The 54,819-nt window shown below is 71.8% G+C and carries 58 protein-coding genes (2 of these 58 running past the window's edge); 34 read left to right on the top strand and 24 right to left on the bottom strand.

Annotated features, from left to right (window positions below; all coding sequences use genetic code 11):
• Positions 1 to 2: a 2-nt sliver of a cellulase-like family protein gene (locus tag H613_RS0100510; RefSeq protein ID WP_211234647.1), read on the top strand. Its footprint begins 1,276 nt before the window's first position; just 2 of its 1,278 coding nucleotides fall inside the window; its start codon lies off the left edge, out of view; its stop codon straddles the left edge of the window (only 2 of its three bases are visible, at positions 1 to 2).
• Between the two features lie 255 nt (positions 3 to 257).
• Positions 258 to 1,484, top strand: coding sequence for a cellulose binding domain-containing protein (locus H613_RS0100505; protein WP_026922239.1), 1,227 nt, complete (start codon positions 258 to 260; stop codon positions 1,482 to 1,484).
• A 130-nt stretch (positions 1,485 to 1,614) separates the two neighbouring features.
• Here H613_RS0100505 and H613_RS0100500 read toward each other — a convergent pair whose 3' ends face one another.
• On the bottom strand, positions 1,615 to 2,616 hold the full coding sequence (locus H613_RS0100500; RefSeq protein WP_026922238.1) for a substrate-binding domain-containing protein: 1,002 nt from the start codon (positions 2,614 to 2,616) through the stop codon (positions 1,615 to 1,617).
• Positions 2,617 to 2,846: 230 nt separating this feature from the next.
• Here H613_RS0100500 and H613_RS0100495 point away from each other — a divergent pair, with 230 nt between their 5' ends.
• Positions 2,847 to 3,875, top strand: a complete 1,029-nt coding sequence (locus tag H613_RS0100495; protein WP_026922237.1) for a zinc-dependent alcohol dehydrogenase — start codon at positions 2,847 to 2,849, stop codon at positions 3,873 to 3,875.
• Positions 3,876 to 3,885: 10 nt separating this feature from the next.
• Here H613_RS0100495 and H613_RS0100490 read toward each other — a convergent pair whose 3' ends face one another.
• The gene (locus tag H613_RS0100490) at positions 3,886 to 4,290 is read right to left on the bottom strand and encodes a DUF7144 family membrane protein (RefSeq protein WP_026922236.1); all 405 of its coding nucleotides are present in this window, start codon (positions 4,288 to 4,290) and stop codon (positions 3,886 to 3,888) included.
• 341 nt (positions 4,291 to 4,631) lie between these two features.
• Between H613_RS0100490 and H613_RS23555 the strand changes: the two genes are divergently transcribed.
• Entirely contained in the window at positions 4,632 to 6,071 is a 1,440-nt protein-coding gene (locus tag H613_RS23555; RefSeq protein WP_084546176.1) for a non-reducing end alpha-L-arabinofuranosidase family hydrolase, read from the top strand.
• A gap of 96 nt (positions 6,072 to 6,167) precedes the next feature.
• Here H613_RS23555 and H613_RS0100480 read toward each other — a convergent pair whose 3' ends face one another.
• Both H613_RS0100480 and H613_RS0100475 read right to left on the bottom strand, forming a co-directional pair.
• Positions 6,168 to 6,374 (bottom strand): cold-shock protein, encoded by a 207-nt coding sequence (locus tag H613_RS0100480; protein ID WP_026922235.1) that lies wholly within the window; start codon positions 6,372 to 6,374, stop codon positions 6,168 to 6,170.
• 84 nt (positions 6,375 to 6,458) lie between these two features.
• Entirely contained in the window at positions 6,459 to 7,247 is a 789-nt protein-coding gene (locus tag H613_RS0100475) for an SDR family NAD(P)-dependent oxidoreductase (protein ID WP_026922234.1), read from the bottom strand.
• Between the two features lie 116 nt (positions 7,248 to 7,363).
• Between H613_RS0100475 and H613_RS0100470 the strand changes: the two genes are divergently transcribed.
• A complete protein-coding gene (locus tag H613_RS0100470; RefSeq protein ID WP_026922233.1) occupies positions 7,364 to 7,777 on the top strand; it encodes a helix-turn-helix domain-containing protein in 414 nt (137 codons plus the stop codon).
• Positions 7,778 to 7,810: 33 nt separating this feature from the next.
• On the top strand, positions 7,811 to 8,224 hold the full coding sequence (locus tag H613_RS0100465; RefSeq protein WP_026922232.1) for a VOC family protein: 414 nt from the start codon (positions 7,811 to 7,813) through the stop codon (positions 8,222 to 8,224).
• Positions 8,225 to 8,245: 21 nt separating this feature from the next.
• Here the strand turns inward: H613_RS0100465 and H613_RS0100460 are convergent, their stop codons facing one another.
• The 3 genes from H613_RS0100460 to H613_RS0100450 form a co-directional block, all read right to left on the bottom strand.
• On the bottom strand, positions 8,246 to 10,018 hold the full coding sequence (locus H613_RS0100460) for a serine hydrolase domain-containing protein (RefSeq protein ID WP_035735427.1): 1,773 nt from the start codon (positions 10,016 to 10,018) through the stop codon (positions 8,246 to 8,248).
• An 8-nt stretch (positions 10,019 to 10,026) separates the two neighbouring features.
• Positions 10,027 to 11,322, bottom strand: coding sequence for an exo-beta-N-acetylmuramidase NamZ family protein (locus tag H613_RS0100455; protein WP_035735425.1), 1,296 nt, complete (start codon positions 11,320 to 11,322; stop codon positions 10,027 to 10,029).
• Positions 11,323 to 11,392: 70 nt separating this feature from the next.
• The gene (locus H613_RS0100450) at positions 11,393 to 13,255 is read right to left on the bottom strand and encodes a glycoside hydrolase family 3 protein (RefSeq protein WP_084546174.1); all 1,863 of its coding nucleotides are present in this window, start codon (positions 13,253 to 13,255) and stop codon (positions 11,393 to 11,395) included.
• A gap of 227 nt (positions 13,256 to 13,482) precedes the next feature.
• Between H613_RS0100450 and H613_RS0100445 the strand changes: the two genes are divergently transcribed.
• Positions 13,483 to 13,962: a hypothetical protein gene (locus H613_RS0100445; protein WP_026922228.1), complete on the top strand. Its 480-nt coding sequence runs from the start codon at positions 13,483 to 13,485 to the stop codon at positions 13,960 to 13,962.
• Positions 13,963 to 14,003: 41 nt separating this feature from the next.
• Here the strand turns inward: H613_RS0100445 and H613_RS0100440 are convergent, their stop codons facing one another.
• Positions 14,004 to 14,378, bottom strand: coding sequence for a nuclear transport factor 2 family protein (locus H613_RS0100440; RefSeq protein ID WP_026922227.1), 375 nt, complete (start codon positions 14,376 to 14,378; stop codon positions 14,004 to 14,006).
• 180 nt (positions 14,379 to 14,558) lie between these two features.
• On the opposite strand from H613_RS0100440, the gene H613_RS0100435 reads away from it, so the two are divergent.
• The 7 genes from H613_RS0100435 to H613_RS0100405 all read left to right on the top strand — a co-directional run bounded on the left by H613_RS0100435 (position 14,559) and on the right by H613_RS0100405 (position 19,320).
• Positions 14,559 to 14,990, top strand: coding sequence for a hypothetical protein (locus H613_RS0100435; protein ID WP_156925748.1), 432 nt, complete (start codon positions 14,559 to 14,561; stop codon positions 14,988 to 14,990).
• Complete coding sequence (locus tag H613_RS0100430) at positions 14,987 to 16,216, top strand: NRAMP family divalent metal transporter (RefSeq protein WP_026922225.1); 1,230 nt, start codon at positions 14,987 to 14,989, stop codon at positions 16,214 to 16,216. Before H613_RS0100435 ends, H613_RS0100430 begins: the two co-directional genes overlap by 4 nt.
• Positions 16,213 to 16,611, top strand: coding sequence for a hypothetical protein (locus H613_RS0100425; RefSeq protein WP_026922224.1), 399 nt, complete (start codon positions 16,213 to 16,215; stop codon positions 16,609 to 16,611). The genes H613_RS0100430 and H613_RS0100425 overlap by 4 nt, the downstream gene beginning before the upstream one ends.
• Entirely contained in the window at positions 16,598 to 16,951 is a 354-nt protein-coding gene (locus H613_RS23550) for a hypothetical protein (protein WP_051392760.1), read from the top strand. The genes H613_RS0100425 and H613_RS23550 overlap by 14 nt, the downstream gene beginning before the upstream one ends.
• Positions 16,952 to 17,021: 70 nt before the next feature.
• Positions 17,022 to 17,507 (top strand): hypothetical protein, encoded by a 486-nt coding sequence (locus H613_RS0100415; protein ID WP_026922223.1) that lies wholly within the window; start codon positions 17,022 to 17,024, stop codon positions 17,505 to 17,507.
• A complete protein-coding gene (locus H613_RS0100410; protein WP_026922222.1) occupies positions 17,504 to 18,673 on the top strand; it encodes a zinc-dependent alcohol dehydrogenase in 1,170 nt (389 codons plus the stop codon). Before H613_RS0100415 ends, H613_RS0100410 begins: the two co-directional genes overlap by 4 nt.
• Positions 18,674 to 18,849: 176 nt before the next feature.
• Positions 18,850 to 19,320: an OsmC family protein gene (locus tag H613_RS0100405; protein WP_026922221.1), complete on the top strand. Its 471-nt coding sequence runs from the start codon at positions 18,850 to 18,852 to the stop codon at positions 19,318 to 19,320.
• On the opposite strand, the gene H613_RS0100400 is transcribed toward H613_RS0100405, so the two are convergent.
• The 5 genes from H613_RS0100400 to H613_RS0100380 form a co-directional block, all read right to left on the bottom strand.
• Positions 19,321 to 19,968 carry a hypothetical protein gene (locus tag H613_RS0100400; RefSeq protein WP_026922220.1) on the bottom strand — a complete coding sequence of 216 codons (648 nt, stop codon included), beginning with the start codon at positions 19,966 to 19,968 and terminating at the stop codon, positions 19,321 to 19,323. It lies immediately after the preceding gene.
• A gap of 116 nt (positions 19,969 to 20,084) precedes the next feature.
• Positions 20,085 to 20,405 (bottom strand): hypothetical protein, encoded by a 321-nt coding sequence (locus tag H613_RS0100395; RefSeq protein ID WP_026922219.1) that lies wholly within the window; start codon positions 20,403 to 20,405, stop codon positions 20,085 to 20,087.
• Between the two features lie 64 nt (positions 20,406 to 20,469).
• Positions 20,470 to 21,429 (bottom strand): zinc metalloprotease, encoded by a 960-nt coding sequence (locus tag H613_RS23545; RefSeq protein ID WP_051392758.1) that lies wholly within the window; start codon positions 21,427 to 21,429, stop codon positions 20,470 to 20,472.
• Between the two features lie 75 nt (positions 21,430 to 21,504).
• Complete coding sequence (locus H613_RS0100385) at positions 21,505 to 21,897, bottom strand: phosphatase domain-containing protein (protein WP_051392757.1); 393 nt, start codon at positions 21,895 to 21,897, stop codon at positions 21,505 to 21,507.
• Between the two features lie 138 nt (positions 21,898 to 22,035).
• Positions 22,036 to 22,755, bottom strand: a complete 720-nt coding sequence (locus tag H613_RS0100380) for a siderophore-interacting protein (RefSeq protein WP_026922217.1) — start codon at positions 22,753 to 22,755, stop codon at positions 22,036 to 22,038.
• 98 nt (positions 22,756 to 22,853) lie between these two features.
• Here H613_RS0100380 and H613_RS0100375 point away from each other — a divergent pair, with 98 nt between their 5' ends.
• From H613_RS0100375 to H613_RS0100365, 3 genes are all read left to right on the top strand, one after another.
• Entirely contained in the window at positions 22,854 to 25,436 is a 2,583-nt protein-coding gene (locus tag H613_RS0100375; protein ID WP_026922216.1) for a GNAT family N-acetyltransferase, read from the top strand.
• 105 nt (positions 25,437 to 25,541) lie between these two features.
• On the top strand, positions 25,542 to 26,507 hold the full coding sequence (locus tag H613_RS0100370; protein ID WP_035735422.1) for an NADP-dependent oxidoreductase: 966 nt from the start codon (positions 25,542 to 25,544) through the stop codon (positions 26,505 to 26,507).
• Between the two features lie 44 nt (positions 26,508 to 26,551).
• Complete coding sequence (locus H613_RS0100365) at positions 26,552 to 27,451, top strand: aminoglycoside phosphotransferase family protein (RefSeq protein ID WP_026922214.1); 900 nt, start codon at positions 26,552 to 26,554, stop codon at positions 27,449 to 27,451.
• 13 nt (positions 27,452 to 27,464) lie between these two features.
• Here H613_RS0100365 and H613_RS0100360 read toward each other — a convergent pair whose 3' ends face one another.
• Positions 27,465 to 28,121: a 4a-hydroxytetrahydrobiopterin dehydratase gene (locus tag H613_RS0100360; protein ID WP_026922213.1), complete on the bottom strand. Its 657-nt coding sequence runs from the start codon at positions 28,119 to 28,121 to the stop codon at positions 27,465 to 27,467.
• Positions 28,122 to 28,154: 33 nt separating this feature from the next.
• Positions 28,155 to 29,018, bottom strand: a complete 864-nt coding sequence (locus H613_RS0100355) for a helix-turn-helix transcriptional regulator (protein WP_026922212.1) — start codon at positions 29,016 to 29,018, stop codon at positions 28,155 to 28,157.
• Positions 29,019 to 29,165: 147 nt separating this feature from the next.
• Between H613_RS0100355 and H613_RS0100350 the strand changes: the two genes are divergently transcribed.
• On the top strand, positions 29,166 to 29,939 hold the full coding sequence (locus H613_RS0100350) for an SDR family oxidoreductase (RefSeq protein ID WP_026922211.1): 774 nt from the start codon (positions 29,166 to 29,168) through the stop codon (positions 29,937 to 29,939).
• 62 nt (positions 29,940 to 30,001) lie between these two features.
• On the opposite strand, the gene H613_RS23540 is transcribed toward H613_RS0100350, so the two are convergent.
• The 3 genes from H613_RS23540 to H613_RS23535 all read right to left on the bottom strand — a co-directional run bounded on the left by H613_RS23540 (position 30,002) and on the right by H613_RS23535 (position 35,526).
• Positions 30,002 to 32,950: an RICIN domain-containing protein gene (locus H613_RS23540; protein WP_084546172.1), complete on the bottom strand. Its 2,949-nt coding sequence runs from the start codon at positions 32,948 to 32,950 to the stop codon at positions 30,002 to 30,004.
• Positions 32,951 to 33,450: 500 nt separating this feature from the next.
• Positions 33,451 to 34,014, bottom strand: a complete 564-nt coding sequence (locus H613_RS0100340; RefSeq protein WP_026922210.1) for a dihydrofolate reductase family protein — start codon at positions 34,012 to 34,014, stop codon at positions 33,451 to 33,453.
• 399 nt (positions 34,015 to 34,413) lie between these two features.
• Entirely contained in the window at positions 34,414 to 35,526 is a 1,113-nt protein-coding gene (locus H613_RS23535) for a PP2C family protein-serine/threonine phosphatase (protein WP_051392756.1), read from the bottom strand.
• A 224-nt stretch (positions 35,527 to 35,750) separates the two neighbouring features.
• Here H613_RS23535 and H613_RS0100330 point away from each other — a divergent pair, with 224 nt between their 5' ends.
• From H613_RS0100330 to H613_RS0100315, 4 genes are read left to right on the top strand one after another with little or no spacing between them, the layout of a single operon-like run.
• A complete protein-coding gene (locus H613_RS0100330; RefSeq protein ID WP_026922209.1) occupies positions 35,751 to 36,494 on the top strand; it encodes an SDR family NAD(P)-dependent oxidoreductase in 744 nt (247 codons plus the stop codon).
• Positions 36,495 to 36,503: 9 nt separating this feature from the next.
• Entirely contained in the window at positions 36,504 to 37,697 is a 1,194-nt protein-coding gene (locus H613_RS0100325) for a metallophosphoesterase (RefSeq protein ID WP_051392755.1), read from the top strand.
• 45 nt (positions 37,698 to 37,742) lie between these two features.
• Complete coding sequence (locus H613_RS0100320; RefSeq protein ID WP_026922207.1) at positions 37,743 to 38,444, top strand: alpha/beta fold hydrolase; 702 nt, start codon at positions 37,743 to 37,745, stop codon at positions 38,442 to 38,444.
• A gap of 56 nt (positions 38,445 to 38,500) precedes the next feature.
• Positions 38,501 to 39,313, top strand: coding sequence for an isocitrate lyase/PEP mutase family protein (locus H613_RS0100315; protein WP_211234644.1), 813 nt, complete (start codon positions 38,501 to 38,503; stop codon positions 39,311 to 39,313).
• 215 nt (positions 39,314 to 39,528) lie between these two features.
• Here H613_RS0100315 and H613_RS23530 read toward each other — a convergent pair whose 3' ends face one another.
• Complete coding sequence (locus tag H613_RS23530; protein ID WP_035735419.1) at positions 39,529 to 40,338, bottom strand: TetR/AcrR family transcriptional regulator; 810 nt, start codon at positions 40,336 to 40,338, stop codon at positions 39,529 to 39,531.
• A gap of 74 nt (positions 40,339 to 40,412) precedes the next feature.
• On the opposite strand from H613_RS23530, the gene H613_RS0100305 reads away from it, so the two are divergent.
• A complete protein-coding gene (locus H613_RS0100305) occupies positions 40,413 to 41,627 on the top strand; it encodes an MFS transporter (RefSeq protein ID WP_026922205.1) in 1,215 nt (404 codons plus the stop codon).
• Positions 41,628 to 41,644: 17 nt separating this feature from the next.
• On the opposite strand, the gene H613_RS0100300 is transcribed toward H613_RS0100305, so the two are convergent.
• Positions 41,645 to 42,112: a PaaI family thioesterase gene (locus tag H613_RS0100300; protein ID WP_026922204.1), complete on the bottom strand. Its 468-nt coding sequence runs from the start codon at positions 42,110 to 42,112 to the stop codon at positions 41,645 to 41,647.
• Positions 42,113 to 42,144: 32 nt separating this feature from the next.
• A complete protein-coding gene (locus H613_RS0100295) occupies positions 42,145 to 42,774 on the bottom strand; it encodes a LysE family translocator (protein WP_026922203.1) in 630 nt (209 codons plus the stop codon).
• On the opposite strand from H613_RS0100295, the gene H613_RS0100290 reads away from it, so the two are divergent.
• Positions 42,773 to 43,099, top strand: coding sequence for a hypothetical protein (locus tag H613_RS0100290; RefSeq protein WP_156925746.1), 327 nt, complete (start codon positions 42,773 to 42,775; stop codon positions 43,097 to 43,099). The two genes, H613_RS0100295 and H613_RS0100290, sit on opposite strands and share 2 nt — an antisense overlap.
• A gap of 21 nt (positions 43,100 to 43,120) precedes the next feature.
• On the opposite strand, the gene H613_RS0100285 is transcribed toward H613_RS0100290, so the two are convergent.
• The gene (locus tag H613_RS0100285; protein ID WP_026922201.1) at positions 43,121 to 43,612 is read right to left on the bottom strand and encodes a MarR family winged helix-turn-helix transcriptional regulator; all 492 of its coding nucleotides are present in this window, start codon (positions 43,610 to 43,612) and stop codon (positions 43,121 to 43,123) included.
• A 40-nt stretch (positions 43,613 to 43,652) separates the two neighbouring features.
• Between H613_RS0100285 and H613_RS0100280 the strand changes: the two genes are divergently transcribed.
• From H613_RS0100280 to H613_RS0100260, 5 genes are all read left to right on the top strand, one after another.
• On the top strand, positions 43,653 to 44,267 hold the full coding sequence (locus H613_RS0100280) for a mycothiol-dependent nitroreductase Rv2466c family protein (RefSeq protein ID WP_026922200.1): 615 nt from the start codon (positions 43,653 to 43,655) through the stop codon (positions 44,265 to 44,267).
• Positions 44,248 to 45,489 (top strand): MFS transporter, encoded by a 1,242-nt coding sequence (locus H613_RS23525; RefSeq protein ID WP_035735416.1) that lies wholly within the window; start codon positions 44,248 to 44,250, stop codon positions 45,487 to 45,489. The genes H613_RS0100280 and H613_RS23525 overlap by 20 nt, the downstream gene beginning before the upstream one ends.
• A gap of 52 nt (positions 45,490 to 45,541) precedes the next feature.
• Positions 45,542 to 46,312, top strand: a complete 771-nt coding sequence (gene uppS / locus H613_RS0100270; RefSeq protein WP_026922199.1) for a polyprenyl diphosphate synthase — start codon at positions 45,542 to 45,544, stop codon at positions 46,310 to 46,312.
• Between the two features lie 46 nt (positions 46,313 to 46,358).
• Entirely contained in the window at positions 46,359 to 47,342 is a 984-nt protein-coding gene (locus tag H613_RS0100265) for an aldo/keto reductase (protein WP_026922198.1), read from the top strand.
• A 147-nt stretch (positions 47,343 to 47,489) separates the two neighbouring features.
• On the top strand, positions 47,490 to 48,332 hold the full coding sequence (locus H613_RS0100260; RefSeq protein ID WP_026922197.1) for an alpha/beta fold hydrolase: 843 nt from the start codon (positions 47,490 to 47,492) through the stop codon (positions 48,330 to 48,332).
• Position 48,333: 1 nt separating this feature from the next.
• Here the strand turns inward: H613_RS0100260 and H613_RS0100255 are convergent, their stop codons facing one another.
• Positions 48,334 to 48,873: a hypothetical protein gene (locus H613_RS0100255; protein WP_026922196.1), complete on the bottom strand. Its 540-nt coding sequence runs from the start codon at positions 48,871 to 48,873 to the stop codon at positions 48,334 to 48,336.
• A 173-nt stretch (positions 48,874 to 49,046) separates the two neighbouring features.
• Here H613_RS0100255 and H613_RS0100250 point away from each other — a divergent pair, with 173 nt between their 5' ends.
• The 4 genes from H613_RS0100250 (at position 49,047) to H613_RS0100235 (ending at position 53,024) form a co-directional block, all read left to right on the top strand.
• Positions 49,047 to 50,606, top strand: a complete 1,560-nt coding sequence (locus H613_RS0100250; RefSeq protein ID WP_026922195.1) for a hypothetical protein — start codon at positions 49,047 to 49,049, stop codon at positions 50,604 to 50,606.
• Between the two features lie 92 nt (positions 50,607 to 50,698).
• On the top strand, positions 50,699 to 51,517 hold the full coding sequence (locus tag H613_RS23520) for a class I SAM-dependent methyltransferase (protein ID WP_051392754.1): 819 nt from the start codon (positions 50,699 to 50,701) through the stop codon (positions 51,515 to 51,517).
• A 71-nt stretch (positions 51,518 to 51,588) separates the two neighbouring features.
• A complete protein-coding gene (locus H613_RS0100240) occupies positions 51,589 to 52,443 on the top strand; it encodes an SDR family NAD(P)-dependent oxidoreductase (protein ID WP_026922194.1) in 855 nt (284 codons plus the stop codon).
• A 98-nt stretch (positions 52,444 to 52,541) separates the two neighbouring features.
• Entirely contained in the window at positions 52,542 to 53,024 is a 483-nt protein-coding gene (locus tag H613_RS0100235) for an anthrone oxygenase family protein (RefSeq protein ID WP_026922193.1), read from the top strand.
• A gap of 12 nt (positions 53,025 to 53,036) precedes the next feature.
• On the opposite strand, the gene H613_RS28750 is transcribed toward H613_RS0100235, so the two are convergent.
• Complete coding sequence (locus tag H613_RS28750) at positions 53,037 to 54,536, bottom strand: RICIN domain-containing protein (protein WP_051392753.1); 1,500 nt, start codon at positions 54,534 to 54,536, stop codon at positions 53,037 to 53,039.
• A gap of 278 nt (positions 54,537 to 54,814) precedes the next feature.
• Between H613_RS28750 and H613_RS23510 the strand changes: the two genes are divergently transcribed.
• Positions 54,815 to 54,819, top strand: partial view of a glycosyltransferase gene (locus H613_RS23510; protein WP_051392752.1) — the 5' end (the start) only. 1,129 nt of this gene lie beyond the right edge of the window; the window shows 5 of its 1,134 coding nt (coding positions 1–5); the start codon lies at positions 54,815 to 54,817; its stop codon lies off the right edge, out of view.

Raw genomic sequence — 54,819 nt, 5'->3', positions numbered from 1 at the left:
AGCGACCGCCCCGGTCCGGCGCGCCGTTCGCCGGACCGGGGCGATCCGGCTTCCCGGAGCGGACTCCGCGGCCGACCGTCCAGTCAGCACGGCGACACGCCGAGTGGGCGGCCGGTTGTGGACGATTCGGCCGAATCAAAGCGTGGGCACGCTTCCATTGATCATCGACATGGGTCATAATATTCAAGTCAGTCAATGTATTGGCCCATGTCCGCGATCGTGAGCGCATCGCGCACCGGGCCGAAGGAGGTCGTCGCATGGACGTCATGCGAACTCGAAGCCGGCGCCGGCTCTTCGGCGCCGCGGCCGCCGCGTCCGGGGCGCTCGTCGCCGGGACGCTCGCGGTGGTGGCGGCGAGCCCGGCACAGGCCGCCGCCTGCGACACGGTGGACTACGCCATCGTCAGCGACTGGGGGACCGGTCACCAGGCGAACGTGTCGCTCACGGCGGGAACGGAGGCCGTCAACGGTTGGACACTGGAGTTCGACCTGCCCTCCGGGGCCTCGGTCCAGAGCGCCTGGAACGTCGACTGGAGCCAGTCGGGCACCACGTTCACCGGCTCCGACGTCGGCTGGAACGGCGCCGTCGCCGCCGGCCAGACCCGCGAGCTGTTCGGCATGGTCGTCAGCGGCTCCGCGGCCCAGCCCGAGTCGTTCACCCTCAACGGGACCGTCTGCGGCGCCGAGGAGCCCGACGACCCGACGACGGACGAGCCCGACGATCCGACCGACGACCCGGACGACCCCACGGACGATCCGGACGACCCCACCGATGACCCGGACGACCCCACGGACGATCCGGATCCGACCGGCTGCACCTCCGGCGCCGTGTGCGACGGCTTCGAGAACCAGACCGGCGGCACCACGCCCGGCGGCGACTGGACCGTCGGCGCCCCCGACTGCACCGGCTCGGGGACCGCGACCGTGGACGACGCCGTCGCCCACTCCGGCTCCCAGTCGATCCGGATCGACGGCGGCGGCACGTACTGCAACCACATCTTCGTCGGGCACGAGCTGCCCGCCGACGCCGAGTGGTTCCGCTTCTACGTGCGGCACACCACGGCGCAGCCCGCCACCCACACCACCATGATCGCCATGCAGGACGCCAACGACGGCGGCGCCGACCTGCGCATGGGCGGCCAGAACAGCGCCCTCCAGTGGAACCGCGAGTCCGACGACGCGACCCTGCCCGAGCAGAGCCCCAACGGCGTCTCGATGAGCCGGCCGCTGCCGGTCGACACCTGGACCTGCATCGAATTCCAGATCTCGGGCGGCAACCTGAGCACCTGGGTCGACGGCGGCCTCGTCGAGGGCCTCGTGGCCGACGGCGTGCCGACGCACGACATCGACGGCCAGTGGCTCAACGGCTCCGGCTGGAACCCGTCCCTGGTGAACTTCCGGCTCGGCTGGGAGAGCTACGGCAACGACGCCGACACCCTCTGGTACGACGACGTCGCCTTCGGATCCCAGCGGATCGGCTGCTGAGGCGACCTGAGACGGCGAGAATGACGGGCTGGGCGGCGTCTGAGCCGCCCAGCCCGTCGAACCGGATCAGATCATTCAGTCGCCGCAAGAGCGTCCCGGAGCGGAGTTCCTCCGACAGCCCGACAGCGTCTCAGGAACCGGCCCCCGGTGGGGGCGCGGTGGAGTCGCGAATGACCAGTTTCGTCGGGAGCGACACGTGCCCGGCCGCGCGGGTCGTGACGTCGTCGCCCTCCGCGGTGTACTGGAGGAGCAGGTCGACCGCGGCGGTCCCGGCGTCGGCGGTGGGCACGACGATCGTCGTCAGCCGCGGCCGCGCCAGCCGCGCGAGCACCGTGTCGTCGACGCCGATGACACTGACGTCGCCCGGCACGTCCACCCCGAGGCTGTGCAGCCCCTCCATCAGGCCGATGGCCAGCAGGTCGTTGTAGGCCAGCACCGCGGTGACCCCGGCGCGGGCGATCTCCTCGGCCACGGCGAGCCCGGCGTTCTCGTTCGGCGTGTTCGGGCCCAGGACCGTCACCTCAGCGCGGCCGTCGGCCGCCGAGGTCACCGTGCGCCCGATCTGCGTGTTGGTCCACGACTGGCGCGGGCCCGCCACGTACGCCAGCTTCCGGTGCCCCAGGTCCAAGAGGTGCCCGATGGCCGTCTGCGCGCCGTTGACGACGTCCATCGTCACCGACGGGATGCCGGTGACCTTGCGGTTGACCAGTGCGATCGGGATGTTCTCGCTGAGGCGCTCGATCTTGGCGTTGGCGATGCGCGGCCCGCACAGGACCACCCCGTCCACCTGCTTGGCGAGCGCGTCCACCAGTTCGGTCTCGATGGCCGGGTCCTCGGAGGCGTCGGCGATGAACAGGTGGTAGTCGCGGGCGCGGGCGGTGTGCTCGGCGGCCTTGATCATCGGCGGGAAGAACGGGTTGGAGATGTCGGCGACGATGAACCCGATGTTGTGGGTGCGGCCGGTGGTGAGCGCCCGGGCCACGCGGCTGGGCCGGTAGCCGAGGCGGCGCGCCGCCTCCAGGACCCTCGTCCGGGTCTCGGGGCGAAGCCGGTGCGGCATCGAGAAGGCGCGGGACACGGTCGACATGTGCACGCGCGCTTCTCTGGCGACGTCTTTGATGGTCACGGCCACGGGGTGAGTCCTCTGTCGGTTCGCTCGGATCGAAGATCTTCCATAAAATTACGCAAACGATTGCCAGGCGGTCAAGGGCGCTGCCGGGAAAACTCCGACCAGCCTAACGCAGTGCCGCGCGGGCATGAATCCTCAACGGGGCCCGTGCGCCTCAAGGCCCCCTCTTGACACTCCGGTCGGCGCTGCATAGCCTCGACTCGCACTCGCCCCCCGACGCGATGGAGCCGCCGATGAGAGCCCTCGTCTTCCACGGACCCGACGACCTGCGAGTCGAACAGACGCCCGACCCCGCCCCGGCCGAGGACGAGGTGCTGCTCCAGATCGTCGCCACCGGCATCTGCGGCTCGGACCTCCACGGCTACACCGGCGAGAACGGCAGGCGCCACCCCGGCCAGATCATGGGGCACGAGACCGTCGGCCGCATCGCCGCCCTCGGCGGTGCCGTCGCCGAACACGACGGCTTGACGGTCGGCGCCGCCGCCACGGTCAACCCCGTCATCGGCTGCGGAACGTGCCGATCGTGCGAGGCCGGCACCGAGCAGCACTGCGCGAGCCGCCGCGTCATCGGCGTCGACCCGACGCTGAACTCCGCGTTCGCCGAGTTCATGGCCGTGCCCGCCCGCAACGTGGTCCCGCTGCCGCCGGACATGCCTCTTGAGCACGGTGCCCTGGTGGAGCCGCTCTCGGTCGGCTACCACGCCGCCGTGCGCGGCGGGGTGGGGGCGCACGACCGCGTCCTGGTCATCGGCGGCGGCCCGATCGGGCAGGCCTGCGCGCTGGCCGCCCGGCGCCTCGGCGCCTCCCGCGTCGCGGTCAGCGAGTTGAGCGAGGGCAGGCGCGCCCTGGTGGAGGCCCTCGGCTTCGCCGCCGTCGACCCCGCCGCGGGGGAGTTCGCCGCATCGGTGGAAGGCACGCTCGGCGGCTCGGCCACCGTCGTCATCGACGCGGTCGGCGGCAGCGCCAGCCTCGCCGCGGCCTTCGCCGCCTCCGAGCGCGCCTCCCGCGTCGTCCTGGTCGGCATGGGCGCCCCCGAGGTGTCCGTGGCGGCCTACGCGATCAGCACCGACGAGCGCAGCGTCATCGGCAGCTTCTGCTACACCTCCGAGGAGTTCCGCCGCACCGCCGAGTGGGTCGCGGCCGGACCGGCGGGCCTGGAGCGCCTCATCGACGGCCGCGTCGCGTTCGAGGACGGCCCGGGGGCCTTCGCCGACCTCGCCTCGGGGCGGCTCGACGTCAGCAAGATCCTCGTCCTCACCTGAGGGAACCGGTTCACTCGGTCGTGCTGACCTCGGCGAGCACGACCGCGAGCGACCAGATGACGAAGACGTCCAGCGCGAGGATCACGATCGCCCACCACGGGTAGAACGGCAGGAAGAAGAACTGGTCGACCGCCGAGAGCACGGCCAGGCCGATGCCGACGCCGTACGCCCAGCGGCGCCCCGACAGGACGAAGAAGCCCACCAGCGCCACCAGCACGCCGAGGATCAGGTGCACCCAGCCCCAGGCGGTGGTGTCGACCGAGTAGATGTAGCCCCGGACCTCCCTGAAGATCTCGTCCTCGGCGATGGCGGCGATGCCCTGGAACACCTGGAACAGCCCCAAGGTGAGCATCACGCATCCGGCGAACACGGCTCCGGCCGTCGCCCACGCCAGCCTGCCCTCATCGGTCGTCATAGCGGACTCCTTCCAACCTGTCGGCCCGGCCGCGGGCGGCGACGCGCCGTCCGCTGACTACCGTCTTACCCCTTGGTAGACAATTCTGGAGAAATTCGGCGGAATCACTCGAAAGCCGCTCGCATCGCGGGCCGGATCGGCCGATGCCGCAGTCCCGGTCTCCGGCGCCACCGCTTCCTCGGTTACCGTGCACATTTCGTTCATCTAAGTATTTACATTCTTCAAATGAAGACGTTAGGCTGTCACCGCGGCATCGAATTTTCGGTGCTGACCTCGAAATTTTCGACGACACGGCCGCGGTCGCGAAGACGACCGCGGCGACCCCGATCGAAAGGCTTGTCATGTCCACGACGCTCCGAACAAGGTCGAAGGCCTTGGCCGTCGCGGTGGCGGCAGCGGCGGCGCTCGCCGTCGCGACGGTCACCGCGGTCGCGAACCCCTCGCCTGCCCTGGCACAAGGCGAGGCCCTCCCCGACAGTTTCCAGTGGGAGTCCACCGGTCCGCTCGTCGCGCCGCAGCAGACGGCCCCCGGCCGGACGCTGGTGTCGATCAAGGACCCGTCGGTGGTCCAGTACCAAGGCGAGTACCACGTGTACGCCACCACCGCCGACACCGGCGGCGGGTGGAGCCTGACCTACTTCGGCGGCTTCACCGACTGGTCCCAAGCGGCCTCGGCACCGCAGACGCACCTGTCGACCACCGCGATCGGCGGCGGCTACCGGGCCGCCCCGCAGGTGTTCTACTTCGAACCGCGCGACGAGTGGTACCTGGTCTACCAGACCGGGCTGCCCTCGTTCTCGCTGCTCGACGACCCCGGTTCGCCCCAGTCGGCCACCGCGCCGCAGAACTTCATGAACTCGCACGGGATCGCGGACGCGAACTCGTCCTACATCGTCGACTACTGGGTCATCTGCGACGACGTGAACTGCTACCTGTTCTTCAACAACGACAAGCACGAGTTCTATCGGGCGCGGACGACCGTGGCGGAGTTCCCGAACGGCTTCGGCGACGTCGAGCTGTACATGCAGTCCTCCAGCCAGGACCTGTTCGAGGCCACCAACGTCTACAAGGTCGGCGACACCGGGCAGTACATGCTCATCGTCGAGGCCATCGGCTCGGACGGGCGCCGCTACTTCCGGTCGTGGACCTCGGACCGGCTCGATGCGAACTTCGGCGAGTGGACGCCGCTGGCCGACACCGAATCGAACCCGTTCGCCCGCTCCAACAACGTCTCCTTCCCCGGAGGCGCCTGGACCAGGGACATCAGCCACGGTGAGATGGTCCGCGATCAAGTCGACCAGACGATGACCATCGACCCGTGCGACATGCAGTACCTCTACCAGGGCATGAACCCGAACTCCTCGGGCGAGTACTCCCAGCTGCCCTGGCGCCTCGGCCTGCTCACCCACACCAACCCCGCCTGCGAGAGCGACGGCGACCCCACCGACCCGCCGGACGACGAGACCACCGACCCGCCGGACACCGGCGAGTGCACGGCCGCGATCGAGGTGGTCAACGACTGGGGCTCGGGCTGGCAGGGCAACGTCACCGTCACCGCCGGGGGCAGCGCCCTCGACGGCTGGAGCCTCACCTGGGACTGGCCCGGCGGCCAGTCCATCGACTCGGCGTGGAACGCCGACTGGTCGCAGTCCGGATCGATGGTGAGTGCCGCCGACGTGGGCTGGAACGGCAGCGTCGCCGCCGGCCAGAGCCGCGAGGTCTTCGGCTTCGTCGCCAGTGGAACGGGCGCGGAACCGCAGGTCACCTGCTCGTCCGCGTAGCACCGCCGTCCACCGGCGCCCGGCCGAGGGAGCCGTGGTGGCCCGCCGCCCGCGAGCGGCGGGCCACCACGCGCCGCCCACGACTCACCGCGCCGCTCACTCCGGCGCGACGCCGGACGCCTGCTTGCCCTTCGGGCTGTCGGTGACGTCGAAGCTGACCCGCTGCCCCTCCTCGAGGGTGCGGAAGCCACCGGAGTCGACGATCTCGGTGAAGTGCACGAACAGGTCGTCCTCCTCGCCGTCCACGTCGATGAAGCCGTATCCCTTGTCGGGGTCGAACCATTTGACAGTGCCGCTCGGCATCTGCATCACCGCCTCCTGCGTATGCTGCCGAGTCTGGTACCCGCTGCGGTCCATTCCATGCCGCCGCGCCGCGGTGCCGCTCGCTCAGACCGCCGACCAGCCGCCGTCGCTGGGGATCACGGCACCGTTGACGTTGAGCGAGTCGTCGCCCAGGAGCCAGACGACGGCCGCGGCGACCTGCTCGGGCGTCGCGGGCGGCGGCATCGTCGCCCGCATGATCGGCCCGACGCGCTCGGCGGCGAACTCCGAGCGCATCGACCCCTCGATGTTCGTCGCCACCGGCCCGGGCACCACCGCGTTGGCGCGCACGCCCCGCGGGCCGTAGAAGAAGGCGACGCTCTTGGTGTAGCCGACGACGGCGTGCTTGGAGGCGGTGTACGCGGCGCCGGAGGTGGAGGCGCGGAACGAGGCCTCCGAGGCGATGTTGACGATGGAGCCGGACCCGGCCTCCAGCATGAGCGGCAGGACGGCGCGGGTCAGGCGCATCGGGGCGGTCACGTTGATGCCCATGACGCGCTCCCAGGTGGCGTCGTCGAGCTCGGCGGGCGGCAGGAAGCCGTCCATGATCCCCGCGACGTTCGCGAGGCCGTCGACGCGGCCCTCGGCGGCCTCGACGACCCTGCCGACCGTCTCCCGCACGGTGAGGTCGCCCGCGACGGTCCGCAGCGTCGAGTGCTCCACGCCCTGGGCCATGTCGTGGTGCATCTCGGCGTCGGCCAGTTCGTCGAGGCGGTCGGGGACGACGTCGACGCCGACGACGGCGGCGCCCTCGGCGAGCAGCCGCAGCGCGGTCGCCCTGCCGATCCCCGAGCCCGCGCCGGTGACGATGACGGTCCTGCCGGCGAAGCGGCCTGGCTGCGGTGCCGGGTCCATCGGTCCTCCTGTGGCCCTCCCGGATATGACGCCGCCGATTCTCCCGGCTCCGGCGGCGCGGCGGGCCGCTTCGGCCGCTTTCGGCGCAGGGGCGGCGCTGCGGGAAGATGGAGCCGATGAACGAGACCGAACGGCGATTGGCCACCGAGGACCAGAACCGCCGCCTGCTGCGGGCGCGCGACGCGATGGACCGCGACTTCGCCGAGCCGCTGAACATACCGGGGCTCGCGCGCATCGCGCTCATGTCGCCCGCGCACTTCAGCCGCCGGTTCCGCGAGACGTTCGGCGAGACGCCCCACCGCTACCTCCAGCGCCGCCGCATCGAGCGCGCCTGCGCGATGCTGCGCGACGGCGACCGCACCGTCACCGAGGTCGCGCTCGCCGTCGGCTTCGACAGCTTCGGCACGTTCAGCCGCACCTTCTCCTCGATCATCGGGCGGTCCCCGACCCGCTTCCGCGAGGAGTCCGAGCCGCTCCGGGCGCCCGTGTGCTTCGTCAAGACCTGGACCAGACCGAGCAGTTTCGGATAAGCCCCACCCCTCGCATTCCCATAGGCTTATCGCATGTTCACAGGAATCAGCATCCACAGCGTGTTCGTCCTCGATCAAGAGGAGGCCCTCGAGTTCTACGTCGGGAAACTGGGGCTCGAAGTCGCCGACGACGTCGACCTGGGCTTCATGCGCTGGCTCACCGTCAACGTGCCCGGGCAGCCCGAGCGGCGCATCCTCCTGGAGGTCCCCGGGCCGCCCTCGCAGGACGACGCGACCGCCGCCCAGATCCGCGACCTGGTCACCAAGGGCGCCATGGGCGTGGCCGCCATCCTCACCACCGACGACTGCCGCGCCACCTACGACCGGCTCAGCGCCCGCGGCGTCGAGTTCACCGAGAAGCCCACCGAGCAGCCGTACGGCATCGACTGCGCGCTGCGCGACCCGTTCGGCAACCACATCCGCATCGGCCAGATCAACGCCGAGTAGCGGGCCGCCCGGGCCGGGGCCTCAGTCCCGGCTCGGGCGCCATCCCGCCGCCTCGATGCGCGCCCTGTCGTGCGGACGCGAGGCGTTGAACACGGTCGACCAGCCCCGCTTGACGCGGATCTTGTCGATGTAGACGCCGCGGCCCTGATAGGACGGGTCGCTGGCGTAGGTCCACCGCAGCCACGCGGTCCCGGCCGGGAGTTCGGCCCGCGCGTCGATCCACCGCCTGCCCGCGAACCCGGAGAACGCCCCGTCGGCCGACCACCGGTACTCGCCCGCGCACAGGTCCAGGCGCACCCGCTCCCACGTCTCGCCGTCGCCGCTCGCCTCCAGCGCACCGAGGTCGGTCGACTCGGTGTCGTACCACAGCGCGAACTCGGCCGAGCCGCCCTCGATCGCAGAGCGCAGCGGCACCGTCAGCGTCGCGGTCGTCCCGTCCGCCTGGCCCGCGTACCACGACTCGCGCCCGGTGCGCGGCTCGACGGGCACCGACCGGCCCATCGGGCGGCTCGCGGCCCGCCGGTAGGAGCTGACGGTGCCCCGGTTGCGCGTGGGGTGCACCCGGTTGCTCAGCAGCACCAGCAGCGTCCCGGCGAGCGGGTCGAGCACGATCGACGTGCCGGTGTAGCCGGTGTGGCCCACCGAGACCGGCGAGGACATCGACTCCATGTACCAGCGCTGCCCGATCTGCCAGCCCAGGCCCCGGGCCGCGCCCGATCCGAGGCCCGCGTTCCGGTTGGTGAAGATCAGGCGAGCGGTCTCTTCACTGAGGACGGTCGCGCCTTCGTACCTGCCGCCGTTGAGGACCGTCTGCCCGAACACGGCCATGTCCCGGGCGGTGGAGAAGACGCCCGCGTGCCCGGCGACGCCGCCGAACGACCAGGCGTTCTCGTCGTGGACGGAGCCGCGGATCATGCCCCGGCCGGTCCACGGCTGGTACTCGGTGGCCGCGATGCGGCCGAGAAGCTCCGGCGGCGGGTTGTACCCGGTGTCGGCCATGCCGAGCGGGCCGGTGACGAACTCGGCCACGAGGTCGTCGAGGCCGCTGCCGGTGATGCGCTCCAGGGCCTCGGCCAGGACGATGAGGTTGAGGTCGGAGTACTCGTAGCCGCCGCCCGGTTCGCGCCGCAGCGGCTGGGCGTAGATCTTCTCCATCCTGGCCTCGTCGTCGGGCAGGTCGTACAGGTTCGTGAACGCGATCATCCCCGAGGTGTGCGACAAGAGCTGCCCCACGGTGATCGGGGTCTTCGCCGCGTCCGCCTCGTCGAACTCGGGGAGGTACTCGACGACGGGGGACTCCAGGTCGATCCGGCCCTCGTCGATCATGCGGCCGGTGACGGTGGCGGTGAACAGCTTCGAGATCGAGGCCATGTCGTAGATCGTGTCGGTGGCCGCGGGCTCCCACTCTTCGCGCGGCAGCTCGACCGCGGCCCCGGCCTCCTCGTCCCAGCTCGCGTAGCGCAGCTGGTGGCCCGCGGCCGCGTGCTCGACCACGACGCCGTCGCGGGCGGCCAGCACGGTGAAGCCGGGGAAGGAGGGCTCGGGTCCCTCCAGGAACGCCGAGGTCTCGGGGACGATCCGGTCGACGTGCTCGGCGATGAGGTCCACTTCTGCGGCCTCGCCCTCCCGCAGCCGGTGCGGCGTCTCGGGGAAGACGACGTCGCCCGGCCCGGCTCCGGGCGGGCCGGTGGTCGTGTCCGTGCCCGCCACCTCCTCGGCTTGAACTCCCGATGCGCTGGTGAGCGCGGCCAGTGCCGAGCCCGCCGCGCCGCTGATGATCATTCGACGGTTCATGGCGCTCCTCACCGGCCCCGTCGCCGGTATATCAGATGGGTCTCGCGGAGGTCGGCGAACGAGGCGAGGTCCTCGGCCCAGACCGCGGACACCTCGTCGACGTCCGCGCCGTCCTCGATGGCGAGGCGGACGGCCTCGTCGCCGGTGAGCTTGTCGAGCCAGTACGAGGTCGGGCCGTCCTGGCTGCGCCACCCGTACTGGCCGAAGACCGCGCGCTGGGCGATGATCATCGCCAGGGCGGTCCTGATCGGGTCGAACTCGCGCCGGTCGGTCACCTGGAGTTCGACGCCGCCGCACACCTCGCCGGACCACTTGGAGAACACCGGCTTGAAGTAGGCCTCGCGGAACCGCGCGCCCGGCAGCTCCTGCCCGTTCAGCGCCTCGGCCCACGCGTGGTCGATCTCGGGGGCGCCGAGCAGCTGGAACGGCTGCGTGGTGCCGCGGCCCTCCGAGAGCGCGGTGGCCTCGAACAGGCACGTGCCCGGGTAGACGGCGGCGGTGCCGGGCGTCGGCATGTTCGGCGAGGGCGCCACCCACGGCAGCCCGGTGTCCTCGAAGTACATGCGCCCGTGCCAGCCGTCCATCTCGACGACGGTCAGGTCGACCGGCGTCCCGGCCGCCTCGGTCACGAACTCGGCGTTGAACAGCCGCGCCAGCTCTCCGACGGTCATGCCGTGGCGCTGGGCGATCGGTTTGAGGCCCACGAACGTCGCGTGCTCGGGGTGCAGGACCGGGCCGGTGGCCTCGGCGCCCGAGACCGGGTTGGGCCGGTCGAGGACGACGAACCTGATCCCGAGCCCGGCGGCGGCCTCCATCGCCAGGTACATCGTCCAGATGTAGGTGTAGAACCGCGAGCCGACGTCCTGGATGTCGAAGACGAGGGTCTCCACGCCGGCCTCGGCGAGGAGTTCGGCCATGCGGTCCTTGTCGTTGTAGGCGTTGTAGACCGGGATGCCGGTCTTCGGGTCGAGGAAGTAGTCCTCGCCCTCCCCGGCCTGCGAGGTGCCCCTGAAGCCGTGCTCGGGGCCGAAGACGGCGACGATGTCGACCTTGCCGCTCTCGTGCATGAGGTCGACCTCGTGGCCGAGGTCGGGAAGGATCCCCGTGGGGTTGGAGATGACGCCGACGGCCTGCCCGGCGAGTTCGGCGAAGTCCGCGTCGGCGAGGACCTCGATCCCGGTCCTGACGCGCCCGCCGCGGTGGGCCGCGGCGCCGGTGGCGGTGAGGACGGGCAGGGCCGCCCCGCCCAGGACGGCGGCGGTGCCGCCGAACAGTGTCCTTCGGTCGATGTGGCGTGTGCTCATCAGCGTTCCCTTGTCTCGCGAGTGGGGAGCCGCTCCGGTCCTCATCGGGCGGGGGACCGGAGCGGCGGGATCAGTACGTCAGGCCGTGCCCGAACGGGAACAGGACCGCGTCGGGGTCGTCGGCGGTCGGGATGTCGACCGGCAGCCTGCCCTCCGGCTGGACGTCGCCGAAGATCACGTCGACGGCCGATCGCAGGCCGCCCGCGGCGTAGGAGTAGGTCGCCAGGCTCGCGTCCACCTCGCCGAGGTGGTAGGCGATGTCGTACGGGTTGCGCACCGCGATCGACACGACCGGCACGCCGGTGCCGTGCAGGGCCGCGACGAGATCGGCCTGGGCCGGGTCGGTGGCGACGCCGTTGGTGGTGACCACGACGAGGTCCTTGCCCTCGGCCGATGCGACGGCGGCGGCGATCGCCGCGTCGGTCGGCGATGCGCCGGTGACGACGTTGTCGGCGCTCCAGCCGTGTTCGGCGAACCGGTCGGCGACGGTGGCGGTGGTGCTCACGCCCCAGCCGGTGACCAGGGCGTCCCCGGCCGCCTCGGTGAGCGGGAGGGCGCCGTCGTTGACGATGAGCGTGGTGGTCCGGTCGCAGATGGCCTGCGCGGCCTGGAGGTGCTCGGGCGTCCCGACGACCTCGTCGATCCGGTCGAGGTCGACGTACGGGTTTTCGAACAGGCCGAGGTCGTACTTCAGGTTGAGGATGCGCGTGACGGACTCGTCGATGCGGTGCTTCGAGAGCTCCCCGGATGCGACCGCGTCGAGCACGGCGTTGTAGGCGAGGTCGATGTCCGGCGGCATGAGCAGCATGTCGGCCCCGGCGAGGAGCGCCATGACCGGGACGCGGTCGTCGCCGTAGCCCTCGCGGACGCCGTCCATCGAGAGCGAGTCGGTGACGACGACGCCGTCGAAGCCGAGCTCCTCGCGCAGCAGCCCGGTGAGGATCGGCTCGGACAGGGTCGCCGGGGTCAGCGACGGGTCGAGCGCGGGGAACTGGAGGTGGGCGGTCATGACCGTGTCGACGCCCTCGGCGATCGCGGCCTGGAACGGCGGCGCGTCGAGCTCGGCCCACTCCTCGTAGGTGTGGTCGATCTGCGGGAGCTCGGAGTGGCTGTCGTCGCTGGTGTCGCCGTGGCCGGGGAAGTGCTTGACGGCGGAGGCGAGGCCGCCCGAGGACTGGTAGCCGTCGACCTGGGCGGCCACCATGTCGGCGGCGTGCCGCGGGTCGGAGGAGAAGGAGCGCACGCCGATGACGGGGTTGGCGGGATCGACGTTGACGTCGGCGACGGGCGCGAAGTTCTGGTTGACGCCCATGGCCTCCAGCTCGGCGCCGCTGATCACGGCGGCGGCGCGGGCGGCCTCGGCGTCGTGGGTGGCGCCGAGGGCCATCGCGCCGGGCAGCTGGGTGGCGGGCGGGCCGATGCGGGTGACCAGGCCGTGCTCCTGGTCGGTGGCGATCAGGAGCGGGGCGCCGCCGTCGGCGGTGGCGGCCTGCTGGAGCCCGTTGGAGAGCCCCGCGATCTGGTGCGGGTCGTTCACGTTGTTCGACCAGGTGAAGTAGATGACGCCGCCGAGGTGGTACCGCTCGAGCAGCTGGTCGGCGTTGTCGACGCCGTGCGCGTCCCGGTTCGCGGCGACGTCACCGGGGTCGGTGGTGCCCGAGGTCTCGCCGTAGGCGTAGGTGACGAAGAGCTGGCCGACGCGCTCTTCGAGGCTCATGTCCTTCAACTGGCGCTTGACGAACCAGCGCTGGAAGATCTCCTCCCACGCGCCGCCGTGCCACTGGTGGCCGTTCGCGGTGTCCGCGCGGTCGGGCTCCTCGGCGGGGCCCGCGGCGGCCGAGGCGCCGGTCGCGGCGATCAGTGCGGTGGTGCACGCGGCGACGAGGGCGATCGCCCACGGCCGCTTGGAATGCTGCTTGCGTTTCACCTTCATGATGGGCTCCCGCCTGTGCCGGGGTTGAACGTGCGTGGAGTGTGGACCCGTTCGTGCGGGTACGCCCTCTTCGCATCATCCTGGCAGAACTCTTCACAAGAAAGCAATATCTTGAAGGGAAACTTCAAAATGGCCGCCGCCCTCGATCCCGAGAAAACCTCCCGGCGCCCCGGCGGACCTGCGAGGATCGGCTCGGACGACCGTCCCGCACCGAGAGGAGGCGCCAGATGCGAATCGCCGTCACCGGACACCGCGACCTCCACGGCACCACCATGATCGACGTCGACACCGCGCTGCGCATGCTGCTGGCCGAGTTCGAGGGGGACGGGCCGGTCACCGGCCTCACCTGCCTCGACGACGGCGCCGACCAGGCCTTCGCCAAGGCCGTCCTGGACTTCGGCGGCACGATCGAGGTCATCGTGCCCGCCGCCGACTACCGCAAGAGCCTCGCCGAGTCGAATCTGCTCGAATACGACCGGCTCCTCGCCGAGGCCGTGGACGTCCGCGAACTCGACTACGCCGAGGCCGGCCCCGAGGCCCGCACGACGGCCGCGATGGCCATGCTGGAGACCGCCGAGCACCTCTTCGCGGTCTGGGACGGCGGGCCCGTCCACACCGCCGGAGGCACGGCCGACGTCGTCGAGGCCGCGAAGCAGCGCGGCCTGCCCGTCACGGTCGTCTGGCCCGACGGCGGCGAACGCGGTTAGTCCGCCGCCTCAACCGGACTGCGCTGTGAACGGACTGCGCCTCAAACCGGACTCGGCACCGGCGTCTGCTGGTAGAGCGCGAGCCGCCAGCCGTCGCCCGCCCTGGTGTACACCGAGGACATCAGCGCCACGAACGCCGCCCCGCCGCCCTCGCGCCAGGCCCGCCCCCGGTAGACCAGGGCCCGGGCGGCCTCGCCGACCGCGATGACGCGCTCCTCGGTGATCGCGTAGCCGCTCCACGGCGGCGCCTCGTCCAGCGACGCGACCACCGCGTCCCGGTCCATGGCGACGCCGTGCGCCAGGACCATGACGGCGTCGTCGGTCATGACCGACCCGTAGAACGCCCCTCCGGTGCCCTCGCACAGCGAGCGCCACCCGGCGTGCTCCAGTTCGAGCAGTTCGTCGATGACTCCCATCGCCCCCACTCTACGAACCGCCGCGGCGCGCGTCGAGCCGCTCCGCGACACTCCGCGAACCACTCCGCCGATGTCGGTGACTGATTGTATGCTTTTCACTACTTATGGCGTTCGATGGTTGAGTTCCCGCCCAGCGGGTACGCGGCTTCGGCATCAGTCGGACGAACGGAGGTGGGCGGCATGGGGACCGGGACGCGGTCGAGGCTCCACCGCCTCGCCGCCGTGTTCGCGCTCGCACTCTCGCTCGCCGCCTGCTCCAGTCTCGCCGCCTCCACCGGCACCAAGGAGGACCAGCTCACCGCCGTCACCCACAGCCAGGTCCAGACCGCCCGCCTCGCCGCCGAGGCCGGGCTCGAAGACCCGCCCGCCCCGGCCGTCACCCTGACCGTCGTCCTCGACGACGCCCGCACCGAACTGGTCGGCACCCAAGAGGACCTCGCGAAGCTCCCCGGCGACCACGAGGATCTCGCCGGACTGGTCGAGGACGCGATCGCGCTGGTCGACCGGACCGCCACCGCGATCGAGGACGGCGACCGGCCCGCGCTGCGCGAGGCGCTGCGGCAGGCCGAAGCGCTCGCCACCGCGCTCGAGGACCGGAGCGAGAAGCTGTGAAGAAGTACCTCGCGCTCACCCTGGGCGTCCTGACGGCCATCGGCGGCTTCGTCGACATCGGCGACATCGTCACCAACGCCGAGGCCGGCGCCCGCTTCGGCCTCGGCCTGACGTGGGTCGTGGTGCTCGGCGTCATCGGCATCTGCGCCTACGCCGAGATGTCCGGCAGGATCGTGGCCGCCACCGGGCGCCCCGTCTACGACGTGATCCGCGAGCGGCTCGGCCCGCGCGCCGCCCTGTTCAACCTCATCGCCTCCTTCATCGTCACGCTCCTGACCCTGGCCGCCCAGATCGGCGGCGTCGCGGTCGCCATCCAACTCGCCAGCGGCATCCCGCACGTCGTGTGGGTCGCGCCGGTCGCGATCGGCCTGTGGATCCTCATGTGGCGCGTCAAATTCGAGAAGATCGAGCGGATCCTCGGCCTCGCCGGGCTCACCATCGCGGTGTTCGCCGTGTCGATCTGGTGGCTCGACCCCGACTGGTCGGCGCTGTCCGGCCAGGTCATGAGCATCACGCCGCCGCCGGGCGAACCGGTTCCGACGTACCTCTACTACGCGGTCACCCTGTTCGCGGCCGCGATGACGCCGTACGAGGTGTTCTTCTTCTCCTCCGGCGGCGTCGAGGAGCGGTGGACGGTGAAACAGCTCGGCATCCAGCGCGCCAACGTGCTCATCGGCTTCCCGCTGGGCGGGCTGCTCTCCCTGGGCATCGCGGCCGCCGCGGCCGTGGCGATCCTGCCACTCGGCATGGAGGTGGAGACCCTCGGCCAGGTCGTGCTGCCCATCGGCCTCGCCTTCGGCCTGGCGGGCATGATCGTCGTCCTGTTCGGATTCTTCACGGTGATGGTCGGCGCCGCCTTCGAGACCGCCATGTCCTGCGGCTACATGCTGGCGCAGTACTTCGGATGGCAGTGGGGCAAGCGAAAGCAGCCCAAGCGGGCCGCGAGGTTCCACGCGGTGGTGGCCGGCTCGGTGCTGCTCGCGTTCCTCATCGTCCAGACCGGCGTGGACCCCGTCATGATCACCGAGGTCTCGCTGATCGGCTCGGCGGTGGCCCTGCCGCTCACCTACCTGCCGGTCCTCATCGTCGCCAACGACCGGCAGTACCTCGGCGACCACGTCAACGGCCGGTTCGGCAACGCGGTCGGCCTGGTGACGCTGCTGGTGGTCCTGATCGCCGCGGTCGCGGCGATCCCGCTGATGATAGCGACGGGGATGGGCGCATGAGCTGGATCGAATGGCACGGAAGAGACCGCATCGACCTGGGCACGCAGATGCTCGACCGGCAGATCACCGCCCCCGAGGCCGTGCACGTCGGCAAGGTCGACGACCTGGAGCTGCACTTCCGCGAGGACGGCGCGCTGGAGGTGACGGCGCTGCTGGTCGGCGCCTCGGCCCTGTGCCGGCGGATGCCCTCGCCGGCGCGGGGCCTGCTGCGCCTCGCGATGCGCCTGACCGGCGGCCCCCACCCCGAGCGCCGCATCGGCCTCGCGCACGTCGTGGACGTGAAGTCCGACGTGGAGGTCACCGCCGAGGCGGGGGAGTCCGCCACCAGCCCGACCGAGCGGCAGCTGCGGAAGTTCGTCTCGCGCATCCCGGGGGCCGGCCGTGAGGGGAGCTGACCTGTTCGACGCGACGGTGCTCGACCCGGCCGGGCGCCGCGTCGGCGTCGTGCTCGACCTGCGGGCCGTCCCCGACTCCGAGCGCCGGACGCTCGTCGTCGAAGGCCTCGTGCTGGGCCGCAGGCACGTCCGCCTGTTCGGGTACGAGCGCCGCGAGGAGGTCGGCCCGGCGCTGTTCACCCGCTTCGCCGCCTGGCTGCACCGCGACACCCGCTACGCCCCGCTCGCCAAGGTGGACGTCTCGACCCCCGGCACCGTCCGCCTCCGCGTGCCCTGGGACGACCTCGAAGGACTCGGGCCGCCTCCCGAGCCCGACGGGCCGGACGAGCCGGACGGCTGACGTTTAGCGCCGCGGCCGCCGGGAACGCCCCAGCGCGGCACACGCACGGGACGGGGGCCGGACAATGGTGATGAGACGGCTGATCAAGAGCCTGGCGATCTCCGCGGGCATCGCGGTAGGGCGGCGGCTGTGGCGCCGCTACCGGCGCAAGCGCGGCGCCAAGTCGACGGGGCCCAGCACCGACGACCGCGACCGCTGGCTCGCCGTGTCGATCAACGCCCCGCCCGAGCAGGTGGAGGCCGAACCGCGGCTGCGCGAAGTGCTCGCCCGCCCCGGCCTGCGGCTCCAGATGCGCATCACACCCGCGCCCGGCGGCCGCGGCACCGAACTCGCCGTCAGGCTCAAGGAGCAGCCGCTGCCCTACGACGTCAACCTCCTCTCCAGACTCGCCGGGCGCGACCCCAGGCAGCCGGTGCGCCGCGCGCTCCGGGACGCCAAATCGCTGCTGGAGACCGGCGAGGTCATCGAGCTCGAACCGCGCGAAGGCCCGCGCACCCTCGGCGGCAGGATCGTCGAGGCCGCCGGCGCTCGCGCGGCCGGAGAGGGACGGCTGTGAGGGCACTGTGCTGGAGGGGCGTGAACGACCTGTCCGTCGAGGACGTCCCCGATCCGGTCATCCTCAACGACCAGGACGCGATCGTGAAGGTCGCGGCCACCACCACGTGCGGCTCGGACCTGCACCTCATCGACGGCTACGTCCCCGCGATGGAGTCCGGCGACGTCCTCGGCCACGAGTTCCTCGGCGAGGTCGTCGAGACCGGGCCGGGCGTCGACCGGCTCAAGAAGGGCGACCGGGTCGTGGTGTGCTCCTTCATCTCCTGCGGCCGCTGCTGGTACTGCGAGCACGACCTGTGGTCGCTGTGCGACAACAGCAACCCCAAGCCGGGCATCGCCGCGGCGCTGTGGGGCTACGAGACCGGCGCCGTCTACGGCTACTCGCACGCCATGGGCGGCTTCCGCGGCAGCCACGCCGAATACGTCCGCGTGCCGTTCGCCGACTACGGCGCCTTCCGCGTGCCCGACGGCGTGGACGACGAGACGGCCCTGTTCGCCTCCGACGCGGCCCCCACCGGCTGGATGGGCGCCGACCTCGGCGGCGTCGGCGAGGGCGACGTGGTGGCCGTCTGGGGCTGCGGCGCGGTCGGCCAGATGGCCGCCCAGGCCGCGACGCTGCTCGGCGCCGAACGCGTCATCGTCATCGACCGCTTCCGCGAGCGCCTCGACATGGCCGAGCGGCACATCGGGGCCGAGACCCTCGACTACACCGCCACCGACGTCGGCGCCGAACTGCGCGAGCGCACCGGCGGGCGCGGGCCCGACGTGTGCATCGAAGCGGTCGGCATGGAGGCCCACGGCACCGGCCCGCAGCACCTCTACGACAGCGCCAAGCAGCGGCTGCGGCTCGAGACCGGGCGGCCCCAGGCCCTGCGCGAGGCGATCCAGGCCTGCCGCAAGGGCGGCAGCGTGTTCCTGCTCGGCGTGTTCGTCGGCTGGGTGGACAAGTTCCCGGTCGGCGCGCTCATGAACAAGGGCCTGACGGTGCGCGGCGCCCAGCAGCACGGCCAGCGGTACATCCCGAAGCTGTTGGACCTCATGGCCGAAGGGCGGCTGGAGACCCGGCAGTTCGCCACGCACGCGATGGGGCTCGACGCGGCGCCGCGCGGTTACAACATGTTCAAGCACAAGCGGGACGGGTGCGTTCGGGCCGTGTTCCACCCCTGAGGGGGTTCCCCGCGCCCGTCCCCTGTGCTCGGACGATGCGACCGTCGATGTTGGTCCCGCCGCCCCGCGGGGTACCCCGACGGTGCAGATGAGAGCGCCGCGAAGGACCGTGGCCGCCGCGCCGTTTCCTTGCGCGGCTAGGCTGGCGACGCCCCCCACGACCGAAGGAGCGTGCAATGCGCGGCGAGCACCACTACGAAGTCACCGTCCGGTGGACCGGGAACACCGGCTCGGGAACGTCGAACTACCGCGATTACGGGCGGGACCACGACGTCCTCGTCCAGGGCAAGCCCACGCTCCAGGGCAGCGCCGACCCCGCGTTCCGCGGGCAGCCCGACCGGTGGAGCCCCGAGGACCTCCTGGTGGCCGCGCTCGCCGAATGCCACATGCTCACCTACCTGGCGCTGTGCGCGACCCACGGGGTGACGGTGACCTCGTACGAGGACCTGGCGACCGGGCGCATGGACCAGGGACCGGGCGGCAGCGGTCGCTTCGTCGAGGTCGTCTTGAACCCCAAGGTGTCGATCACCGCCGCCTCCAGCATGGGCCAGGCCGTCGAGCTGCACCTGGAGGCCAACAAGTCCTGCTTCATCGCGAACTCGGTGAACTTCCCGGTCCACCACAACCCGAGCGTCGAGGCGGTCTGACTACTCGGCGGCCGCGGTGCAGGGGACGGTGTCCGGCAGGGCCGGATCGCCCTCGGTGGCGGCGCTGAAGCTCGGGACGGTGTCCTCGCCGGGGTCGAGCGTGCCGTTGGACCACCAGTTGCCGTAGCGGTCGCCCTCGACGCGGCTCATGCCCCAGGTGCCGGTGACGTCGACGCCGTCGATGCCGAGGACGATCTCCCAGCCGCCGATGGCCTCCTCGCCGGTGTTGACGACCTCGACCTTGACCGAGATCGAGCGCTCGCCTTCGCTGTCGAGCCGGAGCGCGGCGGTGCAGCTCGGCCCGCTCGGCTCGGCCGACTCGGTTTCCGGTGCCTCGCTCGTCTCCGCGGCGGCGGTCTCGCTCGGCGTCGCCTCGGGCGTTTCGGAGGAGGCCTCGGCCGTCGGGCTCGGGCTGGCCGACGCGGGGGCGGCCGTCGCGGTGTCCTCGGCGGGCGAGCGCGGCATGGCGGTGGTGGGCGCGGGGTCGGTCCAGTCGGAGAGGGCCTCGTCCTCGCCGCCGCCGAGGGCCGCGGCGAACTGCCAGACCGCGATCGCCACCGCGACGGCGGCGACGGCGCCGAGGACGATGAACAGGCGGCCGTGCAGGCGTCCGCGCAGCAGCGACGTCCGGTCCTTCCAGGCGCGCATCGCATCCTCTTCTACCGTGGACGAAAGGGGGCTGGGGGCGCGGGGGTGTCACGTCCACGTTGCAGCGTACAAGCATGCGAAACCCGTCCGTGCGCTACCGCTGAGCTGGGCCGCCGTCAGCGGTCCAGCGGCCGCATGCGCAGACTGCGGGCGTCGACGGCGACGATGCTGTACGAGAGGTCGAAGACTCCCGACGGGCCGGAGGTGATGATCTCGTGGCGCTGCGGGCTGCGCCACCGGCCCTCGACGGCGACGGGGGCGTCGGTGGCGCTGAACTCGTAGAGGATCACCGCGCCGTCGGGGCGGAACTCGATGCTGTCGCGCCCGCGCCCGAGCGCCGCGGGGTCCTCGAAGGGACGGTAGACGCGCACGTCGCCCTCGTCCTCCTCCTCGATGTGCACCCAGCGGCGGAACAGGTCCTCGGGTGGCTCGCTCATGACTGCCTCGCGGATGGTCGTTCCCCGGCCGCGGAAGACCGCGAACCCGTGTATCCCTCGAATCCTAGGCGGCGGTGGGCGCGAGGTCATCCGGTTCGGCCGGTTCGGCCGGTTCGCCCGGAGAGGCGAGGAAGGAGCCGCGCGGCCCGGCCAGGCACGCGTCCATCCGCTCGGTCTGGCCCTGGGTGAACATGACGCTGACCGCGTCGTCGCTGTAGTCCATGAAGTTCATGAACAGGTCGCCGTCGGGGGCGTTGTCGCAGCTGACGTGCGGGAAGACGGGGCGGCCGCGGTTCGGCCCGCCCTGGTTCGGAGTGTCGGAGACGAAGTCGTCGCCCGAGCAGCCCTCGCCGTCGTCGCCCCAGATGTGGCGCAGGTTGAGCCAGTGGCCGATCTCGTGGACGGCGGTGCGGCCGCCGTCGAACGGCGCGGTGGCGGTGCCGACGGTGCCGAAGCCCCGGTGGTTGATGACGACGCCGTCGGTCGCCGGCGCGCCGCCGGGGAACTGGGCGTAGCCGAGGAGGCCGCCGCCGAGCGGGCAGACCCACAGGTTCAGGTAGCGGTCGGCGGGCCAGGCGTCGGTGCCGCCGGAGGCGGTGTGCTTGACGGTGTCGTCGGCGTCGAAGACGGCGGTCTCGGTCCGGGTGCGGGTGATGCCGGTGGTCGGCTCGCCCGCCGGGCCGGTGCCCGCGAGGGCGAACTCGACGCGCGCGTCGGCGACGAGCGGGGCGAACGGCGCCGGGACGGTGTCGAGGCCCGCGCCCCGCATCCGGAAGTCGGCGTTGAGCACGTCGATCTGGCTCCGGATCTGCTCCTCTGTGACGTTCTCGGACTCCTCGTGCCAGACGACGTGGACGACGACGGGCACGGTGACCACCGTCTCGCGGCGGGGCCTGCGCCAGGCGAAGGACTCGTCCTCGATGCCGGTGCGGGCCTCGGCGTACCCGGGCTGCACGTCCAAGAGGTGGTGGTGCATCGGCATGGTGCCGCACCAGCGCGTGATCTCCAGTGGTCCCTCGCTCATGGCCGCCCTCCTCCAGGGGATATGCACATGATGTTACGCCGCGACCACACTCCGGTGTGTCCCCCGGCGCGCCCGTCATCGGAAGCGGGCGACGTACCGGTGCTGCCAAGGCGTCTCGACCGCGCGCGGCCGGTAGTGCTCGCGCACGTAGGCGACGGCCTCGGCGTTCGGCACGCCGTCGAGGACCGCCAGGCACGCCAGGGCGGTGCCGGTGCGCCCGTGCCCGCCGCCGCAGGCGATCTCGACGCGCTCCTCGCCCGCCCGCTCCCACGCCTCGCCGAGCGCCTCCCGTGCCGCCGAACGGCTCAGCGGCAGCCAGAAGTCGGGCCAGCGCAGCCAGCGCGACTCCCACGCCACGCCCGGCGGCCGCCGACCGAGCAGGTAGAGCCCGTACGTCGGCTCCTGCCCCTCGGGAAGCGGGCGCCGCACGCCCCGCCCGCGCACGAGCCGCCCGGAGGGCAACCGCATGAGCCCGGCAGTCCCGTCCTCCCACGCCTCGACCCTCACCGCTGCACCACCGCGAAACCGACGACCATGCCGCCGACCCTAACCGTCGCCGCCGACATTCCGGGCCGCCGCGGACCTGACCGGCCGGGTGCGCAGCGGTCAGCGCCAGTAGGCCATCGCGTTCACGCGGTGCTTCGGGACGCCGAGTTCCTTGCGCAGGAGCGCGGTCAGGCCGCGGGTGCTCTTGAAGTCGCAGGCGACCCATGCGTACGCCGCCGCCGGGTCGTCGATGAGTTCGGGCAGGGCCGCTCGCGCCTCGGTGACGAGGTGACCGCCCTCCTCCTTGCGCGGCACGAGGTTGAGCCGGTGCCTTTCGGGGTCCAGCACCAGCGTCCTGGCGCCCTCGGAGTCGTGGGCGGTCTCGAACCAGATCGTCGCGGGCACCTCTGGCAGGGCGGCCAGCAGCGAGTTGATCGCCGGGAGCGAGGCCGCGTCGCCGAACACGAGCATCCTGGGCGGCAGTGGATCCGGAGCGGTGAAGGCGCTGCCCTGCACCGTCGCCTCGATCGTGTCACCCGGCTGGGCCGCCAGCGCCCAGTCGCAGGCGGGGCCGTCGTGCATCGCGAAGTCGAAGCCGAACGTGCCCGCCTCGGCGTCGGGCTCGACCAGGGTGTAGCCGCGCTGGTGCGGCCTGCCCGCGTTCGCGAACCACACGCGCACCCACATCGTCGGGTGGACGCCGGTGGCCTTCAGCATGCCGCCGTCGGTGAACCGGACCCGCCTGAAATGCTCGGTCACCTGCTCGGCGCCGGTCACGGTGAATGTGAAGTCCTTGGCGCGCATGAGCTTGAGGACCGCGCCCTCCCAGCCGTGCCTCATGGGCGTCTCCTTCCTCCAGGCGGCCTCCACTGGAGACGAGCCATATGACGGCATTTCTGGTTAGGTTAGACTACCCTAACCAAGGAGGGTGCGGCGGTATGGAGTTCGCGAGCTACAGGGACGCATGGGGCATCCCGCATCTGCGGGCCCGCACGGCCCGCGCCCTGGCCTTCGCCCAGGGCCGAGGCGCCGCCGCCGACCGGGCCGAGCAGATCGAGGCGCTGCGCCGCCACGCCGAGGGCACCGCGGCCGCGCGATTCGGCCGCGAGGCCCTCGACTGGGACCGCTTCGCGCGCCAGGCCCGCATCGCCGACACCGCCCGGCGCTGCTTCGCCGCGCTCGACCACGGCACCGCCGCCTGGACCGCCGCCTACGTCGACGGCGTCAACTCCCTGGGGCTGCGATGGGAGCCGTGGACGCCGCTGGCGGTCTGGCTCTCCGAGCACCTGCTGTTCGGCGCCGGATTCCCCGCCAAGCTGTGGCGCGAGCGCCTCGCCGTCCACCTCGGCGAGGACGCGATCGCCCTGTTCGCCACCGACGGGTCCGACCGCTCGGGCAGCAACGGCTGGCTCCTCACCGGCGAACGCACCGCCTCCGGCCGGTCGCTGCTCGCGGGCGACCCGCACCGCCACATCGAAGAACCGGGCATCTACCAGCAGATCCGCCTCTCCTGCGACGAGTTCGACGTGGTCGGCCTCGCCGTGCCCGGCGTCCCCGGAATCGCCCACTTCGGACACACCGGCGGCGTGGCCTGGGGCATCACCAACGCCATGGCCGACACCACCGACCTGTACTGGGAACGCCTGCGCCACAATGGCGACCGCATCGAAGCGCTCGGCCCCGACGGCTGGGAGACCGCCGACGCCCGCACCGAGACGATCGAGGTCGCGGGCGAATCGAGCGAGACCGTCGACGTCCTCGAGACGCCGCGCGGACCCGTCATCGCGGGCGGCCTCGACGACGGCTGGGCGCTGAGCCTGCGCTGCCCCGTCCGCGCCCGCAACGACCTCGGCTTCGGCGCCCTGCCGAAGCTCTTGCGCGCCTGGACCGTCGACGACGTGGACGCCGCCCTGGACGAGTGGGTCACGCCGGTCAACGTCGTCCTCGCCGCCGACACCGCCGGCGGGCACCTCCACCGCGTCGCCGGGCGCGTCCCCGTGCGCGACAAGGCGAACCTGCTCCGCCCCGTGCCCGCCTGGAAGGCCCGGCACGCCTGGCACGGCTGGCACGAGCCGCCCCGCGGCGCCATCCGTCCCGTCACCGTCATGGCCAACCAGGCCGGACCCTCAGCCCCGCTCGGCGTCGAGTTCGCCCCGCCCCACCGCGCCAGGCGCATCGCCCAGCTGCTCACCGCCTCCCGCGCCTGGACCGCCGAGACCGTGGGCACCGTCCACACCGATGCGCTCCTGCCCTCGGCCGGGCCGCTCCTGGACGCCCTCGCCGCGCTCGACGGCCTCAGCTGCACCGCCGCGGCCCTGCGCAAGCGGCTCCTCGCCTGGGACCGCCGCATGGACGCGGCCAGCGCCGAAGCCGCCGACTACGCCGCCCTGCGCGCGGCCGTCGTCCGCCGCCTCGCCGAGCACCCGGCGCTCGCCCCCCTGGCCGAGCCGTCCCCCTATCCCGAGCTGTTCGCGCCCTGGCTCGCGCTGCGGCCCCGCATCGCCTTCGCCCTCGAACACCTCCTCTCCCACGACGGCCCGATCCCCGCCGCCGACCTCGCCGACGCCGTCCGCGCCGCCGTCGAGGCCACCGCCCCCGACAGCGGCCTCACCCCCTGGGGCGAGCGCCACCGCCTCGCTCCCTGGCTCTCGCCCCCCGGCGAGACCTGGCCCGGCCTCCCCGGCGACCACGACTGCGTCCTGTCGACCACCAGCGTCCCCGGCACCACCGACACGTTCGCCAGAGGCCCGGCCGCCCGCTGGGTCTGGGACCTCGCCGACCGCTCCCGCAGCCGCTGGATCGTCCCCCTCGGGGCCGCGGGCGAGCCCGGCCACCCGCACGCCCGCGACCAGCTGCCGCTGTGGAGCGCGGGCGAGCTCATCCCCGTCACCACCGACTGGAACGACCTGAACGAGGAGTCCCCCATGACCGACCACGCCACCGGCCCCGCCGAGCGCGCCGCCGTCCATGAGCAGACCGTGCCCGGCTTCGGCCGCGTCCGCATCGTCCCGGTCGACCCGAAGGCCGACATCGACCTGATCCACGGCTGGGTCACCGAGGACCGCGCCAGGTTCTGGGGCATGCTGGAGGCGAGCCGCGAACGCGTCCTGGAGATCTACGAGTACCTCGACTCGCTGGCCACCCACCACGCCTTCCTCGTCCTGCGCGACGGAGCGCCGATCGCCCTGTTCCAGACCTACGAGCCGGACGCCGACCCGGTGGGGGAGCGCTACGAGGTGCTCCCCGGCGACATCGGCACCCACCTCCTGGTCGCCAGGCCCGACCGCGGCGGCGCCCAGGCCGGATTCACCGCCGCGCTGGTGTCGGTGCTGGCGGCCTATCTCTTCGCCGATCCCGCGCACCGGCGGATCGTCGTCGAACCCGACGCGCGCAACGAGCAGGCCCGCGCCCGCCTGCGCCGCACCGGCTTCGCGCTCGGTCCCGAGATCGAACTGCCCGGCAAGCGCGCCCGCCTGGCGTTCCTGACCCGCGAGGCGCATGAAGGCGGCCGCGCCGCATAACCGCCGCCCCCGCGGGTACCGTCCGAACCGGGGAACCCGGCACCGCCGGGGCGGAACCGCGAGACAATCGCACCGCCCGCCGAACCGCGACCGAAGGAGCACGACGTGCGCGCCGTCATAGCCACCGACTTCGACACCGAACCCGAACTGGCCGAGCTGCCCGTCGCCGAACCGGGGCCGGGCGAGGTCCTCGTCCGCCTCGAGGCCGCCGGGGTCAACCCGTTCGACTGGAAGGTCGTCGACGGCGCGCTGCGGGGCGTCGTCGAGCACGCCTTCCCGCTGGTCCTCGGCTCGGACGGCGCCGGAGTCGTCGAGAGGGTCGGCCCCGGCGTCACCGGCCTGGCGGCGGGCGACCGCGTCTTCGGCCAGTTCATGGACGTCGAGCGCGGCCGCGGCTCCTATGCCGAGTTCGCCCTCGCCCCCGCCGAAGGCAAGCTCGCGCTCCTGCCGACGACGCTCCCGTTCGACCTCGCCGCCGCGCTGCCCACCGCGGGCGCCGGAGCCCACGACTTCGTCGCCGCCACCGAGGTCGCCGCCGGGCAGATCGTCCTCGTCAACGGCGCCTCCGGCGGCGTCGGCCAGGCGGCCGTGCAGGTGGCCGCCGCCAAGGGCGCGGACGTCATCGCCACCACCGACCCGGCCACCGCCGCCTACCTCCGCGAGATCGGCGCCACCGAGATCGTCGACTTCACCGAGGCCCCGACCGTCGACCAGGTGCTCGCCGCTCACCCCGACGGGATCGACGCGGTCGTCGACCTCGTCTCCGGCCCCGCCGACACCGGCCGCGTCGCCGACGTGCTCAGGCCCGGCGGCACCATCGTCAGCGCCAACGGCGCCGTCGACGTCGACGCGATCGCCGAGCGCGGCCTGCACGGCGCCAACCTGTACGCCAAGGCGACCCCCGAGACCCTCGCCGCCCTCGCCGAAGCGGTGGCGGGCGGCGAGCTGAAGGTCCGCATCGACTTCAAGGCGCCGCTGGAGAGGGCCCCCGCCGCGCTGGAGCGCTCGCGGGCGGGCAACTCGCGCGGCAAGACCGTCCTGACCATGCAGGAGAACACGGTCGACGCCTGACAAAACCCCTTGCCGCGCGGCACCGCCGCCGCCAGACTGTCCCGATGGACGACGCACGGCACGCCGACGGCCGGGCCGGGATCGACGCGGCCCTGGTCGAGCGGCTGATCGCCGCCCAGTTCCCGCAGTGGGCCGACCTGCCGGTGCGGCCGGTCGCGATCGACGGCTGGGACAACCGCACCTACCGCCTCGGCGAGGACATGACGGTGCGGCTGCCCACGGCCGCGGCCTACGCGCTCGCCGTCGAGAAGGAGCACCGGTGGCTGCCGGTCCTCGCCCCGCACCTGCCCGTCGCGATCCCCGTGCCGCTCGGCATCGGCGAGCCCACCGCCGAATACCCGCATCCGTGGGCGGTCCGCCGCTGGATCGACGGCGAGACCGCCCGCGCCGACCGCATCGGCGACCTGCCCGCGTTCGCCGCGCAGGTGGCCGCGTTCGTGACCGCCCTGCAGCGCATCGACCCGACCGGCGGCCCCGCGGGCGGCGAGCACAGCTTCTACCGCGGCACCCCGCTGCGCCACTACGACCACGAGGTCCGACGGGACCTGAAGGCGCTGGAGGGCCGGATCGACACCGATGGGGCCCGCTCGGTCTGGGAGGCCGCCCTCGGCGCCGCCCGGCAGGGGCCGCCGGTCTGGTTCCACGGCGACATCGCCCACGGCAACCTCCTTGTCAAAGGCGGCGAACTGGCGGCGGTCATCGACTTCGGCACCAGCGGCGTCGGCGACCCCTCCTGCGACCTCGTGATCGCCTGGACGACGTTCGAAGGCGCCGGCCGCGAGGCCTTCCGCCGCGGCGTGGACGCCGACGACGCCACCTGGGCCAGGGCCCGGGGCTGGGCGGTCTGGAAGGCCATGCTCGTCCTGACCGGCCTCGACGACGGCACCGCCGAGGCCGAGGCCCACCACCGCGTCATCAAGGCCGCCATAGCCGAACACGCCTGAGGCGCGGGCCCGCTCAGCCGCGGCTCAGCGTCGTGGCGACGCAGACCTCGTTGCCCTCCGGATCGGCCAGGACCCACCACTCGGGCGCGTGCGCGTCGGTCACCAGGCGCCCGCCCGCGGCGATCGCCGCCGCGATGCGCGCCTCGGCCTGATCGTGCGGCACCCACACGTCTACGTGCGTCCGGCTGCGCTGCGGGCGCGGCTCGTCCATCTGCTGGAACCAGAACGGCGAACCGCGCCCGTACCGGTCGACCAGGTCGTCCGGCCCGCGCTGCTCATACCCGAGGACGGCGCGCCAGAACGGGACGACGTCGGCGTGGACGAGCGCGTCGATCGAGACCTGGATCGTCTGCACCGCCGACGGATCGGCGGCGAAGCCGAGCCCGCGCGCCGCCGCCGAGATCCGCCGCGCGAGCTCCAGGTCCTCTTTCGTCAGACCGTAGTAGTCGTCGGTCATCGTGATGATCCGGACGGTCACGCCGTCGGACCGCACGTCGACGTCTGGGCGCCGCGGCCCCGTGCCGTCGAGCGCCGCGATCGCGTCCAGCAGCCGCGCCCCCGCCGCGATCGACCCGGTCCTGAAATAGGCGCACGCGCCGTCGCCGAGGACCCGCCAGTCGTCGGCCCCCTCGGACTCGCTGAACTGCCGTACCGTGTATCGCTCGGTCATGGCCGCCAAGGTACCGCGCGGCACCGACGACTCCTATGCGCGCGGCTCCGGAGCGACCTCGGCACGCGGGCTCGTCCAGCTGCCGAGCAGCCGCAGCGCCTCGGCGCTGGCCGAGCCGGGCTCGACGTTGTAGACGCACAGGGCCTGCTCGGGGTCGCCCGGCACCTCGAACGACTCGTAGTTGAACTCCATGTCGCCCACGACCGGGTGCCGGTAGCGCTTGACGCCGTGCGTGCGGCGCAGCACGTGGTGGTCGTTCCACCAGCCACTGAATTCGGGGCAGCGGACGGTCAGCTCCCCGACCAGGTCGGCCAGCTGCCGGTCGCCGGGGTGACGCCCGGCCTGGAACCGCAGCACCGCGACGGTGTCGGCCCCGGCCTGCTCCCAGTCCGCGATCCGTTCGCGCGCCGCGGGGTTCAGCAGCGTGAAGCGGGCGATGTTGCGCTCGGCGGCGGGCATGGCGTCGAAATCGGCGATCACCTCGCGGCCCAGGCGGTTGACGGCCAGCACGTCCATGCGGTGCCCGATGACGAAGGCCGGAACGCTCTCGAGGCTCTGGAGGGTCAGCAGCAGCCCCTGGCGCACCCGCTGCGCGACGGGCCGCGAGCGCCTGGCCGCCTTGCGCCCGCACAGGTCCACCAGGTGCGCGCGCTCGGAATCGTCGAGCCGCAGCGCCGAAGCCAACGCGTCGAGCACCTCGGGTGAAGGGTTGCCGCCCCGGCCCTGTTCGAGCCGCGTGTAGTACTCGGTGCTCACGTTGGCCAGCCGCGCCACCTCGTCGCGGCGCAGGCCCGGCACGCGCCGGACGCGGCGGTCGTCGGGCAGTCCCGCCTGGTCGGGCGTCACGCGGGCGCGCCTCGTGCGCAGGAAATCGGCGATCTCGGAACCTCGGTCCATGCCCCAATTGTGACCGCACCCCGCGAAGGCCGCCGCGCCCTGGGTGGCCCTGGCAGTACCAGTCGGCGCAGGGCCTTTTTAGCGGCGGTTTCGGCCGCTCATCGGTGCTTTGATCGATGCAGTCACCCGAAACCGAAGGGAAACACCATGTCCTCCGACACCATCACCGCGACGCTCGAAGGCCGCACCGCCGTCGTCACAGGGGCCTCCAGCGGGATCGGCGAGGCCACCGCCGAACTCCTGGCCGCCCGCGGCGCCAAGGTCGCCGTGCTCGCGCGCCGCGCCGACCGCCTCGACGAGCTCGTCGAGCGCATCGCCAAGGTCGGCGGCACCGCGCTCGCCGTGCCCGTCGACGTCACCGACGCGGCGGCGGTCGAGGCCGCGGCCGAGCGCGTCGCCGCCGAGTTCGGTGCCGCCGACCTGCTGTTCAACAACGCCGGCGTCATGCTGCCCGCGCCGATCACCGAGCGCCGCGTCGACCAGTGGCAGCGGATGGTCGACCTCAACGTCACCGGCCTGATGAACGTCATCGGCGCCTTCACCCCGCAGCTCGTCGCCGCCGCGGCCGAGCGCGGCGTCGCCGACCTGGTCAACACCTCCTCGATCGGCGGGACGGAGGTCTTCCCGTCGTTCGGCGTCTACGGCGGCACCAAGGCGTTCGTGTCGCACCTGTCGAAGAACCTGCGCGCCGACCTCGGCTCCAAGGGCGTCCGCGTCTCGGTGGTCGAGCCGGGGATGACCATGACGGAGATCAAGGACCACGTCACCGACCCGGGGGCCAACGAGTGGATCGAGGGCGCCATCGCGTCCATCGAGGTGCTCGAGTCGTCCGATGTGGCCGAGTCCGTCGCGTTCCTCGCGGCCCAGCCGCCGCGCGTGAACCTCCCGCGGCTCGTCATCATGCCGACCGCCCAGGCCTGAGAGCGAGCGCGGGGCCCGGCCCGCCGCTCGACATGAGCGGCGGGCCGGGCCTCGTTCCCTCGTCAGGCGCTCGGGGCCTTGGCGTAGACCTCGATCTCGCTCATCGTGATCCAGCCGACCTCGCCGACCGACATCTGGACGCGCACCGCCGAGGTGCGGGCGTCGACGGCGACGTCCACGACCGGCGAGGGGTCGGTGCCGACCGCCACCGGCTCCCCGGCGTCCACCCAGGTGCCGTCCTCGGCCAGGTACTGGACCTGCATCGTGTCGGCGTAGCTCGCCCGGCCGCCGTCGCTGTAGAAGTAGGCGACCACGCGCGTCACGTCCCGCTCGGCCGGGAGCGTGAACGTGATCGCGTCCTCGGTGCGCTTGTCGCCGGACACCCAGTTCGACCACGCCTTGTCGCTCAGGTTCCCGTTGCGCAGCCGCTCGGTCGAGTAGCCGTCCTCGGTGAACGTCGCCGCCGTGGTGACGCCGTCGTCCATCGCCGCGTTGACCTCGACCGGCTCGGTCACCTCGACCTCGACCACCGCCGGGACGGTGCTGCCGTCGACCACGTGCGCCGTGCCCGACAGCGTCACCGTGCCGAGCTCGTCGAAGGCGCCCTCCGGCGCCTCCTCCCACGTCACCGGCATGGCGACGCGGCCGCCGTGGTCGCCGATCGCCGTCACGGCCTCCGGCAGGTCCGGCTCACCGCCCACATAGGTCTTCGCGCTCGCGGGCTCGGTCGAACTGAAGGTGTCCACGGTGACCACGGCGGTCACCTTGTGCTTGTCGCCGAGCACGTCGTACGCCGTGCCCTTGACCTCGACCGTTCCCGGCCTCTTCCACTTGCCGTGGCCCGTGTGCTTCCACGTCACGGCCAGCTCGCCCCGCGGCCCGTCGCGATAGACCGGCGTGACCGTCTCGGGCAGCTCGGGCGCCAGGCCCGGCACGGTGTACGCCTCGACGTCCAGAAGGTCCTGCACGGTCTCGTCGATCACCGCCCAGCGCTGGTTCGCGCCCGAGGTCGGCGTGTACGTCGCCACCGGGGAGCCGTCCTCGGTCGCCTGGCCGCCCACGTCGATGAGCCTGCCGGTGCCGACGTTCACGAACGTCCACGTCCCGTCGCCGGTCGTGGACATCATCCACCGCGCGCCCGCGTCGGGGTCGCCTCCGGCGTCTTCGAGCACGAGACTGTCGTCCTCGCGCACCGCCAGCCGCTGCCCGGTGTCCACGTTGACCACCGCGAAGTGCTCGCGGTTGCCGTGGCCCTCGGTCAGCTGCTCCACCTCCCACAGCTGCTCAAGGCTCGAAGGATCGGTGGTGGCGATGACCGTGCCGGCGCCCTCGGCGTCCGGCGCGAGGGACTTGCCGCTCTGCACGCCCTCGATGCGGTAGACGTGGCCGTCCTGGGCCAGCGCGGCGTCCTCGGCGACGCCGGAGACGCCGTCGATCAGGAACGTCGTCACCGACTCGCCCGGGACGGTCAGCGTCGGCGAGGTGCCCTCGGCGCGGACCGGCTCGCCCTCGACCAGGGCGCCGTCGGCGCTGGTGACCACCGGCGTCACGGTCGCGCCCGAGTCGACGCCGCCGAACTTCGACAGGTCGAGCGTCACGGCGCGCGAGTCGGCGGAGTGGTTGGTGTACACCACGACCGCCGCGTCCTCGGAGTCCTTGACCGCCGCCACGGTGTCGATGTCGTCCACCTTGACCATGTGGTCGCCGGGCTCGATGTAGTGCGTGAAGTTGCGGACCGCGTCGTACTTGGTGTTGGTCTGGATCGGGCAGGTCTCCAGGGTGTCCTCGGCCGTGCAGTCGAACGGGATGTGGATGCTGCCCCAGTTGCCGCCGCCCTCCTGCTGCGGGATCGTGTCCTCGATCGGCTGCCAGAAGACCCACGCGGAGGGCTCCAGCTCGCGCAGGTCGTCGGTGATCCGGTCGGCGATGCCGAGCCCCTCGTCCATGGTCTCGTAGTCGGTGGGGGAGTGCCAGCTGCCGCCGACCTCGCTCATCCACAGCGGCTTGTCGCCGCCCTTGGCGAGGTCGCGCACGCTGGTGCGGTTCCCGGTGCCGTAGGTGTGGACGTTCATCTGCTCCACGACCGCGCGGGACTCGTCGGTGTAGGCGTTCCAGTTCGCGGTGAACGTGCCCGGGTTCGTCTCGTCCATCGCCGAGACGACCGCGTCGGTGTCGGCGTCCTCGAGCTGCTCGGCCAGCGCCTGGATGACGAGCTGCTGGAGCTCGGGACCGGCGTGCGCGCCCTCCTGGCGGCCGCCGACCGGCTGGACGCCGTCGGGGCCGAGCGTGGTGCCCCAGTAGTCGGTGTTCGGCTCGTTGAGCGGGTTGACGGTGTCGAACTCGATGCCGTGCGCGTCTTCGAGGTGCTCCATGACCTCGGTCATGTAGATCGCGAACTCGTCGACGGTGTCGGCGCGGATCTGCTCGTCGCTCGCGTCGAAGCCGCCGGAGACGTAGCCGGAGACGGTCTGGAAGTACGGCGGGGAGTTGCTGAACGCCTCCCAGTGGGTGACGTCGTCCTTGATCTGGTCGATCCACCAGCGCTGGTTCGCGTCGGCGTCCCAGTTCCAGTGGTCGGGGTTCTCGGGGTCCCACCAGTCCTTGTCCTCGTGGGTGACGCCCTCGGGGGCGGCCCACCAGCCCGGCATGTCCGCGCCGTCCTTCATATAGGACGAGTCGATGTCCGGGGCGTTGCCGCCGCCGACGTTGTAGCGGGCGATGTTGAGGTTGAGGCCCTCCTCGCCGAAGACCATGTCGACCAGTCGCTCGCGAATCTCGTCGGGGTAGCCGCCGGTGGCGTTGGCCATCCAGACCAGGCTCGTGCCCCAGCCCTCGAACTCGGGCTGCTGGTACGAGGGGTCGATGCCGATGACGACGGCCGAGTCGGCGGTCTCCTGCGCGGCCGCCGGAGCCTGCTCGGCCAGTGCCGGCGCCGCCGCGGCCGCCAAGGCGAGGCCCGCTGCGCTCGCCGAGGCGAGTATGCGTTTTCTTCTCGGTCTCGGGGATGACATCGTCGTCTCCTTCTCGGGGGTTGTGATCGAGCAATGTCGATGCTTCCACAAGATCGAACTTTTGTGAACACCCATCGTCTAAAGGATTGACTAACGGCTTGAAGAACAACCTGACCTGTACCGCTCCCACGCGGCCGCCGCCCGGAGAGGAGAGAAGCGCCTTCCTGAGCACGCCCGCGGCCGCCGCGAGGGTCACCGCACGGGCCTGCCGGACGAACGCGAAAGGCGTGTGGGCGGCCGCGGCCGCCCCACACGCCTGCGGGCCTTCACCGTGATCGACGGCTTGGCCGACCCCTGACAGCCGTCCGACGCGCCTGCGGACCAGGCCTCGACCGCGGTGCCGGTCTCGGTCGGGGTGTCCGCCGCCCCACACGCCTGCGGACCAGGCGGTCGCACGCCAAGGGCGGCGAGGGCCACCCTCTCCACCGGCCGCCCCTGTCGCGCCCAAGCGCGGCGAGGCAAGGGCGCCCGACGCGCCTGCGCAACAGAGGAGTGCGCCCTCAGCGGACGACGTCGAAGACCTGCTTCTGGATGCCGTTCGCATAGGTCTCGTGCTCGGTGAGGCGCAGCTTCACGGCGTCTTTGTCGGCCTCGCTGAACAGGCGCTTGCCCGCCCCGAGGAGCAGTGGAAAGACGAGCAGGTGGTAGCGGTCGACCAATCCCGCCTCCGCCAGGCTCCGCCCGAGCTCTGCGCTGCCGTGCACGATGATCGGACCGCCCTCGGCCTCCTTGAGCGCGGCGACGTCGTCGACCGAGCGCAGCACGGTGGCCGGCCACCGCGGGTCGTCGTTCTCCAAGGTGGTGGAGACGACGTAGCGCGGCATGGCGTTGTACTCCGCGAACTCCTCCATCGAGGGCCAGACGGGCGCGAACGCCTCGTAGGAGCGGCGGCCCACCAGCAGGGCGGCGGCCTCCTCCTTCTCGCGCCCCTTGATCTCGTAGGCGGCCTCGTCGAACTCGATGTGCTTGAAGGTCCAGCCGGTGTTCCTGTAGCCGGGCTCGCCGCCGGGGGCCTCCATGACGCCGTCGACGGACACGAACGCGGTGACGATGAGTGTGCGCATGATGCTTTCCTGCTCTCTGTGGTGTGAAGATCGCCGTTCACCCCCATGTCGAACGGGCGGGGCCCGAATCGACAGCGAGCGCGAAGAATTTCTCGAAGAGGTTCCCGCGGCGCCGGCCGAACGTATACGCCGCCAAGTGGCCACCGCGCAGATAATGGAAATGCCACGCCGCTCCGCCGCGGGCCGCTGACCGCGAGCCGCTCTGAGTCCCGCCTGGAGAGAGCCGCCCGGCCGCTGGCCGTGTAGATCGTCATGAGGCGCCTCCGAGTCCCGCCTGGAGGAGGCCACCACTGCGCGGAGGATTGGACGGCTGTGCGGCCTCCCCACTCGTACAGTCGATCAGTCTTATAACCTATAACATCCTTATGGGTTATAGCCTACGCTCTGTAGTCATATATCTTATAGGCTATAGGGTTGCGTTTCTTCGGCTCGCTCTACCCGCGTGACCGCCAGGAGACTCACGTCGTCGTCGAGCCTCGCCGCGAAGCGGCTGAGGTCGTCCCAGACGAAGTCGATGAGCTGACCGGGCGAAGGCGGCGCCACCATGCCGTTGAGGTGCTGCGCCAGCGGGTAGTACTGCCCGTCCGCGTCGCGCGCCTCGCTCACCCCGTCCGAATAGGCCAGCAGCACCTCGTCGGGCTGGAACGGGACCGTCACGACGGGCGGGACGCCCCCGCTCGCTTCGAGTCGCAGACCGAGCACCGGCCTCGGCTTGAGGTCGACCTCCTCGATCCGGTCGACGCGCAGCATCAGCGGCGGCGGATGCCCGCACGAGAGCAGCCGCATCTCGTCGGCCTCCGCGGGGAACTCGACGAGCAGCACCGAGGCGAACAGCTCCGGGATGTACCCCTGGTCGGCGTCGACCACGATGCGCCGCTCCAGGCGCGCGGCGATGCGCTCGAGGTCGGGCTCGTCGAGGATCGCCTCGTGGAAGGACGACAGCAGCATCGCGGCGGTGCTCACCGCGGGCAGCCCGTGCCCCTGCACGTCACCGAGGATCATCCGCGTGCCGAACGGGCTGGGGCGGATGTCGAACAGATCGCCCCCGACGCGCGCGCCCTGCTGCGCGGAGCGGTACAGCCCGGCGCAGGCCAAGTCGTCGACGCGATCGCGCAGCTCCGGTACGGCCGCGCGCTGGGCGGCCCCGGCGACGCTCTCGACGGTCACCAGCCGCGCCCGGAACCGCTGGCGCACCCACGCCACCCCCACACCGGTGGCCCAGACGAGGGCGATGGCGAACGCGTCCCCCGTGTCGAGGTCGTCGGACTGCAGCACCGGCGTGAACACCAGGGCCATCACGATCCCGGCGATGACCGCCGTCCCGCCCGGGCCGAGGATGAACGCCGCCAACAGGGGCACGATCGCCGTCGGGAGTCCCACCAGGGCCGGATCGGGGGAGGAGACCTGAAAGAGCACGGCGAGCGCGAGCGCCACGACCGGCAGCAGCCGCACCCAGGGCGGCACGGCCGTGCCCGGCTTCAGGGCCGACTCGCTGGGAACCCGCGGGCTCATTCCTCGAGTCTAGGTCGATTCGGGTAGCTGACCTGGCGTATCGCCCATCGGGACGCCATTTTGCGGCCGACCCGGCACGCGTTCCCCGCCCGCCGCGGACACCCATCCAGGTCGAACGGAGCCGGAGGCGATCAGACCGCACAGCGCCGAAGGCGCCCCGATCGGTCCGCCGACGGCCGCGCTAGAGTCGGCGCGGATCAATGGCCCGAGGAGGAGGTTCGCCCATGCCACGCACAGCGGTGATCAGCGGTGGAGGGACCGGCATCGGCTACGCCGTCGCCGAGCGGTTCGCCGCCGCGGGCGATCGGGTGGTCATCACCGGCCGCCGCGAGGACGTCCTGCGCGCCTCGGCGGCGCGGCTCGGCGAGGGCGCCGCCTACGTCGTCGCCGACCTCGGCGAGCCCGAGGGCGGCCGCCGCGTCGCCGACTTCCTGGCCGACGAGTACGGCGGCGTCGACATCGTGGCCGCCTGCGCCGGAGGCATCGAGCGGAGGCCCGCGCCGGAAGGAGGCGACGCCCTCGACGCGGTCTCCTGGGACTGGACCCAGACCCTGCGGATGAACGTCATGACCGCCGTACACCTCGTCGAGGCGGTCAAGCCGATCCTCGCCGACCACGGCAGACTCCTCCTGTTCAGCTCCATCGCGGCCTTCATGGGCTCGGGCAACGGCAGCTACGGTGCCGCCAAGGCCGCGCTGCATCCCTACGCGGTCGACCTGTCGCGGCATCTGGGGCCCAGGGGCGTCACCGCGAACGTGATCGCCCCCGGCTACACCGAGGCCACGGAGTTCTTCGGCGACTCCATGACCGAGGAGCGCCGCGCCGGACTGATCGATCGCACGCTCAACAAGCGCGCCGGGACCCCCGCCGACGTCGCCGAGCTCGCCTTCTGGCTGTCCGAGCCCGCGGCGGGCCACGTCACCGCCCAGATCGTGCAGGTCAACGGCGGCGCCCTGGCCGGCCGGTAGCCGTCCCGGATGGAGCTCTTCTGGTTCACGGTGCGGTTCCTGGCCGTCACCGTCGGCTTCGCCGTGCTGCACCTGTACCTGTGGTGGCGGCTGTTCCGCGACACCACCGCGCCCGGCTCGCGCTGGCGGCGCATCGGCGCGGTCGCGCTGGCCGTCCTCGCCGCCTTCGGACTCGCGGCCCGCTTCCTCGTCCCCTCATCGGTCCCCTTGCGGCTCCAGGAACTGGTCGGCTGGCCGGGCCTGGTGTGGTTCGGCGCGTTCCTGTACCTCCTCGGCCTGCTGGCGGTGGCCGAACCGCTCCGCTGGTGGCTGCTGCGCCGCAAACCGGCCGAAGCGCCTGAAGAAGACGAGCCGGAACCGGCCGGACCCACGCGGCGCCAGGTCGTCTCGCGGGCGATCGGCGTGACCGCTGCGGTCGCCGCGACAGCCACCACCGGGTACGGCCTCGCCGCCGCCTACCGCACCCCGAGCCTGAAGCCGGTGAGCGTCCCGATCGCGCGGCTGGGCCGCGAGTTCGACGGCTACCGGATCGCCGTCGTCGGCGACACCCACTTCTCGGCCATCCGCGGCGCCGGCTACTGCGCCAGAGTCGTCGACCAGATCAACCGCGCCCAGGCCGACCTCATCGCCTTCGTCGGCGACCTCGCCAGCGGCGAGGCGGACCAGCTGCGCGAGGCCACCGAGCCCCTCGCCGGCCTCGCGGCCCGCGACGGCGCCTATTTCGTGGCGGGCAACGCCGAGCACTACGTCGGCGCGGACCAGTGGTACGAGCGCGTCGAGGAGCTCGGCATGATCCCGCTGCCGAACACGCGCGTCGAGCTGCCCGGCTTCGATCTCGCGGGCATCAACGACCTCATCGTCGAGCAGCGCCACATGGAAGACGAGATCGGCCCCGACTTCGAGGCGGCACTGGGCGACCGCGACCCGGCCCGCGCCTCGGTCCTCATGGCCCACCAGCCCCGCGCGATCGAGCGGGCCGTGGACTGGGGCGTCGACCTCCAGCTCTCGGGCCACACCCACGGCGGCCAGATGTGGCCGGTCCACCTCGCCACCCGCGTCCGCGACGGCCAGATCAGCGGCATGGGCCGCTACGGCGACACGAGGCTGTACGTCACGAACGGCGCGGGCACCAACGGCCCGCCGCTGCGCGTCGGCGCGCCCTCGGACATCACCGTGATGACGCTCCGCTCGGCCCGGGCCTGAACCGGATCCCGGAAATTGTCGGAGAGGTCGGCTACCTTCCGAACCATGGACATCATCATGATTCCCGGTCTCTGGCTCGACGGCTCCACCTGGAGCGCGGTCACGCCGCCGCTCGAACAGGCGGGCCACCGCGTCCGCGCGCTCACCCTGCCCGGCAAGGAGTCGAAGGACGCCGACCGCGCGGGCATCGGCCTGAAGGACCACGCGGACTTCGTCGTCGCCGCCATCGACGAGGCCGAGGAGCCGGTCGTGCTCGTCGGCCACTCCGGCGGCGGCGCGATCGCGCAGCTCGCCAGCGACGCCCGGCCGGACAAGGTCGCGCGCGTCGTCTACGTCGACGCCGCGCCCATGCCCGAAGGCTCGGTCATCAACGACGAGATCCCCATCGTCGACGGCGAGCTGCCGCTGCCGGACTGGGGCTTCTTCGAGGACGAGGACCTCGTCGACCTCGACGACGAGCTGCGCGAGCGGTTCCGGGCGCTGTCGATCCCCGAGGCCGTGGGCGTCGCCTACGACCGCAGCTCGTTCACCTCCGAGCGCCGCCGCGACGTGCCGACCACGATCATCTCCTGCGAGATCCCCAGCAAGATGATCCTGGAGTGGATCGACCAGGGCGCCCCGTTCGTCCGCGAGGTCGCGGCGATCAAGGACGTCGAGTACGTCGACCTGCCCACCGGCCACTGGCCGCAGTTCACCAAGCCGACCGAGCTCGGCCAGGTCCTGCTGGAGATCGTCAGCCGCACCTGACGTCCATGTCGCCCGGTGGCCGGTCGCCGCCGGGCGCAACTGATTGACTGGGGAACATGATGAACGAGAAGGCGCAGCGGTTCCGCGCGCTCCACGCCACGCCCGCGCTCCGGCTCCCGAACTGCTGGGACGCCGCCAGCGCGGCGGTCATCGAGGCGGCGGGCGCGCCCGCCGTCGCCACCACGAGCGCGGGCGTGGCGTGGAGCCTTGGCTTCCCCGACGGGGACGCGCTCGACCGCCAGGCGGCCGTGGACGCGATCGCCCGCATCGCGAGGGCGGTGGACGTGCCGGTGACCGCCGACATCGAGTCCGGTTACGGGGAGCGGCCGAGTGATGTCGCCGAGACCGCCGCCGCGGTGGCCGACGCCGGTGCGGTCGGCGTCAACATAGAGGACTCGGATCCCACCGACGCGGCCGTGCTGCGCAGTTTCGGCGAACAATCTGAGCGGATCGCGGCCGTCCGCCACGGCGCCGGAGCCGACTGCTACATCAACGCCCGCATCGACATCTACCTCCGCGGCGCCAGTGAGAAGGCCGCCCAGTTCTCCGCGACGGTGGCCCGCGCCACGACGTACCTGAAAGCCGGGGCCGACGGGATCTTCGTGCCGGGAGTGTCCGACGCGGAGACGATCGCCGCGCTGGTCAAGGCGATCGACGCGCCGCTCAACGTCCTGGCCGGGCCGGGCGCTCCGGCGCCTTCGGAGCTGGACCGGCTCGGCGTGGCCCGCATCAGCCTCGGCCCGTCCGTCGCGGCCGCCGCGTACGCGCTGGCCAGGCGCGCCGCGGTCGGCATGCTGGAGGGCGACTCCTACGACGAGGTCGCGGACGGCGTCGACTACGGCACCATGAACGGGTTGCTCCGCACCTGAGGTCCGCTGACCCCGACCGGGCCGTATCCGGCCCGGTCGGCCCGCCCGTCGCCCGAGACCGCGCTCGCTCCGCGCCAACGCCGGGTGGTCAGGCAGCCCGGTTGCCACCCCATACTGCGACCGCCCTCCGCCCTCTCGGCGAGCCGTAAATCGGCACTGCCGCGGGGCCGCCAACGCAGCGAGCGGGCAGCCGCCGCGCTCGGGACGGCGCCGGATCATTCGGCCAACAGCTTCAGCACCACCGGGCGCGAGACCGTCCCGGTGACGCGCTTGGCGAGCTGGTTGGCGCTGGTGCCCTCGGCGTGGGCCGCGCGCATGGCCGCCCCCAGTTCGGCGCGCGCCGCGTCCGCCTCGGCCTGCGCCCGCCGCAGCCGCTCCGCCGCCGCCTCCACCGGATCGGTCTCCGCCGCATCGGTCAAACCATTGACCGGGTGGTCGGCTGGCGAAGTGAACGCCCGCTCGGCGAACGCGGACAGGAACGCCTTGATCGCCTCCGCATCATCGGCCCGCTCGCCCAGCAGCAGATGCCTGACCTGCGGCATCAGGTTGACCCAGTTCGGGATGCCGCACAGGATGAGCATCGTCAGGCCCGCCCTGAACGGGTCGTCGGTGCCGTGCATGGCCATGGCCAGTTCGAGCTTGCGGCGGTAATGACGGTCGCGCCAGCCGTCGATGTCGTGGGCGTCGGCGCCGCGGTGCAGCGCCTCCCAGGCCATCAGCCTGAGCAGCTGCGGATGCCCGCGGTGGTAGTCGAAGAGCTGCTCGACGAACGCGGCGGTGTCGGCGTAGGCGCTCAGCGGATCCACCACCTCGGTGAACTCCTGCATCGCGTCGATCAGGACGGCGTCGAAGAGCTTGTCCTTGCTGCCGAACAGGCCGTAGATGCGCTCCTTGTTGACGCCCGCGGCCTCGGCGATGCGGTCGACGCGCGCCCCGGCGAGGCCGTGCTCGGCGAACTCGTCGCGCGCGGCGCACATGAGCGCCCGGCGCGTGGCGTCGCTGCGTTTCGTCTCCTGCGGTGACATGAGATCCAGATTACCAGAAGATAAACCAACTATTTAGTTGACAATGATCTTGGCGCGGCCCTATCTTCGAACGCATGGCAACCGACACCCACACCATCCCACGCGATGTCCCCGCGCAGATGCCGGTCCGAATCGGACCGGGCTACGCGCCGATCGCCCGCACCCTCCCCGTCTTCGTCTTCGCCGCACTGCTCGCCACCGGGCAGATGTACACACCGATTCCGCTGTTCACGGCCATGGAATCCGACTGGAACGCCACCGCGGCCGCCATGACCTGGATCGTCAGCGCCTTCGCGTTCGGCTACGCGGGCGGCTTCGTCCTCTTCGGCCCCCTGGCCGACCGCTTCGGACAGCGCCGCGTCCTGGTCACCGGCATGATCGCCGCAGCGGTGGTCACACTGTTGACCGGTCTGGCGCCGTCGCTGGCGACCGCCATCCCCCTGCGCGTCGCGCAAGGCCTCATCATCGGCTCGATCCCCCCCGCGCTGACCGCCTACATCACCACCCGCATGGAGCCCCGGCGGCGCGGCGTCGTCCTCACCGCGGTGGCCACCTCGTTCCTGGCCGCCACCGTCATCGGCCAGATCGCCTCGCAGGCCGTGACCGCCTTCGCCGACTGGCGCTGGGTCTTCACCGGCTCGGCCGCCGCCTTCGTCCTCGTGGCGTTCGCGCTGCGCCGGACCATGCTCGACGACCGCCCGGCCACCGGCACCCGCCTGGTCGACGGCTACGCCGCCGCCATCGGCGTCCTGCGCATCCGCACGCTCCTGCCGATCCTGGGCGCCGGAGCGCTCGCGATGGCCGCGATGGTCGGCGTCTACACCGGCATCGAACTGGTCGGCGTGGTCGACGGCCCCGGGCCGCTGCTGGCCCTGCGCGCCAGCGCCCTCCCGGTCATGATCGCCCTGCCGCTGCTCGCGGTCCCGCTGGGCCGCCTGGCGAAGCCGACGCAGATAGCCCTCGGCGTGGCCGTGGCGACGGCGGCGATGGTCGCCGCCGCGTTCACCGGCGAGCACCTCGTGGCGCTCGCGATCCTCCTGGCCGTCCTGGTCGGCGGCCTGGGCGTCGCCGCCCCGGCGGCGCTCCAGAGCGCCGGAGAGCTCGGCGGCGAGCATCGCGCGGGCGCCTCCTCGGTGGCCATGTTCAGCTTCTACGTCGGCGCCACGGTCGGGCCGCCGGTGGCCTCGGCCGCCGCGCACCACGGCTTCGCCGCCCTGGCGTGGACGCTCGCGGCCATGCTGGTCGTCGCGATGGGCCTGGCCCTGTGGGGCAGGCGGCTCCAGTCCTGACGGCACACCGGCCGGCTCTATGCCTCCCGCGGCGGCGCGTCGCGGATCAGGCAGGTGAGCCGGCCGGTGCACACGCGGCGGCCCTCCTCGTCCAAGACCACGATCTCGTAGGTCGCCGTCGAGCGCCCGCGGTGGATCGGCACGGCCTCGCCGGTGACCGTGCCCGAACGCGCGGCCCGGTGGTGGGTCACGTTGAGGTCCACGCCCACGGCGATCCGCCGCGGGCCGCCGTGGAGCATCGCCCCGATCGACCCGAGCGTCTCGGCCAGGACCGCCGAGGCGCCGCCGTGCAGCAGCCCGTACGGCTGGGTGTTGCCCTCGACCGGCATCGTCCCGGTGACGCGCTCGGGCGCGGCGTGCAGGATCTCGATGCCCATCCGCTCACCGAGCGCCCCGGCCGAGAACAGCGCGTCGAGGTCGACGCCGAGCCCGGCGAACTTCTCGAGGACCTCGGCGGGGAAGATGCTCTGCGGCGTATCGCTCATATCAAGGCGCTCCAATCGTGTTCCCCGCCAGCTTAGGCGCGCTCCCCGGCCGCCGCAGCCACGCCGAGTCCGATCAGTGAGCAGCCGCCGACGCGCGCGAGCACCCGCTGGGGCCGCGGGGCGCGCAGCATGTCGCGGGCGGCGGCGGCCGCGAAGCTCCACACCGAGTCGCAGGCGGCCGCGAGCGCCGCGAAGATCCCGCCGAGCGCCAGCATCTGGAGCGTCGCCGAACCGGCGTCGGTGTCGACGAACTGCGGCAGGATCGCCAGGAAGAACAGGATCGCCTTCGGGTTCAGGAGCCCGACGAGGAAGCCCTCGAAGACCGGCAGCGCGGCGCGCCCGGAGTCCTCCTCGCCGGTCATCTTGAGCGTGCTCTTGCGGTCGCGCAGCGCCCTGACGCCCAGATAGACCAGATAGGCGGCACCGGCGTACTTGACGACGGCGAACGCCAGCGCCGACTGCTGGACGACCGCGCCGAGGCCGACGGCGACGAGCGAGGCGGCGGTGAGCACGCCGAGGGCGTTGCCGAGCGCGGTCAGCACGGCCTTGCGCCGCCCGTAGGAGAGCGCGCGTCCGATGACGAACATGACGCTCGGGCCGGGGATGAGGATGACGATGAGGGAGGTGACGATGAACGCCAGCAGTTGACCACCGGAAGGCATGGCTCGAATCCAAGCACCGTCCTCAGTGCAGGTCAACCGCATTAGCCCGCTCCGCAGGACCCCACGGGTCCCTCCTGTCCAGATAAGATCCTCGAAGCCCCGCCCGCCCAGCGGCCGCGACATCCCGGAGACCGGTCTGCTCCCGTCCATTCCCGGCGGCGAACGGCAGTGGGAGGTCGCCGCGGACGGCGAACCGGTCGCCGTCATCACCCAGTCCTGGACCGGCGCGCGGTGGTGGCCCGAGCCCGAGTGGCTCGTCGATCCCGAGACGCCCTTCACCGGCGAGCGAGTCACCGTCACGCTCCGCGAATCCCAGACCCGCTGACCCCGGTGGTCGCACGCTCCCTCAGTCGTCGAGGGACCGCGCGAGGCGCCCCAGCAACTCGGCCAACCGCTCTTGCTCCTTCTCGCTCAGAGCGCCCAACAGCCCGCGCTGGTTCTCCAGATGGGCGGCCATGAGCTCGTCCGTCAGAGCGCGGCCGCTCTCGGTCAGCGTGACCACTCGCCCGCGCGCGTCCGCCTCGGTCACTGCCCTGGTGACCAGCCCTCGCGCCTCCAGCCGGTCGACGCGCTTGGTGATCGCCCCCGTCGTCACGAGGATCGTCCTGCTCAGCTCGCCCGGCGCGAGCGCGTAGGGCTCGCCGCTCCTGCGCAGCGCCGCAAGAACGTCGAAGTCGCCGTTGCCGAGTTCGGCGGCGGCGAACGGCGGGCGCAGGTGCTTGTCGAGCGCCTCGGTGACCCGGAAGAGCCGCCCGATCACCAGCAGCGGCGACGGATCGAGGTCCGGGCGCTCGCGTTTCCACTGCTCGACGAAGGCGGCGACGGCATCGTGTTCCATGACTTGCATTATAGCTTCCGTGGAAGCTAGTATATCTTCCATGGAAGATAAATCAGTTCCCCGCGTCGACTGCCACTTCGACCCCGCCTGCCCCTTCGCCTGGATCACCTCCCGGTGGATCCTCGAAGTCGAGCAACAGACCCCCATCGACTTGCATTTTCACATCATGAGCCTCTCGGTCCTCAACGAGGGCCGCGAACTCGAACCCTGGTACCGCGAGTTCAACGACCGCGCCTGGGGACCGGCCCGCGTCTGCGCCGCCGCCGAGCAGCGCTGCGGCAACGAGGTCCTCCGCGACCTCTACACCGCCCTCGGCACCCGCATCCACCCGCAGCGCAACAAGGACTACGACACCGTCATCGCCGAGGCCCTCGCCGAGACGGGACTGCCCGCCGACCTCGCCGAGGCCGCGCACACCACCGATGCCGACGAAGCGCTCCGCGCCAGCCACCAGGCGGGCCAGGACGCGGTCGGCGAGGAGTCCGGCACGCCGATCGTCGCCGTCGACGGCGTCGCCTACTTCGGACCGGTCCTCACCGCGATCCCCAAAGGCCCCGAAGCGGTCCGGCTCTTCGGCGCCGTCCGCGAGCTCGCCTCGTTCAGTCAGTTCGCCGAACTCAAGCGGGGGCGGTCCGGTGGCCTCGACGTCGGCTGACGCCACCCGCACCCGCCGCCGGTTCATCGCCGCCAGCCTGGTCGACTCGGTCGGCAACGGCATCTACGTGCCGCTCACGATGCTCTTCGTCCACGCCCTGACCGGACTGTCGCTCTTCTCGATCGGCGCCGGCCTCACCGCCGCCGGGATAGGCGCCCTCGCGTTCACCCCAGTGGCGGGCGCCCTCATCGACCGCTTCAGCGGCCGACGCGTCTTCATCGGCGCGCTCGCCCTGCGCGCGGTCGGCTTCGCGCTCTACCCGATCGCCGACGCCTACCTCGCGTTCCTCGCCGTGGCGCTGATCATCGCGGTCGGCGCGCAGACCTCCCAGCCGAGCCAGCACGCCCTGATCGGCGACCTCGCCGAAGGCGCCGAACGCGACCGCCTGCTCGCCTGGAACCGGAGCCTGCGCAACGGCGGCATGGGCTTCGGCAGCCTGGCCGCCGGGGCCCTGCTCATGGTGGACGGCACCGGCGGCTTCATCGCCGCCGCCCTCGCGATGGGCGCCGTCTTCGCCACGGCCGCGATCCTGGTCGTCCGCGTCCCCGCCACGCGGAAGCGAACTCCCGCACCCGAGGGGCCCGGCGCCCCCGCCGGGTTCCGCCAGGTGCTCGCCGACCGCCCGTACCTGCGGCTCACCGGCGCGAACTTCCTGATCGCGTTCTGCTACATAGCCCAGTCCATCGCGCTGCCGGTCTACCTCACCCGCGACGTCGGCGTGCCCGAGGCACTGGCCGGAACCGTGTTCGCCGTCAACACCGCCATGGTCGCCGCCCTCGGCGTCCCCACGGCCCGCCTGGCCTCGCGCGGCAGGCGCACGCGCGGCGCGGCCCTCGGAGCGGTGGCCTTCGCGGTCGCCTTCGCCGCCTTCGCGGCCCTGCCGCACCTCGTCACCGGCGCGCTCGCGATCGCCGCGGTCCTGGCGGTGGCCGTCCTCTACACGGCCGCCGAACTGATCCACTCCGCGCCCGCGCAGAGCCTGTCGGTGCAGGCCGCCCCCGAGCACCTGCGAGGCCGCTACCTCGCGGTCTACCAGCTCTCCTGGTCACTCGCGCGCAGCCTCGCGCCGGTGCTGATCGGCTTCCTCCTCGACGCCGGGTCGTGGCAGCTGTGGGCGGCCCTGGGGCTGGCGGCCGTGTCGGGCGCGGCCGTCCTGCTCCGCACCGAGCGCGTCCTGCCGCCGCACGCGGTGCAGGCCCCCGAAGTCGCCACCGCCGCCTGAGCGGCCCGATTTCCGCTGGGCGCCTAAGGAGCCGATCCTCTAAGCTGGCGGCATGGACCTCACCGGGTGGCTCTACAAGGCCTATGCGCGCCGCCTGCGCCGACAGCTGCGGGCCGCGCCGATGCCGCGGCACGTCGCGCTCGTCATGGACGGCAACCGCCGGTGGGCCCGGCAGCAGGGCCTCGACGACCCGGGCCTGGGCCACCGCCACGGCGCCGAGCACCTCGACGAGGTCCTCACCTGGTGCGCGGGGCTCGGCATCGACCACGTCACCGTCTACGTCGCCTCCTCCGACAACCTCCGCAAGCGCGACGGCGGCGAGATCGCCCACCTGATGGCCATGATCGAGCAGGTCGTCGTCGAACGCCTGCGGCGCCCCGAGAGCCGGTGGCGCCTGCACCTGGCCGGGCGCCTCGACGCGCTCCCCGCCTCCACCGCCGAGGCCCTCGAAGCCGCCCGCGCCGCCACCGCCGGGCGCGACCTCCACCTGACCGTCGCGATCGGCTACGACGGCCAGGAGGAGATCGTGGACGCCGTCCGGTCGCTCATCGGCAGCCAGGCCGCCTCCGGCAGCGACCTCGCCGGCCTCGCCGAGCGGCTCGAACCCGAGGACATCGCCGCGCACCTGCACACCAGCGGCCTGCCCGAGCCCGACCTGGTCATCCGCACCAGCGGCGAGCGCCGCATGTCGAGCTTCCTGCCCTGGCAGACCGCCCGCTCGGAGCTGTACTTCACCGAGGCGTACTGGCCCGGCTTCCGCTACGTCGACTTCCTGCGGGCCCTGCGCGTCTACGCCGCGCGCCTCCAGCGCGGCGCCGCCTGAATGCGCATTTGCCTTGGAGTGCACTCCAGGTTCTAATGTCGATCGCATGATGCGACGAACACTCGGAAGAAGCAACATCGAAGTCAGCGCCATCGGCATGGGCTGCTGGGCCATCGGCGGTCCGTTCCACAGCAGCGAGGGCCCCTGCGGCTGGGGCGAGGTCGACGACGACGAATCGGTCCGCACGATCCACCGCGCCCTCGAACTCGGTGTCGACTTCTTCGACACCGCCGACGTCTACGGTGCGGGCCACTCGGAGCGCGTCCTCGCCCGCGCCCTCGCGGGCCGCCGCGACCAGGTCGTCATCGCCACCAAGTGGGGCAACCGGTTCGACGAGGCGACCAAGTTCAGCGACGGCGCCGGAGACGACCCCGCCTATCTGCGCGAGGCCGTGACCGCCTCCCTGCGGCGGCTCGGCACCGACTACATCGACCTCTACCAGCTCCACCTCGGCGGCCTGGAGCTCGACAAGGCCGCCGAGCTGCTCGGCACGCTCGAAGCGCTCGTGGAGGAGGGCAAGATCCGCTCGTACGGCTGGAGCACCGACGACCCCGAGCGGGCCGCGGCGTGGGGGAGCGACGGCGAGCACTGCACCGCCATCCAGCACGACTTCTCCCTGATGCGCGGCGCGAGGCCCGAGGTCCTGGAGGTGTGCGAGCGGATGGGCCTGGCGAGCGTCAACCGGGGCCCGCTGGCGATGGGGCTCCTGACCGGCAAGTACGCCGCGGACACCGCGGTCGGGCCCGACGACGTCCGCGGCAGCGCCTTCGAGTGGATGGTGCTGTTCAAGGACGGCAGGCCCGCGCCCGAGTACCTCGCCCGGCTCGACGCCGTCCGCGACGTGCTCACCGCAGACGGCCGCACGCTCGCCCAGGGGGCGCTCGGCTGGCTGTGGGCCGTCAGCGACGCGACGGTCCCGATTCCCGGCTGCCGCACCGTGGCCCAGGTCGAGGACAACGCCGGTGCCCTCCAGAAGGGACCGCTCACGCAAGGGCAGGTCAAGGAGATCGAGACCCTGCTGGCCGCCTGAACCCCCGTGCTCGGCCGCCCACGGGCGGCCGAGCACAAGATCTGTGTCCTCGATCACAATCATCCCTTTGTGCTGAGAACACGCGTTCCCTACCGCAGTCTGCTCCCGAGGAGAACGGCCGTTCTCCAGAGGGAAGGCATCGTCATCATGGCAACCATCACCGTCGGCAGCGAGAACAGCACGCCGATCGAGCTCTACTACGAAGACCACGGCGCCGGCCGTCCGGTCGTCCTCGTCCACGGCTACCCGCTCGACGGCCACAGCTGGGAGCGCCAGTCCCGCGAGCTGATCGACGCCGGGCACCGCGTCATCACCTACGACCGCCGCGGCTTCGGCCAGTCGAGCAAGGTCGGCACCGGCTACGACTACGACACCTTCGCCGCCGACCTGAACGCGCTGCTCGAAGAGCTCGACCTGCGCGAGGTCGTCCTCGTCGGCTTCTCCATGGGCACCGGCGAACTCGCCCGATACGTCAAGAACCACGGCCACGAGCGCATCGCGAAGCTCGCCTTCCTCGCCTCGCTCGAACCCTTCCTCGTGCAGCGCGAGGACAACCCCGACGGCGTCCCGCAGAAGGTCTTCGACGGCATGGAAGCGGCCGCCCGCAAGGACCGCTACACCTGGTTCACGCAGTTCTACCAGGACTTCTACAACCTCGATGAGAACCTCGGCAGCAGGGTCGCCCAGGAGGTCGTCGACGCGAACCGGAACACCGCGGTCGCCGCGGCGCCCGTGGCCGCCTATGCGATCGTGCCCAGCTTGATCGAGGACTTCCGCGACGACGTCGCCGCCGTCCGCGCCTCCGGCAAGCCCGCGCTCATCCTGCACGGCACCAAGGACAACATCCTGCCCATCGACGCCACCGGCAGGCGTTTCCACGAGGCCTTCCCCGAAGCGGACTACGTCGAGGTCGAAGGCGCCCCGCACGGTCTGCTATGGACCCACACCGACGAGGTGAACGAGGCGCTGCTCGACTTCGTCCGCGCCTGAGCTACATCCGTACGATCTCGACGTCGTGGAAGCGCCCGGCACTGCTGTCGTAGTGGATCCGGGCGCCTTCCATGTAATCGAACATGGCCCCCCACGAGTCGTGGTCGGCCTCGGGGAACAGCGCGATGAGCCCGCACTCGAGGTGCCCGCCGTGCCCGATGACCAACCCGGCGTCGCCCGGCCCGAGCGGCGCCATCAGATGCCGCCACTGCGCCGCCGTCGCGTGCGAGTAGTCGTGCACCGCCCCTCGGCCGTTGACCAGCCGCGCCAGACGGGTGAACGGCTCGCCCACATCGTGCGCGGCCCGCTGCGACTCGACCATGAACTCGCTGACGTTCTTGAGCGTGGGCAGCTCGACGCTGACGGCGAAGCCCATCGCGATCGCCGTCTCGCGCGTGCGCGGCGCGACGCTGGCGGCCACGACCTCGAAGGGCCCCATCAGCGTTCCGGCCCAGCGCGCGAGCTCGATGCCGGCCTGCGAGAGGTGCACTGCCTCGGCGCCGTCGCGCTTGCTGTGCCGGCGGATTTCGAGCATGGGCATGAGAGGCCTCTTTTCTGAACGGCGCCGGCTGGTCGCTTAGAGCGTACGCGGCCTCACCGGCTGCGGCGACCGCGGCCGAACGCCGCGGCGGCGCCCTCGCGCCCGTATCGCGGGACCGGTCCCGGATGATCCGTGCTTCACTTCTCGTCGAGCCCGCACATAGGAGCGCCGCCATGTACCCCCATGCCTCCCTGGAAGATCCGCACTACTTCGAGCCGCCGAAACCGAAGCGCCGCCGCGAGCTCCACGGCGACCCCTTCGCGGCGCTGATCGGGAACGCCACGCTGCTGGGCATCGGCTATCTGCTGCTGGGCCGCAGGAGAGCGGCCGCCATGACGCTGGTGGTGACGATCTGGCTCGTCGCCTTCGTCGCGGCCTCCCCGCAGAGCCCGTGGTGGCGGATCGTCTTGGCGGCCTGGTGGATCGCGACGATGCTGCACACGTTCTGGCTCGTCCGGCCGGAGCGCGGGCGGGCTCCCGAAGCGCCGCTGGTCGACCTCCACGAACCCGAGGCGCGGCGGCGCGGCCGCGTCTTCGCCGGAGCGGTGGTATGCCTGATGGCGATGGCCGTCGTCGGGATCCGCTTCGACGGCGCGCAGATCATGGAGGCCGCCGAGGCGGCGCACCGCGACGGCGACTGCGAGGGCGCGACGGCCGCCACGGCGAGCCTGGACGCGACGCACCGCGTGGCCGACGCGGCGGTGGTGCGCGCCGCCGCCGAGAACGACGAGGCGTGCGAGCTCCTGCTGGCCGCCTTCGACAGGGACGACCCCCTCGAGTCCGCCGAGACCCTCCAGTCCTACATGGAGCAGCCTGGGGCACTGTGGGAGGGCGCCGGGCCCGCCCGGGCCGACCGGCTCCTGCGGGGCGCTCTGGCGCCGCTGAACGAGTGGAGCATCGGCATCGTGCGATCCGCCTTCGACGTGCTGGCATCGACCCTGGACGCCTCGCCGGACCAGTCGGCGGCCGCGCGCGAGGTCGTCGAGGGCTTCCTGGAGAACCTCGCCGACCACCAAGCCGAAGAAGCGTGCGAGGTCAAGGCCGTCCACGACTGGCTGTTCAACGAGCACTGGGGACACCCCGAGCTCGACGAGCCCGTGGCCGCCGTGGGCGACCAGGTCCCGCCGGTGCTGCTGGGCTGCGCGCGTGAGCAGTTCGAAGGAGGCATGCTCGACGCCGCGCAGGACCTGTACGGGCAGTTCCTCGCCGACTTCCCCGATCACGAGCTCGCCCCCGAGGCGGCGGCCGAGCTCGAGCAGGTGGAGACCGCGATCGAGCGCGAGCACGTCTCGGGCCTCCTCTCGGGCGGCGACTACTGCGGCTCCCCGGCCCCCTACCGGGCCGCCGAGCCCTACGACGAGGGCGGGACGAACCCGATGTGGCTGTTCGGCCTCGACAGCGAGGCCGACCTCCCCGGCTCCTGGACGACCAACGCCGTCGACGAGACGGTGCTGGTCGTCTGCGTCGAGGGGCCCGAGCGCGGCAGCTTCATCGAGTCCTGCGAGTACGAGGAGGTCGGCACCGGCGACTACCTCGGGTCGGTCCGCTTCTACGCCAACGAGTTCACCGTCGAGGCCTACGAGCTCAAGACCGGCGAGCGGATCGAGCGCTACTCGGTCGAGCTCGGCGGGGAATGCCCGTACTACCTGACCTTCTACGGCGGCTTCGAGAACAAGCAGAACGTCTCATACTCGCCCAAGGACCTGCGCGAACTGTTCGAACGGTTGCAGTGACGATCGTCATTCCCTCCAATGCGGATCGTCCGCTAGCCTGTGAGGCCCGACCCGCCGCCCGGCGGGTCGAGCACCGAGCGGCGAGGAGCGCGATGAGCGATCAGCGGGAACAGGACACGAAGCGGCGGTTCCAGTCCGGCGAGAACTACCGGGAGGGATCGGGGAACCTCAAGGCTCGGGAGGGAATCTTCTCCTACCGGCGCCCACAGGTCGACATGCCGGGCATGGTCATCGACCGCATCGGCGCCGAACCGAAGCGCATCCTCGACGTCGGCTGCGGCAGCGGCAGGTACCTCAGCCGCCTTCGGGAGGCGTTCCCCGGCGCCGAGGTGATCGGCGTCGACCTCTCGCCTGGCATGCTCGATGCCCTCCCCAAGCCGACCGTCCTGGCCGACGTGTGCGATCTGCCGTTCGAGTCCGGCTCGGCCGACGCGGTCCTGGCGATGCACATGCTCTACCACGTGCCCGACCTCCAGACCGCCCTCGACGAGCTCGAACGCGTCCTCGCCCCGGGCGGCACGCTGTTCACCTCCACGCTCGCCTCCGACGACCGGCCCGAGTACGCCGCGCTCTGGCGCCAGGCGACCCGCGAGGCGCTCGGCGCCGAGTCGGAAGGTCCGTACCGCGTCGTCCTGGACCACTTCTCCCAGGAAACGGCGCAGGCGATGCTGTCCGAGCGCTTCGCCTCGGTGCGGCTGCACGACCTCCCGGGCGTCATCGAGCTGCCCGAACCCGGCCCGCTGGTGGCGGCCTTCCGTTCCACGGCCTCGTTCGTCGACATGGAGCCGGGCGACTTCGAGCGCGTGATGGCCCATATCGAGGCCGACCTGGAACGCCACTTCGCCACCGAGGACCTGTTCCGAATGACCGTCCACACCGGCATCCTCGAATGCCGCGACCCGCGCCGGTGACCGGCCTCCGCGCCGATTGGGGCCAAATCGCCGCCGACTGCACGTAGCGTCGAATCCATGGAGTGGATGCCATGACCGCAGCAGTCGACCTGTCGGGCAAGACCATCGTGGTGACCGGGGCCAGCGCCGGAATCGGCGCGGCCGCGGCCCGGCGCCTCGCCGCCCTCGGCGCCACCGTCGCCGTCGTCGGGCGCTCGCCGGAGCGGACCGCCGCCGTGGCCGAGTCGATCGGCGCCCGGGCCCACCTCGCCGACTTCGCGCGCCTCGACGACGTCCGCGCCCTCGCGCGCGAACTGCTCGCCTCCTACGAGCGGATCGACGTCCTCGCCAACAACGCGGGCGGCCTGTTCACCAGCCGCAGGACCACCGCCGACGGCCACGAGACGACCTTCCAGGTCAACCACCTCGCGCCGTTCCTGCTCACCGGGCTCCTGCTCGACCGCCTGGCCGAGGCCCCCGAGGCCCGCGTCGTCTCGACCGGCTCCATGGCCTACCGCGCCGGGCGCATCGAGCTCGACGACCTCGACGGCGAACGGCGCCGGTACAGCATCGCGGCCGCCTATGCCGCCTCCAAGCTCGCCACCGTCCTGTTCACCCGCGAACTCGCCCACCGCACGGCGGGCACCGGCATCACCGCCACCGCCTTCCACCCCGGCGCGGTCGCCACCGAGGTCGCCCGCGACAACCCGGTGACGCGCCGCCTCATGCGCACCAGGCTCGCCAAGCGCCTCTTCGCCACGCCCGACCAGGGCGCCGAGCCGCTCGTCCACCTCGCCGCCCTCGCCGACCCGCACGCCGTCAACGGCGCCTACTTCCACCGCCTCGAACGCGAGGCTCCCAAGAACCCCCAAGCCAACGACGGCGAGCTCGCCAAGCGGCTCTGGGAGCGCTCGGAGGCCCTCACCGGCATCTCGATCGGCCGCTAGAGCGGCTGTCGGACCCCGCTGCCATGATGGACGCGACCGCACCGGCGGCCCTGCCCCGACAACCCTGCACCGACGGACATTGACGAGAGGACACCGCAATGGAGACGCTTCGAGTGGTGGCGCTGGCGCTGGCGACGGTCAGCGTCGGACTGATCGCCGGAGTCTTCTTCGGCTGGGCCGTCTCGGTCATGCCGGGGCTGGCCCGCACCGACGACCGGACCTTCGTGGCCGCCTTCCAGGCGATGGACCGGGCGATCGTCAGGCCGCCGTTCGTCTCGGTCTTCACCGGCGCCCTGCTGCTCACCGCGGCCGCGGGCCTGCTCCACCTCGGAGCCGAGCACCGCGCCGCACTACTGTGGACGGCCGCGGCGTTCGTGCTCTACCTGCTGTCCTTCGTCTTCACCGTCCGCGTCAACATCCCGCTCAACGACGCGCTCAAGGCCGCGGGCGACCCCGACCGGATCGACGTCGCGGCCGCGCGCGAGCGCTTCGACGAGGCGAGGTGGGGGCGCTGGCACAACATCCGCACCGTTCTGTGCACCGTCGCCCTCGCCTGCCTGATCGTCGCACTGACGCTGTGAGCGCCGCGCCGATCAGCCGTCGATCCAGCTCTGCGTGCCGGCGTACTCGCCGAGCAGGGCCGGGACGTCTTCGGCGTCGTTGAGCGTGTAGTCGTAGAAGTCGCCCGGGTCGAACGCCGAGCCCCTGGTCTCCTGCCGCCCTGAGCAGTCGACGCAGATGCTGCCGTGCTCGACCAGTTCGGCGGTCGAGTCCGGGTAGTACGGGTTGTTCACGTTCTCGAAGTACGAGTTCTCGAGCACCATCTTCGTGTACCCGCGCGAGTAGTTGCCGTAGCTGCTCACGTTCTCCAGGTAGTTGTTGTACAGGTGCGCGTGCGCGATGTTGTCGGCGCTGGGGTTGCGCTGGTTGGTGTCGTGGATCCAGTTGTGGTGGATCGTGATCTCGGCGGTGACGTTGTCGGTCCAGCCGATGCCGAACGCCTTGTTGCCCGGGCCGATGATGTTCCACGAGACGGTGAGGTTCGTGGTGTCCTTGCGGCTGTCGATGAGGCCGTCGTTCATGCGCAGGATCTCGTTGTGGTCGATCCACACGTTGCTCGCGCCGTCCATCTGGATGCCGTCGTAGTCGAACTCCTTGTCGTCGGGGTCGTCCTCGGTCATCTGCGTGTCGCGGATGGTGAGGTTGCGGATGATGACGTTGTCGGTGTCCTCGCCGAGGAAGAAGCCGCCGCCGACGATCTCGCCGCTGGTGCCGACGCCCACGACGGTCTTGTCCGAGGCGATGTCCATCTCGGTGCCCTTGGGGCTGATGTCGATCGCCCGGTCGACGCGGATGACGTACGGCTCGTCGGCGGACAGGTAGGCCTCGAGCTGGTCCTGGTCCGTGGCGGTGACGGTCTGGCCGCCCTGGCCGCCGGTGGTGCCCTCGGCGAAGCCGTCGAGCTCGTCGACGCCCTCGGGCAGGTCGCCGGAGCCGCCGCCATCGTCGCCGTCGCCGACCTCGTGGAGCTCCCACTGCTGGTTGGCGCCGCCGGTGGGGGCGTACTGGGAGATGCGGCCGCCGCGCTCGGTCGACCACTCCCACACGTCCATCGCCAGCCCGGAGTTCCGGTTGATGAAGGTCAGGTAGCCGTCGCTCTCCTCGATGCGCCACTGCTGGTTGGTGCTGTTCGCGTCGCCCCACTGGTGGATGGTGGCGCCCGCGGAGGTGGAGAAGTCCTTGACGTCGAGCACCTTATTCGAGTGCCGGGCTTGAATACGGTAGTAGCCGTCGCCGGAGTCGAGGAACCGGTACTGCTGGTCGTAGGACCCGTTGCCGTCCCACTGGACGAGCTCGGCGCCGTTCTCGGTGGAGGCGGCCCGGATGCCCATGACGAGGCCCGAGTGGCGGGACTCGATGTTGTACCAGGTGCCGGTCTCGAACGCGGCGGCCTTCTGGCTGTGCCAGACGCTGAGCGAGGCCGCGGCGAGCGAGGCGACGACGAGCGTCGCGAGGGCCCAGACGAGGCGCCTGGAGCGCCCGGTGGCGGCGCGGACGGCGGCCGAGCCGCTTCCGGGGGGTCGTGCTGTCATGGTCGATCCTTTCTGGGAGGGCGGCCGGGAGCCGTCCCGGCACATTATGGAAAACCATGTAAATATATATGACCGTCAATGATAGCGGTCACACGTCGAATGCGGAACCCGCCCCGGCTCGAAAACCTGATCGAGGCGTGACCCCCGCTGGCGCGATGACCAGTACGCGTATCCGAATTATGGTGAGATATGGGCCATTCCGCATTGAAGCGACATGACGCGCACCGCTATCCTCGGCTGTTGTGCGAATAGATTTCCTGGTCAGGACCGTATGGGGCATGGG

It is taken from the genome of Glycomyces arizonensis DSM 44726, assembly GCF_000482705.1.
GTDB lineage: Bacteria > Actinomycetota > Actinomycetes > Mycobacteriales > Micromonosporaceae > Glycomyces > Glycomyces arizonensis.
This window is presented reverse-complemented; position numbering and strand designations above follow the sequence as displayed.

Coding starts and splice junctions, on each gene's coding strand:
- H613_RS0100380 (WP_026922217.1), bottom strand. CDS start 22,755: ATGAGGCACGGCTGGGAGGGCGCGGTCCTCAAGCTCATGCGCGCCAAG.
- H613_RS0100255 (WP_026922196.1), bottom strand. CDS start 48,873: ATGCCCATGCTCGAAATCCGCCGGCACAGCAAGCGCGACGGCGCCGAG.
- H613_RS0100295 (WP_026922203.1), bottom strand. CDS start 42,774: ATGCCTTCCGGTGGTCAACTGCTGGCGTTCATCGTCACCTCCCTCATC.
- H613_RS0100375 (WP_026922216.1), top strand. CDS start 22,854: ATGGAGTTCGCGAGCTACAGGGACGCATGGGGCATCCCGCATCTGCGG.
- H613_RS0100285 (WP_026922201.1), bottom strand. CDS start 43,612: ATGGAACACGATGCCGTCGCCGCCTTCGTCGAGCAGTGGAAACGCGAG.
- H613_RS0100425 (WP_026922224.1), top strand. CDS start 16,213: ATGAGCTGGATCGAATGGCACGGAAGAGACCGCATCGACCTGGGCACG.
- H613_RS0100435 (WP_156925748.1), top strand. CDS start 14,559: ATGGGGACCGGGACGCGGTCGAGGCTCCACCGCCTCGCCGCCGTGTTC.
- H613_RS0100325 (WP_051392755.1), top strand. CDS start 36,504: ATGGAGCTCTTCTGGTTCACGGTGCGGTTCCTGGCCGTCACCGTCGGC.
- H613_RS0100450 (WP_084546174.1), bottom strand. CDS start 13,255: ATGAAGGTGAAACGCAAGCAGCATTCCAAGCGGCCGTGGGCGATCGCC.
- H613_RS0100360 (WP_026922213.1), bottom strand. CDS start 28,121: ATGACCGAGCGATACACGGTACGGCAGTTCAGCGAGTCCGAGGGGGCC.
- H613_RS0100305 (WP_026922205.1), top strand. CDS start 40,413: ATGGCAACCGACACCCACACCATCCCACGCGATGTCCCCGCGCAGATG.
- uppS (WP_026922199.1), top strand. CDS start 45,542: ATGGACCTCACCGGGTGGCTCTACAAGGCCTATGCGCGCCGCCTGCGC.
- H613_RS0100315 (WP_211234644.1), top strand. CDS start 38,501: ATGATGAACGAGAAGGCGCAGCGGTTCCGCGCGCTCCACGCCACGCCC.
- H613_RS0100290 (WP_156925746.1), top strand. CDS start 42,773: ATGGCTCGAATCCAAGCACCGTCCTCAGTGCAGGTCAACCGCATTAGC.
- H613_RS0100470 (WP_026922233.1), top strand. CDS start 7,364: ATGAACGAGACCGAACGGCGATTGGCCACCGAGGACCAGAACCGCCGC.
- H613_RS0100265 (WP_026922198.1), top strand. CDS start 46,359: ATGATGCGACGAACACTCGGAAGAAGCAACATCGAAGTCAGCGCCATC.
- H613_RS0100490 (WP_026922236.1), bottom strand. CDS start 4,290: ATGACGACCGATGAGGGCAGGCTGGCGTGGGCGACGGCCGGAGCCGTG.
- H613_RS0100455 (WP_035735425.1), bottom strand. CDS start 11,322: ATGAGCACACGCCACATCGACCGAAGGACACTGTTCGGCGGCACCGCC.
- H613_RS0100415 (WP_026922223.1), top strand. CDS start 17,022: ATGAGACGGCTGATCAAGAGCCTGGCGATCTCCGCGGGCATCGCGGTA.
- H613_RS0100330 (WP_026922209.1), top strand. CDS start 35,751: ATGCCACGCACAGCGGTGATCAGCGGTGGAGGGACCGGCATCGGCTAC.
- H613_RS0100300 (WP_026922204.1), bottom strand. CDS start 42,112: ATGAGCGATACGCCGCAGAGCATCTTCCCCGCCGAGGTCCTCGAGAAG.
- H613_RS0100405 (WP_026922221.1), top strand. CDS start 18,850: ATGCGCGGCGAGCACCACTACGAAGTCACCGTCCGGTGGACCGGGAAC.
- H613_RS0100445 (WP_026922228.1), top strand. CDS start 13,483: ATGCGAATCGCCGTCACCGGACACCGCGACCTCCACGGCACCACCATG.
- H613_RS0100260 (WP_026922197.1), top strand. CDS start 47,490: ATGGCAACCATCACCGTCGGCAGCGAGAACAGCACGCCGATCGAGCTC.
- H613_RS0100460 (WP_035735427.1), bottom strand. CDS start 10,018: ATGAACCGTCGAATGATCATCAGCGGCGCGGCGGGCTCGGCACTGGCC.
- H613_RS0100355 (WP_026922212.1), bottom strand. CDS start 29,018: ATGGACCGAGGTTCCGAGATCGCCGATTTCCTGCGCACGAGGCGCGCC.
- H613_RS0100340 (WP_026922210.1), bottom strand. CDS start 34,014: ATGCGCACACTCATCGTCACCGCGTTCGTGTCCGTCGACGGCGTCATG.
- H613_RS0100495 (WP_026922237.1), top strand. CDS start 2,847: ATGAGAGCCCTCGTCTTCCACGGACCCGACGACCTGCGAGTCGAACAG.
- H613_RS0100395 (WP_026922219.1), bottom strand. CDS start 20,405: ATGAGCGAGCCACCCGAGGACCTGTTCCGCCGCTGGGTGCACATCGAG.
- H613_RS0100320 (WP_026922207.1), top strand. CDS start 37,743: ATGGACATCATCATGATTCCCGGTCTCTGGCTCGACGGCTCCACCTGG.
- H613_RS0100365 (WP_026922214.1), top strand. CDS start 26,552: ATGGACGACGCACGGCACGCCGACGGCCGGGCCGGGATCGACGCGGCC.
- H613_RS0100475 (WP_026922234.1), bottom strand. CDS start 7,247: ATGGACCCGGCACCGCAGCCAGGCCGCTTCGCCGGCAGGACCGTCATC.
- H613_RS0100385 (WP_051392757.1), bottom strand. CDS start 21,897: ATGCGGTTGCCCTCCGGGCGGCTCGTGCGCGGGCGGGGCGTGCGGCGC.
- H613_RS0100235 (WP_026922193.1), top strand. CDS start 52,542: ATGGAGACGCTTCGAGTGGTGGCGCTGGCGCTGGCGACGGTCAGCGTC.
- H613_RS0100240 (WP_026922194.1), top strand. CDS start 51,589: ATGACCGCAGCAGTCGACCTGTCGGGCAAGACCATCGTGGTGACCGGG.
- H613_RS0100465 (WP_026922232.1), top strand. CDS start 7,811: ATGTTCACAGGAATCAGCATCCACAGCGTGTTCGTCCTCGATCAAGAG.
- H613_RS0100350 (WP_026922211.1), top strand. CDS start 29,166: ATGTCCTCCGACACCATCACCGCGACGCTCGAAGGCCGCACCGCCGTC.
- H613_RS23520 (WP_051392754.1), top strand. CDS start 50,699: ATGAGCGATCAGCGGGAACAGGACACGAAGCGGCGGTTCCAGTCCGGC.
- H613_RS0100480 (WP_026922235.1), bottom strand. CDS start 6,374: ATGCCGAGCGGCACTGTCAAATGGTTCGACCCCGACAAGGGATACGGC.
- H613_RS0100280 (WP_026922200.1), top strand. CDS start 43,653: ATGGAAGATAAATCAGTTCCCCGCGTCGACTGCCACTTCGACCCCGCC.
- H613_RS0100400 (WP_026922220.1), bottom strand. CDS start 19,968: ATGCGCGCCTGGAAGGACCGGACGTCGCTGCTGCGCGGACGCCTGCAC.
- H613_RS28750 (WP_051392753.1), bottom strand. CDS start 54,536: ATGACAGCACGACCCCCCGGAAGCGGCTCGGCCGCCGTCCGCGCCGCC.
- H613_RS23555 (WP_084546176.1), top strand. CDS start 4,632: ATGTCCACGACGCTCCGAACAAGGTCGAAGGCCTTGGCCGTCGCGGTG.
- H613_RS23535 (WP_051392756.1), bottom strand. CDS start 35,526: ATGAGCCCGCGGGTTCCCAGCGAGTCGGCCCTGAAGCCGGGCACGGCC.
- H613_RS0100250 (WP_026922195.1), top strand. CDS start 49,047: ATGTACCCCCATGCCTCCCTGGAAGATCCGCACTACTTCGAGCCGCCG.
- H613_RS0100440 (WP_026922227.1), bottom strand. CDS start 14,378: ATGGGAGTCATCGACGAACTGCTCGAACTGGAGCACGCCGGGTGGCGC.
- H613_RS23545 (WP_051392758.1), bottom strand. CDS start 21,429: ATGAGCGAGGGACCACTGGAGATCACGCGCTGGTGCGGCACCATGCCG.
- H613_RS23530 (WP_035735419.1), bottom strand. CDS start 40,338: ATGTCACCGCAGGAGACGAAACGCAGCGACGCCACGCGCCGGGCGCTC.
- H613_RS23540 (WP_084546172.1), bottom strand. CDS start 32,950: ATGTCATCCCCGAGACCGAGAAGAAAACGCATACTCGCCTCGGCGAGC.
- H613_RS0100505 (WP_026922239.1), top strand. CDS start 258: ATGGACGTCATGCGAACTCGAAGCCGGCGCCGGCTCTTCGGCGCCGCG.